Raw genomic sequence first — 55,326 nt, forward strand, 5'->3', positions numbered from 1 at the left:
CACTGACTCCGAGCTGCCAGTAATCACGCTGGAGCCAAGGTTGGAACAGATATTGCTCAATAGTCTGCAGAAGGCGGGACAAGGCTCGGAAGAGGGCGTCCTGCTGGAGCCAAGCATGGCTGAGAAGCTGCAGCGCTCGTTGATCGATGCGGCGCAGCGTCAGGAAATGCAAGGTCAACCGGTGATTCTGCTGGTGGCCGGTCCGGTTCGCGCGATGCTCTCGCGCTTCGGTCGACTAGCAGTCCCGGGTTTGCACGTGTTGGCGTATCAGGAAATTCCTGACAACAAGCAAGTGACCATCGTTGCGACAGTAGGGCCCAACGGCTGAGGTAGTGGTTTATGCAAGTTAAGCGTTTTTTCGCCGCCGATATGCGTCAGGCCATGAAACTGGTCCGTGACGAGCTGGGCGCCGATGCCGCGATTATCGGCAATCGCCGAATCGCCGGCGGCGTGGAGCTGACGGCTGCCTTGGATTACAAGCTCTCGGCGCTGGCACCGCGTGTTCCGAACATGGAACTCGAGGATGAACTGCGCAAGACCCAGTCGCGGATCGTCACGGCCCAGGCCGAACTGAGCCTGCGCAGCGAAGGCGAGAGCGACAAGGCGACCAATCGCCAGCTGTTCGCCGGCCTGCCGCTGACCGCCGCCGAACCCCTGGTCGAGCCTACCTACACCGAGCCTGCACGCCCGGCGCCGGCACCTGCGGCCACTGGCGGTGTCGACCCGCGTGCATTCGACTCGATGCGTTTTGAACTCAATAGCCTGCGCGAATTGATGGAAGTGCAGCTGGGCTCCCTGGCGTGGAATCAGCTGCAAGGCAGCCGCCCGGCCCAGGCCAACCTGTGGCGCCGGCTGCAACGCATTGGCCTGTCCGGTCCGCTGTCGCGCGACCTGCTGGCAATGATCAGTGACATTGATGAACCCCGTCAGGCCTGGCGCATGTTGCTCGCGCACCTGGCGCGGATGATCGCGACACCGGAAATCGAACCCCTGGAAGAGGGCGGCGTGATTGCCATGGTCGGCCCTGCCGGCATGGGCAAGACCACCACCCTGGCCAAGCTCGCCGCCCGTTACGTGCTCAAGTACGGCGCGCAGAATATCGCGCTGGTGAGCATGGACAGTTACCGGATCGGCGCCCAGGAACAGCTCAAGACCCTGGGCCGCATCCTCAATGTGCCGGTGACCCATGTCGATCCGGGGCAATCCCTGGTGCAAGCGCTGGAGCCATTGCTGCGCAAGCGCGTGGTGCTGATTGATACCGCCGGCCTGCAGGCCAGCGATCCGGCGCTGCGCATGCAGCTGGAAAGCCTGGCCGGGCGCGGCATCAAGTCGAAAAATTACCTGGTCCTGGCAACCACCAGCCAGAAACAGGTTCTAACCGCCGCTTATCACAGTTACAAGCGTTGCGGGCTTGCCGGCTGCATCCTGACTAAACTGGATGAAACGGCCAGCCTGGGCGAGGTGTTGAGCCTGGCCATCAGTCATGAATTGCCGGTGGCTTACCTGACCGATGGGCCGCGGATCCCGGATGATTTGCATCTGCCGCGGCGGCATCAGCTGGTCAGTCGCGCAGTCAGCGTGCAAATGCAGGAAGAACCCAGCGAAGAAGCCATGGCTGACATGTTCGCTGATATTTACCACAGTCCCACCAAGCAGGTTGGCTGAGGTATTAATGAATCGTTTTTGTACCTACATCGATGGTCTGCCATGCATTGTTCAGTTGATGAACGCGCAGCCAGTAATGTGGCCTCCGTCTATGCAAGACAAGGTAAAGAAATAACATGGGCAGCATGCATCCCGTACAGGTGATCGCGGTGACCGGCGGCAAAGGTGGCGTCGGCAAAACTAACGTGTCAGTGAACTTGTCGCTGGCTTTGGCCGAGCTCGGACGGCGCGTCATGCTTCTGGACGCCGACCTTGGGCTGGCTAATGTCGACGTCCTTCTGGGGCTGACACCCAAACGTACCCTGGCCGACGTGATCGAAGGCCGCTGTGAGCTGCGCGACGTCCTGTTGCAAGGCCCCGGCGGCATTCGTATCGTGCCGGCCGCGTCCGGCACCCAAAGCATGGTGCACCTGACACCTGCGCAACACGCCGGCCTGATCCAGGCCTTCAGCGACATCGGCGATAACCTCGATGTGCTGGTGATCGATACTGCGGCCGGTATTGGCGATTCGGTCGTCAGCTTCGTGCGCGCCGCCCAGGAAGTCCTGCTGGTGGTGTGCGACGAGCCAACTTCGATCACCGACGCCTACGCGCTGATCAAGTTGCTCAACCGCGACTACGGCATGAACCGCTTCCGCGTCCTGGCCAACATGGCCCAGAGCCCGCAGGAAGGGCGCAACCTGTTCGCCAAGTTGACCAAGGTCACCGACCGCTTCCTCGACGTCGCCTTACAATACGTCGGTGCTGTGCCTTACGACGAAAGCGTGCGCAAGGCCGTGCAAAAACAGCGTGCGGTGTACGAAGCGTTCCCGCGCTCCAAGTGCTCACTGGCGTTCAAGGCGATCGCGCAGAAGGTCGATACCTGGCCGCTGCCGGCGAACCCGCGCGGGCACCTGGAATTTTTCGTCGAGCGCCTCGTGCAACAAACGGCAGGACCGGTGCTATGACCGCCAGTGGCTATAACCTCTACAAGAAATCGGCCCGCGATGCGCAGTGCGAGCTGATCGAGCGTTACGCGCCACTGGTAAAACGGATTGCCTACCACTTGCTCGCGCGTCTGCCCGCCAGTGTCCAGGTCGAAGACCTGATCCAGGCCGGGATGATTGGCCTGCTCGAAGTGTCGACCAAATATGACGCCAGCAAAGGCGCGAGTTTCGAGACGTACGCGGGCATTCGGATCCGCGGCGCGATGCTGGATGAAGTGCGCAAGGGGGACTGGGCGCCACGTTCAGTCCACCGCAATACCCGAATGGTCAGCGACGCAATTCGCTCGATTGAAGCTAAAACCGGTCGCGACGCTAAAGATCACGAAGTTGCGGCCGAACTCCAATTGAGTCTTGACGATTATTACGGGATTTTGAACGACACCCTGGGCAGCCGCCTCTTCAGTTTCGACGACCTGTTGCAGGACGGCGAACACGAAGGGCTGCACGAGGATGGCGCGAGTGCTCATACGGAGCCGTCGCGCGACCTGGAAGATGAACGCTTCCAGGCAGCGCTGGCGGACGCGATTGCCAATTTGCCGGAGCGTGAGCGACTGGTGTTGGCGCTGTACTACGACGAAGAGCTGAACCTCAAGGAAATCGGTGAGGTCCTGGGTGTCAGCGAATCGCGGGTCAGCCAGTTACACAGCCAGTGCGCGGCCCGTTTGCGGGGGCGTTTGGGGGAGTGGCGAGCGCGCTGAAGGCAGTGTGGGGACACTGCGAACCGGCTGGCGGGTTGTACATCCGCCGGTCGCGATCTGTTGTGCTCCACGCAGTCATCGAGTGCTTTGCCGGATTGAATGAAATGGCGTGTCCAGGTGCTGGGCGCGTTTAAGACTGCTTGGAGGTCGAATTGGACAAGAACATGAAAATCCTCATCGTTGATGACTTCTCAACGATGCGGCGGATCATTAAAAACCTGTTGCGTGACCTTGGGTTCACCAACACGGTCGAGGCCGACGATGGCACCACTGCCATCCCGGTCCTCAACAGCGGCAGCATCGACTTTCTGGTAACGGACTGGAACATGCCCGGCATGACCGGCATCGATCTGCTGCGCCACGTGCGCGCCGACGAAAAGCTCAAGCACTTGCCAGTGCTGATGGTGACCGCTGAAGCCAAGCGTGAGCAGATCATCGAAGCAGCCCAGGCCGGTGTTAACGGCTATGTGGTCAAGCCCTTCACGGCCCAGGCGTTGAAAGAAAAAATCGAGAAGATTTTCGAACGCATTGGTTGAGTATCTGCGCCACGGGGGAGCTATGGAGCAAATAGAATTTTCACAGGGCGATTTCGAATCGACCCTGAAAAAACACGCGGTCGAATTGGTCGAGAGCCTTGAAAAGGGCAAGTTCGGCGACGCTGTGCAACTGATCCATGAGCTCAACCAGACCCGTGACCGCGGCCTGTACCAGGAAGTGGGCAAGCTCACTCGCGAGCTGCATAGCGCGATCGTCAATTTCCAGATTGACCCGAACATGCCGCAAGCCGAGGAAGTCTCGCAGATCACCGATGCCACCGAGCGCCTGGGTTACGTGGTCAAGCTCACTGAAGCCGCCGCCAACCGCACCATGGACCTGGTGGAAAACGCTACGCCGCTGGTCAACGGCCTGAGCCAGGAGGCGCAGGCGTTGAGCACTGATTGGGGGCGTTTCATGCGTCGCGAAGTCGGGGCCGAAGAGTTCCGCGAGCTGGCTCGGCGGGTCGACGGTTTCCTGACCCGCAGCAGCGAAGACAATCGTGTGGTGGCGGGCAACCTCAACGACATTCTGCTCGCCCAGGATTACCAGGACCTCACCGGCCAGGTGATCAAGCGCGTGACTCAATTGGTCACCGAAGTTGAAAGCAATCTGCTCAAGCTCGTGCTGATGGCCAGTCAGGTGGACCGCTTTGCGGGCATCGAACATGACCGTCAAGCGATGCTCGCGGAAAAAGATCCACAAAAACATCTCTCTCAGGGTGAAGGTCCGCAGATTCATGCCGATAAAAGAGAAGACGTTGTGTCCGGTCAGGACGATGTGGACGATTTGCTATCCAGCCTTGGATTTTAGACCTGTAGGAGCACCCCATTAATGAGCTTCGGCGCCGATGAAGAGATCCTTCAGGATTTCCTGGTTGAGGCCGGCGAGATTCTAGAGCAACTGTCCGAACAGCTGGTCGAGCTGGAAAGCCGACCGGATGATGCGGATTTGCTCAATGCAATTTTTCGCGGTTTTCACACTGTAAAAGGAGGCGCCGGCTTCCTCCAGCTCAACGAGCTGGTGGAGTGCTGTCACATCGCCGAGAACGTGTTCGACATCCTGCGCAAGGGTGAGCGTCGCGTCGACTCGGAACTGATGGACGTGGTTCTCGAAGCACTGGACGCGGTGAACGGCATGTTCACCGAAGTCCGCGAGCGCAGCGCGGTTACCGCTGCCACGCCTCAATTGCTGGAGGCACTGGCGCGTTTGGCCGAGCCGCAATCGGCCGACGAAGCTGCACCGGTTGCCGAAGTGGCGCCTGTGGCAGAAAGCGAATCGGCTGACATCACGGACAACGAATTCGAACAACTGCTGGACTCGCTCAATGCGGTCAAGGCCCAGGCCGAAGCGGCACCCGCGCCAGTCAGCAATACCGCCGCAGCCAGCGACGAAATCACCGACGACGAGTTCGAGTCGTTGCTCGATCAGTTGCACGGTAAAGGCCAGTTCGCCGTCGACGCAGTGGTTGCACCAGCGGCACCTGCCGCACCGGTTGCGCCGAAAGCGCCAGGCGACAGCTCGGACATCACCGACGAAGAGTTCGAAGCACTGCTTGATCAGCTTCACGGCAAGGGTAACTTTGCCGTCGAAGCGCTGGAGTCGGCTATTGCCTCCGCCCCGGTAGCGCCGGTAGCGGCAGCACCGACTGCTGCCGCAGTGGGCAGCGATCTGATCTCCGATCACGAATTCGAAGCGTTGCTCGACGAATTGCATGGTAAAGGCAAGTTCACCGAGGTCGGCACGGCTACTGGTACCAGCGCTGCGGTTGCCGCTCCGGTGGCCAAGGCTGCAGCGCCCAAGCCGGTGGCGAAAGCGCCCGAGCCCAAAGCCGAAGCAGCCAAACCCGCGCCCGCCCGCGCACCGGCCGCACCGCCTGCGGAAAAGCCGGCCAGCGAAGCCGAGACCACCGTGCGGGTCGATACCGCGCGTCTCGACGAAATCATGAACATGGTTGGCGAACTGGTGCTGGTGCGTAACCGCCTGGTACGCCTGGGCGCCAACAGCGCGGACGAGGCCATGTCCAAGGCCGTGTCGAACCTCGACGTGGTCACGGCCGACCTGCAGACCGCGGTCATGAAAACCCGCATGCAGCCGATCAAGAAGGTCTTCGGGCGCTTCCCGCGCCTGGTTCGCGACCTGGCTCGCCAGCTCAAGAAAGAGATCGCCCTGGAGCTGGTCGGCGAAGAAACCGACCTCGACAAGAACCTCGTCGAGGCCCTGGCCGACCCATTGGTCCACTTGGTGCGCAACGCCGTCGACCACGGTATCGAGTCGCCGGAAGAGCGCGAAGCTTCGGGCAAACCCCGTGGCGGCAAGGTCATCCTCGCGGCCGAGCAGGAAGGCGACCATATCCTGCTGTCGATTTCCGACGACGGCAAAGGCATGGACCCGAACATCCTGCGCGCCATCGCGGTTAAACGCGGGGTCATGGACAAGGACGCAGCCGATCGCCTGAGCGATACCGAGTGCTACAACCTGATTTTCGCACCAGGCTTCTCGACCAAGACCGAGATCTCCGACGTGTCCGGGCGTGGCGTGGGCATGGACGTGGTGAAAACCAAGATCTCCCAGCTCAACGGCTCGATCAACATCTACTCGGCCAAGGGCCAGGGTTCGAAGATCGTCATCAAGGTGCCGTTGACCCTGGCGATCATGCCGACCCTGATGGTCATGCTCGGCAACCAGGCGTTCGCGTTCCCGCTGGTGAACGTCAACGAGATCTTCCACCTCGACCTGTCGCGTACCAACGTGGTCGATGGCCAGGAAGTGGTGATCGTGCGCGACAAGGCGTTGCCATTGTTCTACCTCAAACGCTGGCTGGTCGCTTCCGCCGCTCATGAAGAGCAGCGCGAAGGCCATGTGGTGATCCTTTCGGTGGGCACCCAGCGGATCGGCTTTGTCGTCGATCAACTGGTGGGCCAGGAAGAAGTGGTCATCAAGCCATTGGGCAAAATGCTCCAGGGAACCCCGGGCATGTCGGGCGCCACCATCACCGGTGACGGCCGCATCGCGCTGATTCTCGATGTTCCGAGCATGCTCAAGCGTTACGCCACCCGGCGTATTTGATTCTGGTGGAGCGGGGCGATCGAGCCTTCGCTCCATCTAACGGAGTGTTTATGGCAGTCAAGGTCCTGGTGGTGGACGATTCGGGTTTTTTCCGTCGCCGCGTCTCGGAAATTCTTTCGGCGGATCCCAACATCCAGGTCGTCGGTACGGCGACCAACGGCAAAGAGGCGATCGACCAGGCGCTGGCCCTCAAGCCGGACGTGATCACCATGGACTACGAGATGCCGATGATGGACGGCATCACGGCGGTGCGGCACATCATGCAGCGCTGCCCGACCCCGGTGTTGATGTTCTCCTCGCTGACGCACGAAGGCGCCCGGGTCACCCTGGATGCGCTGGACGCCGGCGCGGTGGATTTCCTGCCGAAGAATTTCGAAGACATCTCGCGCAACCCGGACAAGGTCAAGCAACTGCTGTGCGAGAAGATCCACACCATCTCGCGCAGTAATCGACGGGCCAGTGCCTACAGCGCGCCGGCCCCGGTCGCTGCACCGGTTGCGGCGCCTGCGCCAACGTCGACGAGCGTTGGCAGCTATGGCAACAGTGCGCCTGCGCGCCCGGCGCCAACTCCGGTTGCACCGCGTGCTTCTGCGCCAACTGCGGCGTCGTCTGTGCCCAAGCGCAAAGCCTACAAACTGGTCGCGATCGGCACCTCCACGGGTGGCCCGGTGGCGCTGCAGCGGGTGCTCACCCAACTGCCGGCGAATTTCCCGGCGCCGATCGTGCTGGTGCAGCACATGCCGGCAGCGTTCACCAAGGCCTTTGCCGAGCGCCTGGACAAACTCTGCCGCATCCACGTCAAGGAAGCCGAGGACGGCGACATCCTGCGTCCAGGCCTGGCGCTGCTGGCGCCGGGCGGCAAGCAGATGATGATCGACGGCCGTGGCGCGGTGAAAATCCTGCCGGGGGACGAGCGCCTGAACTACAAGCCGTGCGTAGACATCACCTTCGGTTCGGCGGCGAAATCCTATGGTGACAAAGTTCTGGCGGTGGTGCTGACCGGCATGGGTGCTGACGGACGCGAAGGTGCACGCCTGCTAAAACAGGGCGGCAGTACCATCTGGGCCCAGGATGAAGCCAGCTGCGTGATCTATGGCATGCCCATGGCCATCGTCAAGGCCGAGCTCGCCGACGCGGTATACAGCCTGGACGAAATCGGCAGGCACCTGGTCGAGGCGTGTGTCTGATGGATGTACTGAGCCTCATCGGGATCATCATGGCGTTCGTCGCCATCATCGGCGGCAACTACCTTGAAGGTGGTCACCTCGGCGCACTGGCGAACGGTCCGGCGGCGCTGATCGTGATCGGCGGAACCGTCGGCGCGGCGCTGCTGCAGTCACCGATGAGCGCGTTCAAGCGTGCGATGCAAATCCTGGTGTGGATTCTGTTTCCGCCGCGTGTGGACCTGGCCGGCGGCGTTGATCGCGTCGTCAACTGGAGCCTCACCGCCCGCAAGGAAGGCCTGCTGGGACTGGAAGGGGTGGCTGACGCAGAACCCGACAATTACTCGCGTAAAGGCTTGCAGCTGCTGGTGGACGGCGCCGAGCCGGAAGCGATTCGCAGCATTCTCGAAGTCGATTTCTACACCCAGGAAAGCCGGGACATCGAAGCCGCCAAAGTCTTTGAAAGCATGGGCGGCTACGCGCCGACCATCGGCATCATCGGTGCGGTGATGGGCCTGATTCACGTCATGGGCAATCTGGCTGATCCATCGCAACTGGGCAGCGGCATTGCCGTGGCCTTCGTCGCCACCATCTACGGCGTGGCCAGTGCCAACCTGGTGTTGTTGCCCATCGCCGCCAAACTCAAGGCCATTGCCCTGCGGCAGTCGCGTTATCGCGAAATGTTGCTGGAAGGCATTCTGTCGATCGCCGAAGGTGAAAACCCTCGCTCTATCGAGTTGAAGCTCCAGGGCTTCATGGATTGATGGGAGTAAAGGACGATGGCACGTCGCCGGCAACCTGAAGAACATGTGAACCATGAGCGCTGGCTTGTTTCCTACGCCGACTTCATTACGCTGTTGTTCGCGTTTTTCGTGGTGATGTACTCGATTTCGTCGATCAACGAAGGCAAGTACAAGGTCATTTCCGAGGCGCTCATTGGCGTGTTCAACGACTCTGATCGAGCGCTGAAACCGATCCCCATTGGCGATGAACGACCCAAGACCGTGACTCCGGCCAAGCCGCTGGTCAAGGACAGCGAGCAGCTCGACGCCGGCATCGCGCAGGCGGGTGACAATCCCTTGCAAAGCATTGCCGACGACATCAGTGCGGCGTTCGGCGACCTGATCAGTTCAAACCAGATGACCGTGCGCGGAAACGAGCTGTGGGTCGAGATCGAGCTCAATTCCAGCCTGTTGTTTGGCAGCGGCGACGCCATGCCCAGCGACATCGCCTTCAATATCATCGACAAGGTCGCGAGCATTCTGAAATCGTTCGACAACCCGATCCACGTCGAAGGCTTTACCGACGATCAACCGATCCGCACCGCGCAATACCCTACCAATTGGGAGCTGTCTTCGGCCCGTTCGGCGAGCATCGTGCGCATGCTGGCGATGCAAGGGGTAAACCCCGGGCGCCTGGCGTCGGTGGGTTATGGCGAGTTCCAGCCGGTGGCCAATAACGCCACCGCCGAAGGTCGCGCGCGCAACCGCCGGGTAGTGCTGGTGGTATCGCGCAATCTTGATGTACGGCGCAGCCTGACCGGTACAGGTACCGCCAATGCACAGCCGGACGCCGCGTTGAAGCGTGCTGGCACACAAACTGCACCTGCACCCGTCAAGCCGCCGGGACGAGAGAGCGCCGTCAATTCTCCGTCACCCGCATTAACACGCTGAGCTATTTCTCGGTCGGCATTTCGACCGGGAGGAATCATTCGAATGAGAGTCTGGGCAGTCGCCAATCAAAAGGGTGGTGTTGGTAAAACCACATCCTCCATCGCTTTAGCCGGGTTGCTGGCCGAGGCGGGCAAGCGCGTGGTCGTGGTCGACCTCGATCCCCACGGCTCCATGACCAGCTATTTCGGGTATGACCCCGATGCCCTGGAGCACAGCTGCTACGACCTGTTCCTGCATAAGGGCAGCGTCCCTGCAGGGTTGCCGGGGCAACTGTTGCTGCCGACCAGCCACGAGAGCATCTCGCTGCTGCCTTCGAGCACCGCGCTGGCGACTCTCGAACGGCAGTCGCCTGGCCAGAGTGGCCTGGGCCTGGTAATCGCCAAGAGTCTGGCGCAGTTGTGGCAGGACTTCGATTACGCAGTGATCGACAGCCCGCCGCTGCTGGGCGTGCTGATGGTCAACGCCCTCGCCGCGAGCCAGCAATTGGTGATCCCGGTGCAGACCGAGCACCTGGCCGTAAAAGGGCTGGAGCGCATGGTCAATACCTTGGCGATGATCAATCGCTCGCGCAAGCAGCCGCTGCCGTTCAGCATCGTGCCGACCCTGTTCGACCGACGCACCCAGGCGTCCATTGGCACGCTGCGCGTCGTGAAGGACATGTTCCCGGAAGAAGTCTGGCAGGGTTACATCCCGGTCGACACGCGCCTGCGCGATGCCAGCCGCGCCGGCCTCACGCCGTCGCAGTTCGACGGCAAGAGCCGCGGCGTGTTGGCGTATCGTTCGTTGCTCAAGCATTTACTTGAGCAGCAACTCGTGCCGCAGGAGGCATGAGATGAACACATTCCCTGTAGGAGCTGCCGAAGGCTGCGATCTTTTGATCTGGCTTTGCGGCGCCCTTGAAAAGATCAAAGTCAAACGATCGCAGCCTGCGGCAGCTCCTACGAAGGAGTGCGCATGAATCGGCCAGTGAAGGTCACCTCACGTCCACAATTGGCGCTGCAGTCCTATCTCGACAGTTTGCTGATGGACGCGACCGAAGACCTGCCGGTTGAAGTGGAAACGGTCGAGTTAGAAACCGTCCTGGACGAGTTCCAGGCGGCTGTGCTTGAAGAACAGGCCCGGGATGCGCAAACGCCTGCTGTGGTTAGCGCATCGGTGGTTATCCCGGTCGAGAAGGCCCCGGTCGTGCTGATCGAAGCGCCCGCGCCCGTATCAACCATCGCGCCGCTGCTCCAGGCCCTGGTGCCTCCAGTTGTCGAAGTCCATCTGCCGCCCGGCAACACCCTGCCGCCAGTGGAAAGCAACGGTCGCCCCGCCTGGGCCGCCGAGCCCTTTGAATGCCTGTTGTTCGATGTGGCCGGGCTGACCCTGGCGGTGCCGCTGGTGTGCCTGGGCTCGATCTACTCCCTGGAAGGCCATGAACTGACTCCACTATTCGGCCAGCCGGACTGGTTCCTCGGGATATTGCCAAGCCAGGCCGGCAACCTGAAAGTCCTCGACACCGCGCGCTGGGTAATGCCCGACCGCTACCGCGACGATTTTCGCCAGGGCTTGCAGTACGTGATCTCGGTCCAGGGCTACGAATGGGGGTTGGCGGTGCATCAGGTCAGTCGCTCCTTGCGCCTGGACCCGAACGAAATCAAATGGCGCAGCCAGCGGGGCCAGCGCCCGTGGCTGGCCGGCACCGTGATTGAACACATGTGTGCGTTGCTCGATGTTGCCGAGCTGGCGCAATTGATTGCCAGCGGCGGAGCAAGGCACATGGGCGGCAAAAAGCCTGCTCACCAGCCGACATAACAAAACTGGCAGCGACCGGTTGACGGCCGCTGCACCGAACACACACCGCCACGGCGGTTTTTTGAGGGGTCAGGGTATGAATGATAAGGCGACGGCGGCAAAGGGTTCTGAAGATCCGATCCTGCAATGGGTAACCTTCAAGCTGGACAATGAAACCTACGGCATCAACGTGATGCGCGTTCAGGAAGTGCTGCGCTACACCGAGATCGCCCCGGTTCCAGGTGCCCCAAGCTACGTACTGGGCATCATTAACCTGCGCGGTAACGTGGTCACTGTGATCGACACCCGCCAGCGCTTCGGCCTGATGAACGCCGAGATCAGCGACAACACCCGTATCGTCATCATCGAGGCCGACAAGCAAGTAGTTGGGATCATGGTCGACAGCGTCGCTGAAGTGGTTTACCTGCGTCAGTCGGAAATCGAAACTGCACCCAACGTCGGTAACGAAGAGTCCGCCAAGTTCATTCAAGGCGTGTGCAACAAGAACAACGAACTGCTGATCCTGGTCGAGCTGGACAAGATGATGAGCGAAGAAGAATGGTCGGACCTGGAGAACATCTGATTGATTCTTGAGGTCGCGCTCATTGTCCTGTTCCTGTTCTGGGCGGGCACCCTGGCAATGTTCCTGGCGTACGTTCGTGCGCAAAAACTGCTCGCCGCGCAACAGGCCGAGGGCGACGCGCTGCGCGATCAGCGCATCAAGGACCTGGCCAGGCGCGTGGAGAATTACCAGGACGGTAATGTGCGCATGGGTCAGGAGCTGCAGGAGCTGCGCGCGGTGGTCGGGCCATTGCCGGACAAGCTGGTGCAGCTCGAGCAGCGCGACCCGTCGAGCCTGTCGTTCGCCCAGGCCGCGCGCCTGGTGGGCATGGGCGCCAGCGCCGAAGAGCTGACGGCGTCTTGCGGCCTGACCCAGGCCGAGGCGGAATTGATGCGCAAGTTGCACAAGAACTAACCGTCATTACCCTGTTACTTTAGCTAGTTGTGCCATTCTTTCGAAAGTTTTAATTTGTGTTCGAGCTTGCAGTGCAAGTTCGAACACAAATTCATTAATTTCGATTTTAAGGAATGTATTGCATGGAACAGCAACCAGTTCGCCATAATGGGGTCATTGAATCTTTTGAGTTGGAAGATCCGACTTGGCCAGTCATTACGCCGAAGGCGAAAGGAAAGGTTCGCTCCGCACTCGATGGTAATCTCTATGAACTGCGCGGGGTTGAAGCTATGCAGATGAATCGTCCACTGCCGCTTGTAGGTCTGCGTATTTCTTTCCATCTTTACCGAGTGGATGGTAAGACAATCGTTGGCGATATTCAGCCGGAAAGTGTGTCCGATAGTTGAGTGAGGTGTAAGTCGAAGTAGTTGTGTTGGCTGCGCTCTGAATGAGCACAGTCAACACTTAACCATTTAATAATCATCGCCCTTGTCAGTGATGTCGCGCTCCACTATCCCGGCATCCGGGTCCCGCCCTTCAGGAAACTTCCCCTTCAACTTCCAGGCAAACGCAATAATCTCCGCAATCGTACGATACAACTCCTCCGGAATACTCTCTCCCAACTCCATTCGCGCCAGCAACTTCACCAATTCGGCGTTCTCGTAAATCGGCACTTCGTAATCGCGGGCAATTTTCAGGATCGCTTCAGCCAGCGCATCGTCGCCTTTGGCCGTGAGGGTCGGGGCGTGGGTGCCGTCGTATTTGAGGGCGATGGCCTGGCGTGGGGTGTCGGTATTGCTCATGCGGTTTCATCCACCCAGCGTTGTTCGAGACGGGTTTGCGGGCCTTGGGGCGGGGTGCCGAGGTGGCAATCGATATCGCCGACGTTCAGGCCTGAATCCAGCAGCTGCTGGCGCAGGGCGGCCATGTTGCGTTCGATCAGGCTGGCAGTGTACGGCCGTTCGGCCCACAGTTGGCCGGTCAGGCTGCCGCTGATCAACTGCGCCTGAACCTGCAATGGCCCCAGCGGTTCCATGTCGAACGCCAGTTCAACCCGCCATAGTTGCTGCTTGGGCGGGCGATCTTCGTGCCGGTCCTTTGGCGGTTCTTTTTCGGGAGCGTCCTCGCGCTGGAATTTGACCTGCAGCGGCACGATGTCCTGCAGGTTACGCATCGGAATCTCCAGTTGCCAAGTACTCATCAAGCGCCCATCAGCGGTCACGCCGGTCTGTTCGAGGCTCGATAGCTGATGGCTTTGCAGGCGCGACACCGCAGCCGCTGCCAGGCGCAGCAAGTGCTCAAGATCATCTTCGCCTTCAGCGCTTTGCAACAGGCGATCGGCGATCGGGAAGCTGGTGGGTGAAGGCTTGGCGCTGACCTGGCTGAGCATGCCCAACGCGTTGCGCATGAAGCTCGGCATGGCCTGGGCCAGGGTGTTGGCGGCAATGATCGCGTTGAGGTGCGTGTTGGGAGCGGGGCTCAGTTGGGCGATAAGTCTGAGCAGATCACCTTTCATATCCGGCGCCAGCGATGGGTTTTGCCCGTTAAGCAGCTTCGATTCGAGGAAGACGCCGCTGTTCGCCAGCGCCAGGGCCAGGCCCTTGGCGCTGCTCAGTTGCTGGATATCGGGCAGGCCGGCGAGCAACTTGTCCACTGCGGCGCGCAGGTCGCTGGAGGTCTGGTCCGTGGCGGGCAGGTTTTGCAACAGCTTGAGCAACCCGTCCAGAGAACCCTGGCGGCTTTGCTGACTGGCCAGTTGCTGGGTCACCGCCAGTTGCTCCGAACGGCTGCCCAGGGGCACGAACTTCAAGGTCTGGCTGTCCTGTACCAGGGCGCTGAGCAGGGTGCCGATGCGCAGCGGCGTCGGGCTGTCGATGCTCAGGGTGCTGCCGCTCAAGGCCGTGTTGAGCAGGCTGACCATTGAGCGATACACGGTAGGTTGCCCTGACTCTTGCGGCATCACCTGGGAGGTCAGCACCTTGCCTTGCAATAAGGTACCCGCCGGCAGTTGCGCGGTGTCGAGGCGGTTGAGGGTGGCCGCGCTGGAGGCGAGGGCCTGTTGCAGGGTGATGGCCAGGTTGCCCGCCGAGGGCTGGGTGATCGCCAGGCTAGTGCCCTGGGGCAGCGGCTGGGTGCTGGTGGCCTGAAGCGTGGTCTGGCGGCCGCTTTCCAGGGTGATCTTCAACAGCAGCTGGAAGGCCTGGTCAGCTTGCTTGAGTGACAGCACCTCGGCGTTGGCGGACTGGCCGGCGGAAATCAGGCCTTCCATGGGCGTCGCCAGCTTGAGCAACTCGCCGCTGGCCGGGGGGCGCGAATTGGCCGGCGCATTCTGCGAGATTGGGAGGATGTTCATTTCGCCTGTCATACGCGGTCACAACCTGAGGAAATTGCACTCTTGAGAGTAGGAGATGGCATGTATAATGCCGCCCCGTCGTCTATGGGGCGCGCGAAACGATGCATTTGTTTGACGCAGCTCTCCATAACGGGCCGCCAATGCATTTATCCTGCATCTCTTTAGCGGCCGCAATACCGCCGACTTGAACCGTAAAGGCCCGTGATCTCTTGACCAGTCCAGTCCTGCAAACCGTTGCCCTTGCCTGTGAGCGAGACCTTCGGCTGCTTTTCGAAAATCTCGAATTGAGACTGGCCAGTGGCGAAATGGTGCAAATCAGCGGCCCCAACGGTAGCGGTAAGACCAGTTTGCTGCGCCTGTTATCCGGGTTGATGCAGCCGACCGCCGGTCAAGTGCTGCTCAACGGTCAGCCGCTCAACGAACAGCGCCACGAATTGGCGCGCAATCTGTTGTGGATCGGCCACGCCGCAGGGATCAAGGACTTGCTGACGCCTGAAGAGAATCTCAGCTGGCTCTGCGCCCTGCATCAACCAGCGTCCCATGAAGCCATCTGGCAGGCGCTGGGTGCCGTCGGGCTGCGCGGGTTCGAGGACGTTCCCTGTCACACCCTGTCCGCCGGCCAGCAACGTCGCGTGGCGCTGGCTCGGTTATATCTGGACAGCCCGCCGTTGTGGATTCTCGATGAACCTTTTACCGCGCTGGATAAACAGGGCGTGGCGCAACTCGAGGAGCACCTGGCAGCCCACTGCGAGCGCGGCGGCATGGTGGTGTTGACCACCCACCATACGCTGAGCCGGATGCCAGCCGGCTACCGTGACATTGATCTGGGGAACTGGGCCGTATGAGTGTTTTTGGCCTGTTGGTGGCCCGCGAGGCCCGTCTGCTGTTTCGTCGTCCGGCTGAACTGGCAAACCCCCTGGTATTCTTCGCAATCGTGGTTTCACTGTTCCCTTTGGCAGTCGGACCCGAGTCTCAATTGTTGCAAACCTTGTCTCCGGGACTGGTCTGGGTAGCAGCCCTTTTGTCGGTCCTGCTCTCGCTGGACGGGCTCTTTCGCAGTGATTTCGAAGATGGTTCCCTGGAGCAGTGGGTCCTTTCGTCGCACCCCCTGCCTCTTCTGGTTCTGGCCAAGGTACTGGCACACTGGGCCTTCTCCGGCCTGGCCCTGGTGTTGCTGGCACCGCTGCTGGCGCTGATGCTCGGATTACCTGCCGCCTGTCTGCCAGTGTTGCTGCTGTCGCTGTTGCTCGGTACACCAGTGCTCAGCCTGCTCGGTGCGGTGGGCGCGGCGTTGACCGTGGGACTGAAGCGTGGCGGTTTGCTGCTGGCGCTGCTGATTTTGCCGTTGTACATCCCGGTATTGATTCTCGGCAGTGGCGCCTTGCAGGCGGCGCTGATGGGGATGCCGGCGACCGGTTATCTCCTGTGGCTTGGTAGCCTGACCGCCCTGGCGATAACCCTGACACCCTTTGCAATAGCTGCTGGCCTGAAGATCAGCGTCGGCGAATAATAATGAGGTCTGGTCATTTTTTGATCGCTCGCTTTTGAAAAAAAGGCAGACCCTTGGCTCTTCATAGCGAAGAGCAACCGTGATGGAAACAGTATGAACTGGACCTGGTTTCATAAGCTCGGCTCACCCAAATGGTTCTACGGCATCAGCGGTAGACTGCTGCCGTGGTTGAGCATCGCTGCAGTGCTGCTGATGGGTGTTGGTGTGGTCTGGGGCCTGGCCTTCGCGCCGCCCGACTACCAGCAAGGCAACAGCTTTCGCATCATCTACATCCACGTTCCCGCCGCCATGCTGGCGCAATCGATTTACGTGATGCTGGCGGTGTGCGGCATCGTCGGGCTGGTGTGGAAGATGAAGCTGGCCGACGTCGCCCTGCAATGCGCGGCGCCCATCGGCGCCTGGATGACCGCCGTGGCGCTGGTCACCGGGGCGATTTGGGGCAAGCCGACCTGGGGCTCGTGGTGGGTCTGGGATGCGCGACTAACGTCGATGCTGATTCTGCTGTTCCTGTACTTCGGTCTCATTGCGCTGGGCAACGCCATCAGCAATCGTGAGAGCGCCGCCAAGGCGTGCGCTGTACTGGCGATTGTCGGTGTGATCAATATCCCGATCATCAAATACTCGGTGGAGTGGTGGAACACCCTGCACCAGGGCGCGACCTTTACCCTGACCGAAAAGCCGGCGATGCCCGCTGAAATGTGGCTGCCGCTGCTGCTGACTGTCCTGGGCTTCTATTGCTTCTTCGGCGCGGTCCTGTTGCTGCGCATGCGCCTCGAAGTGCTCAAGCGCGAGGCCCGGGCCAGCTGGGTAAAAACCGAAGTGCAGAACAGCCTGGAGGCCGCACGATGAGTTTTGCTTCATTCGGCGACTTCCTCGCCATGGGCCATCATGGCCTGTATGTCTGGTCCGCCTATGGCATCTGCCTGGCAGTGCTGGCCCTTAACGTGGCGGCGCCGATCCTGGCCCGCAAGCGGTATCTGCAACAAGAGGCGCGTCGTCTGCGCCGGGAGAACGGCAAGTGAATCCGCTGCGCAAAAAGCGTCTTATCATCATTCTCGCGATCCTGGTCGGAGTCGGCGCAGCCGTCGGCCTGGCCCTCAGCGCCCTGCAGCAGAACATCAACCTGTTTTACACACCGACCCAGATCGCCAACGGCGAAGCCCCGCAGGACACACGCATTCGCGCCGGCGGCATGGTCGAGGCCGGTTCGCTGCAACGTACCGGCGATTCCCTGGACGTGAAGTTCAACGTCACCGATTTCAACAAGACCGTGACCATCAGCTACCGCGGCATCCTCCCCGATCTGTTCCGTGAAGGGCAGGGGATCGTCGCCCTGGGCAAAATCAACGCCGAAGGCGTAGTGGTGGCCGACGAAGTGCTGGCCAAGCACGACGAAAAATATATGCCGCCGGAAGTGACCAAGGCTTTGAAAGACAGTGGCATGTCGGCACCTACTCCTGCGAAAGAGGGCTAACTGATGACTGCTGGACTCTACAGCGCCGGGCTGTACATCCCGGAACTGGGCCACCTGGCCATGATCCTGGCGCTGTGTTTTGCCCTGGTTCAGTCCGTGGTGCCATTGCTCGGCGCCTGGCGCGGCGATCGCTTGTGGATGAGCCTCGCGCAACCGGCGGCCTGGGGACAGTTCGCGTTCCTGTTGTTTGCCTTTGGTTGCCTGACGTATGCGTTCATGGCGGACGACTTCTCCGTGGAGTACGTCGCCAGCAACTCCAACAGCGCCTTGCCGTGGTACTACAAGTTCAGCGCCGTGTGGGGCGCGCACGAAGGTTCGTTGCTGCTGTGGGCATTGATCCTGGGCGGCTGGACCTTTGCCGTGTCGGTATTCTCAAGACAGCTGCCGCAAGTGATGCTGGCCCGGGTACTGGCAATCATGGGCATGATCAGTACCGGTTTCCTGCTGTTCCTGATCCTGACGTCAAACCCGTTCGCGCGCATTCTGCCGCAGATCCCTACCGACGGCCGCGACCTCAATCCGCTGCTGCAGGACATCGGCCTGATCGTTCACCCGCCGATGCTCTACATGGGTTATGTGGGCTTCTCCGTGGCGTTCGCGTTTGCCATTGCCGCGTTGCTCGGCGGTCGTCTTGATGCAGCGTGGGCGCGCTGGTCGCGTCCGTGGACCATCGTCGCCTGGGCGTTCCTCGGTATCGGCATCACCCTCGGTTCGTGGTGGGCCTACTACGAACTCGGCTGGGGTGGCTGGTGGTTCTGGGACCCGGTGGAGAACGCCTCCTTCATGCCTTGGCTGGTCGGCACCGCGTTGATTCACTCATTGGCCGTCACGGAAAAACGTGGCGTGTTCAAAAGTTGGACCGTACTGCTGGCGATTGCCGCGTTCTCCTTGAGCCTGCTGGGTACCTTCCTGGTGCGCTCCGGCGTGCTGACCTCGGTGCATGCGTTTGCCTCCGATCCGGAGCGCGGCGTGTTCATCCTGATCTTCCTGCTATTCGTGGTCGGTGGTTCGCTGACCTTGTTCGCCCTGCGCGCGCCAGTGGTGAAGAGTCATGTAGGTTTCAACCTCTGGTCCAGGGAAACCCTGCTGCTGGGCAACAACCTGGTGCTGGTGGTTGCAGCTTCGATGATCCTGCTTGGCACCTTGTATCCGTTGATCCTGGACGCCATGACCGGCGCCAAGCTGTCGGTTGGCCCGCCGTACTTCAACGCGCTGTTCATCCCGCTGATGGCACTGCTGATGGTGGTGATGGCGGTCGGCATGCTGGTGCGCTGGAAAGACACCCCGGTCAAATGGCTGGTGGGCATGCTCACCCCGGTATTGCTCGGCAGTGCTGCCCTGGCGGTGATCGCCGGTGTCGCCTATGGCGATTTCAACTGGGCCGTCATCGCGACTTTCATGCTTGCCGCCTGGGTATTGCTGGCCGGCGTGCGCGACATCTTCGACAAGACTCGTCACAAGGGGCTGATCAAAGGCCTGCCGACCCTCACTCGCAGCTACTGGGGCATGCAGCTCGCGCATTTGGGCATCGCCGTGTGCGCCCTGGGCGTCGTGCTGTCGAGCCAGAACAGTGCCGAGCGCGACCTGCGCCTGGCGCCGGGTGAATCCATGAGCCTGGGCGGTTACCAGTTTGTGTTCGAAGGTGCCAAACACTTCGAAGGCCCGAACTTCACCTCCGACAAGGGCACCGTTCGGGTGATCAAGGATGGCCAGGAAATCAGCGTGCTGCACCCGGAAAAACGCCTCTATACCGTGCAGAACTCAGTCATGACCGAGGCCGGGATCGATGCCGGTTTCACCCGTGACCTCTACGTCGCCCTCGGCGAACCCCTGGGCGAAGGCGCCTGGGCCGTACGCGTGCACGTCAAGCCGTTCGTGCGCTGGATCTGGTTCGGCGGCTTGCTCACCGGTTTCGGCGGTTTGCTGGCGGCGCTGGATCGGCGTTATCGGGTCAAGGTCAAAAGCCGCGTGCGTGAAGCACTGGGCATGTCGGGAGCCACTGCATGAGACGTTGGTTGATGTTGCTGCCGCTGGCGATTTTCCTGGTGGTGGCGGTGTTTCTGTACCGCGGGTTGTATCTGGACCCGGCCGAGTTGCCGTCGGCGATGATCAACAAACCGTTCCCGGAGTTCTCCCTGCCTGCCGTGCAGGGTGACAAGACGCTGACCCGGGCGGACATCCTTGGCAAGCCGGCGCTGGTCAACGTCTGGGGCACATGGTGCATTTCCTGCCGGGTCGAGCACCCGGTCCTGAACAAGCTGGCCGAGCAGGGCGTGGTGATCTACGGCATCAACTACAAGGACGTCAACGCAGATGCCTTGAAGTGGCTGGCGGAGTTCCACAACCCTTATCAGCTGGATATCCGCGACGACGAAGGCACCCTGGGCCTGAACCTAGGAGTCTACGGTGCTCCGGAGACTTTCTTCATCGACGCCAAGGGCATCATCCGCGACAAGTTCGTCGGGGTTATCGACGAACAGGTCTGGCGCGAAAAACTGGCCGCCAAGTATCAGGCGCTGGTCGACGAGGCCAAGCCATGAAGCGCTGGATTGCCGCCGCAGTACTGGGCTTGAGCATGGCCGGCGTGGCCCATGCAGCCATCGACACCTACGAGTTCGCCAAGGAAGGTGATCGCGAGCGTTTTCGCGAGCTGACCAAGGAACTGCGTTGCCCCAAGTGCCAGAACCAGGACATCGCCGACTCCAATGCGCCGATTGCCGCAGATCTGCGCAAAGAGATTTTCCGCATGCTCGGCGAGGGCAAGGACAATCAGCAGATCATCGACTTCATGGTCGATCGTTACGGTGATTTCGTCCGCTACAAACCGGCACTCAATGCCAAGACTGCACTGCTCTGGTTCGGCCCCGCCGGCTTATTGCTGGGTGGTTTCGTGATCATTGCCGTGATAGTTCGCCGTCGCCGCGTCCTGCGCACCGATAGCCCGGACTCGCTCTCCCTGGATGAGCGCGAGCGCCTCGACCACCTGTTGGATAAAACCAAGAATGATTGATTTCTGGCTCGCTGCAGGCCTGCTGCTTCTGGTTGCCCTGAGTTTTCTGCTGATCCCTGTTTTGCGTGGCCGTCGCGCCCAGCTCGAAGAGGATCGTACTGCCCTGAACGTCGCGCTGTATCAGGAGCGCGTGGCTGAGTTGCAAACCCAGCAGGAAGAGGGCGTGCTCAACGCCGCGCAAATGGACACCGGTCGTGCCGAAGCGGCCCGTGAACTGCTGGCCGACACCGAAGGCGTCGCGGCACCGCGTGTATCGCGCCTGGGCAAACCCTTGCCGCTGTTGGCGGCGATTCTGGTGCCGGTGCTGGGCCTTGGTCTGTACCTGCATTTCGGTGCCAGCGACAAAGTCGAGCTGACCCGTGAATTTGCCCAGGCTCCACAGTCCATGGAAGAGATGACCCTGCGCCTGGAGCGCGCGGTCGCGGCTCAGCCCGATTCCGCAGAAGGTTTGTACTTCCTGGGTCGTACCTACATGGCCCAGGACCGTCCTGGCGATGCGGCAAAGATGTTCGAACGCACAGTGGCTTTGGCCGGTCGTCAACCTGAGCTGCTCGGCCAGTGGGCGCAAGCGCAATACTTCGCCGACGGCAAGAAATGGTCGGACAAGGTCCAGGGCTTGACCGACGAAGCCTTGAAGGCCGATCCGAAAGAAGTCACCAGCCTGGGGCTGCTGGGCATCGCGGCCTTCGAGGGCGAGCGTTACCAGGAGGCCATCGACTATTGGAATCGGCTGCTGGCGCAATTGCCGCCAGAGGACAAGTCCCGTGCAGCGTTGCAAGGCGGTATCGCCCGGGCCAGTGAGAAACTCGAAGCTGGCGGCGGCAAAGTCGCCCAGGCGCCGGTGGTCAAGGCGGCACTGCTGAAGGTCACCGTCGATCTTGCTCCCGAGTTGAAGGCCAAGGTTCTGCCGGGTGACAGTGTGTTCATCTTCGCTCGCGCCACCTCCGGCCCTCCGGCACCGCTGGCAGCCAAGCGCCTGACCGTTGCCGACTTGCCGGCGAGCGTTGAACTGGGCGATGCCGATGCAATGATGCCGCAGTTGAAACTGTCCAACTTCCCTGAAGTCCAACTGGTTGCGCGAGTCTCCCGTGCCGGCCAACCGACTGCCGGCGAGTGGATCGGACGTAGCCAGCCTTTGGCCAGCAGCACCGCCGCGCCACAACAACTGACCATCGACAGTCCGGATAAATAACAGGAACCGCTTATGACCGCCTTCGCCCGTATCACCCTGCTCAGTATGGTCCTGGGGTTAAGCGCTTGTGCGGTCCAGCGGCCCGAGCCAGCGCCGCTGCCGCCGATCCCGCCATCGCAGCCCAAGCCCACGCCTTCTACGGCGCCGACGCCGAGCAAGCCGAGCGTGCCGGCGAAACCCGCCAAGCCGGTACCCCGCACTTCGGCGAGCTTCGCGCCGCCGCCGGGTGGCAACAGCCATTGGGATGCCAAGCTTGGCGTATATGTGCTCGATGACCAGACCAATACCTTCTACCGCCAGCGCACCTATTATCGCTGGAACAACGGCTGGAGCCGCTCCATCAGCCCGAATGGTCCATGGGAAGACACTGACATCCATGGCGTGCCCAGCGGTTTGGGTCGGCAGTTCAAGTGACGCAAAGGCGACCTCAGGGTCGCCTTCTTGATTGCCGAACGTTTACCCAATCCTGCGAAAAGTGAAGAGAGTGAATTGATGTCAGGCAGGTTGATCTATCTCATCGGACCTTCAGGTTCGGGCAAGGACAGCCTGCTGGATGCCGCACGAACGCGGTTGACCGAACGTAACTGCCGCATCGTGCGGCGGGTGATTACCCGCTCGGCTGAAGCGCTGGGAGAGTTGGCGCGGGGCGTGAGCCTCGATGAATTCACCCAGCTCGAAGCCCAGGGCGAATTCGCCTTGAGCTGGCGCGCCAACGGGTTGTGTTATGGCATTCCCCGTGAGATCGACGATTGGCTGGCTGCTGGGTACAACGTGCTGGTCAATGGCTCCCGCGGACACCTGCCAGCCACGCGGCAGCGTTATCCGGATTTGCTTGTCCTGTTGCTGACCGTGGAGCAGAGCGTTCTGCGCGAGCGCTTGCTGGCGCGGGGGCGCGAATCAGTCGAAGAGATCCGGGCCCGGCTGGCTCGCAATGCGTGGTTCAGTGAGCAGGTATTGGCGGAACACGATCCGACGCTGTGTGTCATCGATAATTCGGGGGCGCTGGAGGATACGGTGGAGTGCTTGTTGAGGTGTGTTGATGGGGAGTCGACCCGCGGCTAGGACTAAGGCAGTGCCATGAATGTGTTCGTTAGTTCGCCACATCTTTCAAAGAATTGCCGAATAGCGGGCCAAAGTTTTACTCGACTGGACCAAGCCGAGGCGTAATAGAAGATCTAGGTAACTAACAACCTCCATTGGCGGCATTCTCAACTGCTTTCGTTGGCGTTGAGCTGCGGCAATCACGGCCGCACTGTCCAGTCCGAATAAATTGCATACGAACTCGTCCGGATGCTGAGCTTCAATTCCGAATGAATCCAGAGCTTCGCGAGGGAAGTCTTTGGTATTGAATGTGACTATGACGCTCGCGTTGCAACGGATGGCGGCGGCCAGCACATGTCGGTCATCGACGTCCGGCAGGGACAACCCGCCAATCAAATTTTCATAACCCGTCACACACGCGTCGGGTAGTGCCTGATCCATCAGACTCGATGTTCGATCTAATTGCTCTGCAGTCAGATCCGGGCGGTTTTTCAGCAGATTGCGTTTCCATTCCCCGTGTATCTCCGCGGACCATTTAGCTCTGAAGCATCCGGAGAGAGCGAGCCACATCAAAAAATCTCTCAGGGGCGCGGGATACAACACGCAGGCATCATATAAAGCAGTAAAAGAGGATTGCCTCACTCGTATCCTATCCTTAGCGCCTGTGCCTGTTCTGCGAGAAGCGCCATTGCCTGTTCGCTGGCTGCATTACGCTGGGATTTATATTCCATCAAATGTTCAAAACGCACACGTCGGTGCTTGCCTGTTTTGTGGTAGGACAATTCGCCGGATTCAAGCAGTTTAATCAGGTGTGGCCGTGAGACGTTGAGCAGGTCAGCCGCCTCTTGTGTGGTCAACTCCGCGTGAACCGGAACGACCTTGACGGCATTGCCTGCTGCAAGCTCAGCCAAAATATCGACCAGCAAACGCAGTGCAGAGGTGGGAAGTTCCACGCTATGGGCCATGTTTTGCTCGTCGAAAATCTGAATGTGCTGAGTGTCAAAACCCGTCGCGATAAAAGCTGCCAAGGCGCGTTGACCTTCGATGGCAGCCTGCACTTCGCGTTCGATAGGGAGAGATATTGGCGGATAGGTGATAGCTGACATGGTATTTACCAAACTCTTGGATTAGAAGAATGCAACCTATACGAAATAATCGAAAATCGCAATAAACGAAACTCGGGCTTTCTCGCTCGAATTGATCACACGCTGCAAAACACTCGGGCGTGAACATTCGAATCTTTGTGCTTGAATAAAGATAACCCCAGGGTTATCTTTATTTCGTTGTAGCAAGGAGGCTGGCGGTGCAGAGCAGATTATTGATCAAGGAGCTGGAAGAGGCGGGCTGGGTGCTGGATCGGGTCACTGGCAGTCATCACGTCTTCACTCACCGCTATAACCCATACACGATTCCCGTGCCGCACCCGAAAAAGGATTTGCCGGTGGGCACGGTCAAAAGCATCAGGAGGCGCGCCGGGCTCGACTACCCGACCGCCAGTTACGCAGGAGATCCATAATGCAATATCCAATCTGTATCGAGTGGGGCGACGAGAACACCGCCATCGGTATTCAGATCCCCGATATTCCTGGCGCCGTTACGGCTGGGGATACGTTTGAAGATGCTTACAACGCGGCCGTCGAGATTGCCCACATCATGCTGCACGAGATTGCCGGCGGCGGGGATCCGATTCCAATGCCCACCTCTGCGGCCTTGCACCGCGGCAATCCCGACTTCGCAGACATGGGGTGGGGCATGCTGGAGTTGGATATCTCGCCCTACATGGGCAAGACCGAGAAGGTTAACGTGACGCTGCCCGGGTATGTCATCCAGCGCATCGATCGTTATGTGCGCGACCATAACATCAAGAGCCGCTCGTCTTTTCTGGCCGACGCGGCGATGGAGAAGCTGGTTCGTCACTGAGCCGTTTTTTCTACGCGGGCGGATTGGCAGGTTCGCCCGCGAAGCGTAGAGCCGTTATGCGCTGGCGAGTGAACGCTTCTCTGAAACACTCAGGAACCGCAACAACGCCAACACCGGGAACGCGCTGCCGACAATCACGATCCACAACCAGCCGCCGTGTTCGTACACCGCACTCGCCACGGAAGAGCCGAACGCGCCGCCGATGAAGATGCTGGTCATGTACAAGGCGTTCAGGCGACTGCGACTCTTGGCATCCAGGGCATAAACCGCACGTTGCCCCAGCACCATGTTCATCTGCACGCAGAAATCCAGCACCACGCCGGTCACCGCCAAGCCTATGACGCTGTAGAGCGGGTGGATGAAGGCAGGCAGGAAACTCAGGCTGGCGAACACCAGGGCCAGCAGTGAAGCAATGCGCGTGTGCCCGGCATCGGCCAGCCGTCCGGCAATTGGCGCTGCGATGGCACCGATAGCGCCGACCAGGGCGAAGATCGCGATCTGGGTTTGTGACAATCCGTGATTGCGCGTCAGTTCCAGCGGCACAGCAGTCCAGAACAGACTGAAGGTCGCGAACATGCAGCCCTGGTAGAACGCGCGCTGACGCAGCACTGGCTGTTCACGCAGCAGCGTCCACAACGAGCCGAGCAGTTGTGCGTAAGACGCGCTGTGATCAGGCTTGCGCTTGGGGATGGTCAGGGCCAGTACGATGCTGATTGCTGCCATCAATACGGCGGCGATTATGAACATCGCGCGCCAGCCAAAGTGGTCCGCGATCACGCTGGAGACTGGCCGCGCCAACAGAATCCCCAGCAACAAACCGCCCATGATCCCCCCGACGACGCGCCCACGGGACTCCTCCGGGGCCAAGTGTGCGGCAAGGGGAATAAGGATTTGCACTGACACCGAACTGAAACCCACCAGCAACGAGATCAGCAGGAACACGTTCGGCTGATCGGTAAACGCCGCGCCCAGCAGGCTGGCAATGGCCACCAGGGTGGTGATGATCATCAGCCGGCGATTTTCCAGCAGGTCGCCCAGCGGAACCAGGAAGAACAGGCCCAGCGCGTAGCCAATCTGCGTCAGCGAAACAATCAGGCTGGCCATGGTGCTGTTCAGGCCGATATCCGGCGCGATCAGGCCGATGATCGGCTGGGCGTAGTAGATGTTCGCCACGATGGCTCCGCAGCAAAAGGCAAATAGCAGCACCATGCCTCGGGTCATTGTCGCGGTGCCATGAGGCACTGGGTTTGCTGGAGTCATGGGATGTCTCGTTGAGCAATTGGGGAATGCGTGCAGGCTAAGGCGCGAGGGTGGAGGGCGGAAGCCGGTTCGGATTGATAGTGATCATTGGCTTGAGGAATGAATGGGGCGATCAGCGTGCCTGTGAGGTGCCGATGATACATTTACTTACATCCGCACTCATAGCGAACAGGGCGACTCTATCGCGGGCAAGCCAACTCCAATCGCGATGTCCAATGAATATGAGAGCGGTCTATACGTAGGAGTGAGCCTGCTCGCGATGGAGGTCAACGATTACGCGGGTAGCCTGAATGAATGTGGTGTTCTTCAGCTATTCGCGACCAGGCTCGCTCCTACAGGAATCTGGGGCGGGCATGAGTTCATGCTGCCCGTCCTGTGGGTTACAGGCAGCAGAACACCCACAAAAAAGGCGACCGCAAAGGTCGCCTTTTTCGTTACCACTCAGCGATCACTTGTCGCCATAAATCTGGTCAAAAACCCCACCATCATTAAAGTGGGTTTTCTGCACGGTGCGCCAGTCACCGAAGGTTTTCTCTACCGAAAGGAAATCCACTTTCGGGAAGCGATCGGTGTACTTGGCCAAGACTGCCGGGTCACGCGGGCGCAGGTAGTTGGCTGCGGCGATTTCCTGGCCTTCTGGAGACCACAGGTATTTCAGGTACTCCTCGGCGGCCGCGCGGGTGCCTTTTTTCTCGACGACTTTGTCGACCACCGACACTGGCGGCTCGGCTTCGGCGGAGACGCTTGGGTAGATGACTTCGAACTGGTCGCGGCCAAACTCGCGGGCGATCATTTCCGCTTCGTTTTCGAAAGTAACCAGTACGTCGCCGATCTGGTTGGTCATGAAGGTGGTAGTGGCAGCGCGGCCGCCAGTGTCGAGCACTGGTGCCTGCTTGAACAGCTTGCCGACGAAGTCCTTGGCCTTGTTCTCGTCACCTCCGTTTTTCAGCACATAACCCCAGGCCGACAGGTAGGTGTAGCGGCCGTTACCGGAAGTCTTCGGGTTCGGCACTATCACTTGCACGCCATCCTTGAGCAAGTCTGGCCAATCTTTCAGGGCTTTCGGGTTGCCTTTACGCACGATGAACACAGTGGCCGAGGTGAAGGGCGCGCTGTTGTTCGGCAGGCGGGTGACCCAGTTATCGGGGACCAGTTTGCCATTGTCTGCCAAGGCGTTGATGTCGGTCGCCATGTTCATGGTGATGACGTCAGCGGGCAGGCCGTCGATCACCGAGCGCGCCTGTTTGCTGGAGCCGCCGAACGACATCTGCAAGGTGATGTTCTCGTTGTGCTCGGCTTGCCAATGCTTCTGGAAGGCAGTGTTGTAGTCCTTGTAGAAATCGCGCATCACGTCGTAGGAAACGTTGAGCAGGGTCGGTGCGGCGTGGGCCACGCTGGTCAGGGCCAGGCCGGCGGCGAGTAGTGAGGCGCCAAAGAGTTTTTTCACTGCGAATTCCTTGTTCTGGATATTGTGTTCTAAGGTTTTTGAGCAAAATCGAGGCAATTTGCCAGCGACTATAACGGCACCGGCATAGTCCTTTAAAGATTAAAAAGCTCTTTGCTTATTCCAATTTTTTGAACAGTGCGTTGCCACATCGAGAGCAAAATGCGGCCCCGTGTTCGTGACTGTTCTTGCGGCAAACCGGGCAGTCGTGTTGCAACTGCTCACCGCGCATGGCGTTGGCCAGTTCGGCGGTAAATATCCCGGTGGGCACGGCGATGATCGAGTAACCCGTGATCATTACCAGTGACGAAATCACTTGGCCCAGCGGGGTCTTCGGCACGATGTCGCCAAAGCCTACCGTTGTCAGCGTGACAATCGCCCAATAGATGCCTTTGGGAATGCTGGTAAAGCCATGTTCCGGCCCTTCGACCACGTACATGAGCGTGCCGAACACCGTCACCAGGGTGCAGACGCTGACCAGGAACACCACGATCTTCTGCTTGCTGCCCCGCAGCGCCGACATCAGGTAGTTGGCTTGCTTGAGGTACGGGCTGAGCTTGAGCACACGGAAGATCCGCAGCATGCGGATGATGCGGATGATCAGCAGGTACTGCGCGTCGGCGTAGTACAGCGCGATGATGCCGGGCACGATCGCTAGCAAATCCACCAGCCCGTAAAAGCTGAATGCGTAACGCAACGGCTTGGGAGAACAGTACAGCCGCAAGCCGTACTCGATGGCGAAAATAACCGTGAAGCCCCACTCGATATACGCCAGCACGTTGGCGTAGTTCTGATGGACGCGGTCGATACTGTCGAGCATCACAATCACGATGCTGGCCAGGATGATCAACAGCAGAATGCCGTCGAAGCGCCGTCCGGCTTTGGTGTCGCTTTGGAAAACCATGACGTAAAGCTCTTCACGCCAGTTTTTGCTGCTGTCCATGGATACCGCCTGAACCAATGATCAGCGAAGCCTAGGTTGATTCTCCTCCAGAGCGCAAGGCGTATGGGTGACAGTGGCCTTGCCGAGCATTTGCACAATCGTGCGGATCAGCCAGCAGGCGAGGATGAAAGGCGCCGTCAGCGTGGGCAGGCCGATGGCGGCGAACACCGGCGTCAGCAGCAGCGCCGCTGCGATACCGAGCAGCGGCAACCAAGGTTTCTGGCCTGGCGAACTGAAGGCGAGGGCGGCGAGCACGGCGTTGTAACCACCGAGGCCGATCAATGCACTGTAAAAGTCGTGATGCAGCATGCTCCAGCCCATGCCTGCGACAGAGGCCAGCATCGCCCAGCAGAAAGCACGGCGATCTGCGATGAGCAAGCCCGCGGCAATCATTGCACCGGCTAACGGATGACCGAGGAACATCACCTGGCCCAGGCCTTTGAAGGGGGCAGCGAGTACGTTCTGCGGATTGATTTCGATCAGGTGCGCAGTGGTCGAGGGCGTGGCAAAGCACAGCAGCACCCAGCCCAGGCCGACGAAGGGCGCCGTGTAGGCGGGCATGTATTGGCTGAACCGTACGCGCTTGAGCCACTGTTGTGTGAGCATCGCACTCAGGCCCCCGGCGGCAATGATCAGCGGTGGCAGCAACGCGGACCAGGGGAAATACAGGCTCAGCAATAAACCGAGCAGCACGCCGTTGTAGCTGAACAGTCCGGCCTGGCGGTCAGCCTTGGCGTAGCCGCGGCGCTGGGCTGTGAGCAAGCCGGCAACCCCGCCCAGCAGTGCTCCGCCGAGCAGCACCGGCGCGGTAAAAAGGATGGCCAGCAGGCACAGCAAGCCAAACAGCGGGTGGCGCTGGAGGAAAATCTGGCTGAAGCCGTTGAGCAGGGCAGTCGCCCAATCGGGGCAGTGGGTGTTGAAGTGGTTGGCAGGCATTTTTATTCAGTGTGTCAGATGGACCGAGTTGGCTGCTTCGCGAGCAAGCCCGCTCCCACAGTGGATTTGTGGTGTTCACATATCCATTGGCTGAGCAGAGATCAGTGTGGGAGCGGGCTTGCTCGCGAAGAGGTCAGTACAGGCGCTAGATCAACGTCTCAATACGCAACGAGTTAGTCGACCCAGGCTGTCCAAACGGCACACCCGCAGTAATCAGCAAGGTATCGCCACGCTCAGCCATGCCCTGGGCCTGCGCGATCTCCAGCGCTGTCGAGCACACTTCATCCACCTGCCGCAGCCGGTCATTGACCACCGAGTGCACGCCCCACGCCACGGTCAAGCGGCGGGCGGCCTGCAGGTTTGGCGTCAGGTTGAGGATCGGCACCGTCGGCCGCTCCCGCGCCGCGCGCAGGCTCGACGCCCCCGATTCGCTGTAGTTGACCAGCACTGCCACCGGCAGCACGTTGCTGATACGCCGGATGGCGCAGCTGATCGCGTCGGAAACCGTAGCCTCGGCTTTTGGCCGGCTGACATCCAGTTGCGTCTGGTAGTCCGGGCCGTTTTCCACCTGGCGGATAATCTTGCTCATCATCTGCACGGCTTCCAGCGGGTATTCACCGGACGCGGTCTCCGCCGAGAGCATGACCGCATCAGCCCCTTCAGCCACGGCGTTGGCGACATCGGTCACCTCAGCGCGGGTCGGCGCAGGCGAGAAGCGCATCGATTCGAGCATCTGCGTGGCCACCACCACCGGTTTGCCGAGCTGGCGGCAGGTGCTGATGATGTTTTTCTGAATCTGCGGCACGCTTTCGGCTGGCACTTCCACGCCAAGATCGCCGCGAGCGACCATGATCGCATCGCTCAATTCGGCGATTTCGCGCAGCTGGGTAACGGCCGACGGCTTCTCGATCTTTGCCATCAGGAACGCCCTGTCGCCAATCAGTGACCGTGCCTCGCGGATGTCTTCCGGGCGTTGCACAAACGACAGCGCCACCCAGTCCACGCCCAGCTCCAGGCCGAAGCTCAAGTCACGGCGGTCCTTCGCGGTCAGCGGGCTCAATTCCAGCACCGCTTGCGGCACGTTCACGCCTTTGCGGTCCGACAGTTCGCCGCCATTGAGCACCGTGGTGTCGATGGCGTCGGCGTACTTGGTCACTACTCGCAGGCGCAGCTTGCCGTCGTCGAGCAGCAGGTCCATGCCCGGCTCCAGCGCGGCGATGATTTCCGGGTGGGGCAGGTTGACTCGACGTTCATCGCCCGGTGTTGCATCCAGGTCCAGGCGCAGGGCCTGGCCACGCACCAGTTGCACTTTGCCTTCGGCGAATTTGCCCACCCGCAGTTTCGGCCCCTGCAGGTCCATCAGGATGCCCAGGGGGTAGTTCAGCTGGCGTTCGACTTCACGGATCCACTGGTAGCGCTGAGCGTGATCGGCGTGATCGCCATGGCTGAAGTTCAGGCGAAAGATATTGACCCCGGCCTCCACCAGCTCTCGGATGTCGTCGATTCCGTCGGTGGCGGGACCGAGGGTGGCGAGGATTTTAACCTTCTTGTCAGGCGTCATTTTTAGGGCTCTCGAGAATCAGGATGGCGCGGAAATCGTTGACGTTGGTACGGGTCGGCTCGGTGACGATCAAGGCGTCCAGCGCCTGGAAATAACCGTAGCCATTGTTGTTGTCGAGCTCATCACTGGCGCTCAGGCCCAGGGCTGCAGCGCGGGCGTAGCTGTCCGGGGTCATGATGGCGCCGGCATTGTCCTCGGAACCATCGATGCCATCGGTATCGCCGGCCAGGGCGTAGACGCCGGGCAGGCCCTTGAGGCTGTCGGTCAGGCTGAGAAGGAATTCCGCATTGCGTCCGCCACGGCCATTGCCGCGCACGGTCACGGTGGTTTCGCCACCGGACAGAATCACGCACGGCGCGGGCAGGGGTTGACCGTGCAGCACGACTTGCCGAGCGATGCCGGCGTGCACCTTTGCTACTTCCCGGGATTCGCCCTCCAGGTCGCCGAGGATCAGCGGGCTGAAACCGGCCTGGCGGGCTTTGACTGCGGCCGCTTCCAGCGACTGCTGGGGCCGGGCGATCAGCTGGAAATGGCTGCGAGCCAGGCTCGGGTCATCGGGTTTGACGGTTTCTGATTCCGGGTTTTGCAGCCACTCACGCACGGACGCAGGCACTTCAATGGCATAACGCTTGAGGATCGCCAGGGCTTCGGCACTGGTGCTTGGGTCGGCCACGGTGGGGCCGGATGCGATGACCGTGGCGAGATCGCCCGGCACATCGGAAATGGCGTAGGTATAAACAGTTGCAGGCCAGCAGGCCTTGCCGAGACGGCCACCCTTGATCGCCGAGAGGTGCTTGCGCACGCAGTTCATCTCGCCGATAGTGGCGCCGGATTTGAGCAGGGCTTTATTGATTGACTGCTTGTCGGCCAGGGTAATGCCAGCTGCGGGCAGGGCGAGCAGAGCCGAACCTCCGCCGGAAAGCAGGAAGATCACGCGGTCGTCTTCGGTCAGGTTGCTGACCAGCTCCAGCACGCGTTTGGCCACAGCCAGGCCAGCGGCATCGGGCACCGGGTGGGCGGCTTCGACCACTTCGATTTTTTCGCAAGGTGCGCCGTGACCGTAACGGGTCACCACCAGGCCGGAGACTTCGCCCTGCCAGCAGCGCTCGACCACTTGAGCCATGGCGGCAGCGGCTTTACCCGCGCCGATTACGATCACCCGGCCTGTGCGATCACGTGGCAGATAAGCTTCGAGAACTTGTTGCGGATGGGCCGCGTCGATGGCGGTGGCGAACAGGTCGCGAAGAAATTGTTGCGGATCGACCGACATGGCAGGCTCCCGGAATTCTTGTTATTTGAAGGGCAACTCGGTTCCTTGTGGGAGCGGGCTTGCTCGCGAAGGCGTCGGCACAGTCAATATTGATATCTCCTGACCCACCGCCTTCGCGAGTAAGCCCGCTCCCACAGGGTTTTGCGGCGGGCTTATTTATCGCGAATCGAGAAATTCGCCATGTGCTCCAGGCCCTTGATCAGTGCCGAGTGGTCCCAGTTGCTGCCACCGATCGCCGCGCAGGTGCTGAACACTTGCTGGGTGTTGGCGGTGTTCGGCAGGTTGATGCCCAACTCGCGGGCACCGGCCAGGGCCAGGTTCAGGTCTTTCTGGTGCAGGCTGATGCGGAAGCCTGGATCAAAGGTGCCTTTGATCATACGCTCGCCGTGCACTTCGAGGATCTTCGAAGAAGCAAAACCGCCCATCAGCGCTTCACGCACCTTGGCAGGGTCGGCGCCATTCTTCGAGGCGAATAGCAGGGCTTCGGCCACGGCCTGGATGTTCAGCGCGACAATGATCTGGTTTGCCACTTTTGCGGTCTGGCCGTCGCCGTTACCACCGACCAGGGTGATGTTCTTGCCCATGGCCTGGAACAGCGGCAGGACGCGTTCGAAGGCATCGGCATCACCGCCGACCATGATGCTCAGGGTCGCAGCCTTGGCGCCGACTTCACCGCCGGAGACTGGCGCGTCGAGGTACTGGGCGCCTTTTTCGTTGATCTTGGCCGCAAAGGCCTTGGTTGCGGTGGGCGAAATGGAGCTCATGTCGATGACGATCTTGCCTTTGCCAACACCGGCGGCGATGCCGTCGGCACGGAACAGCACGTCGTCGACCTGGGGGGTGTCCGGCACCATGATGATGATGACTTCAGCTTCCTGGGCGACTTCTTTCGGGTTGGCCAGGGCGACCGCGCCTGCAGCAATCAGGTCGGCAGGGGCGGCGTCGTGATGCGCCGACAGGAACAGGCTGTGACCGGCTTTCTGCAGGTTCGCCGCCATTGGGTGGCCCATGATGCCGGTGCCGATAAATCCGATTTTAGCCATGAGAAATTCCTCTTGTTTTTGTGTAGCTCAAGCAAATAGGGGAGCTGTTGCTTTATGTAGGAGTGAGCCTGCTCGCGATTCAGGCGCTGCGGCACATCAGGTGCACCGAGGTGATTTCATCGCAGCAGGCTCACTCCTACAGGGGGTCTGTGTCAGATTGTGTTATGGGTTTTCAGCCAGCCCAGACCGGCTTCGGTGGTGGTCAGCGGCTTGTATTCACAGCCAACCCAACCCTGGTAGCCGATGCGGTCCAGGTGTTCGAACAGGAAGCGGTAGTTGATCTCGCCGGTGCCCGGTTCGTTACGCCCCGGGTTGTCCGCCAACTGCACGTGGTTGATCTCGCCCAGGTGCGATTGCAGGGTGCGGGCCAGGTCGCCTTCCATGATTTGCATGTGATAGATGTCGTATTGCAGGAACAGGTTGGCACTGCCCACCTGTTCGCGAATCGACAGGGCCTGCGCCGTGTTGTTCAGGTAGAAACCGGGAATGTCGCGGGTGTTGATCGCTTCCATCACCAGCTTGATCCCGGCCGCCTGCAGCTTGTCGGCTGCGTACTTGAGGTTGGCGACGAAGGTTTTTTCCACGGTGGCGTCATCCACGCCTTGTGGACGAATGCCCGCCAGGCAGTTGATCTGGGTATTGCCCAGCACTTGCGCGTAGGCGATGGCCAGGTCGACACCGGCGCGGAATTCTTCGACGCGGTCCGGCAGGCACGCGATGCCGCGCTCGCCCTTGGCCCAGTCACCGGCCGGCAGGTTGAACAACACCTGGGTCAGGCCGTTGGCATCGAGTGTGGCCTTGATTTCGGCGGAACTGAAGTCGTAGGGGAACAGGTATTCGACACCACTGAAGCCGGCCTTGGCGGCCGCTTCGAAACGGGCAAGAAAATCCTGTTCGGTGAACAGCATGGACAGGTTGGCTGCGAAACGCGGCATGGTGGTCTCCCGTGTATATATGGTGGGCGTTCCCGGATCCCTGTGGGAGCGGGCTTGCTCGCGAAAGCGGTGTGTCAGGCGGCATCAATGTTGCCTTTGCCGCAGCCTTCGCGAGCAAGCCCGCTCCCACAGTGGGAACCTCGTCAGTTCATCTTAATCAAGCAACGAAATAGCAGTCGGTGCGTCGTTGCCGACCAGCGCCAGGTCTTCGAACTCGTTGACGGCGTTGATCTCGGTACCCATGGAAATGTTGGTCACGCGCTCCAGGATAATCTCCACGATGACCGGCACCTTGAACTCCTCGATCAGTTCCTGGGCCTTGCGCAGGGCAGGCTGGATCTGGGCCGGTTCGAACACGCGCAGGGCCTTGCAACCCAGGCCTTCGGCGACCGCGACGTGATCGACACCATAACCGTTGAGTTCTGGCGCGTTCAGGTTATCGAAGGACAGCTGCACGCAGTAGTCCATGTCGAAACCGCGCTGGGCCTGACGGATCAGCCCCAGGTACGAGTTGTTTACCACAACGTGGATGTACGGCAGCTTGAACTGCGCGCCCACGGCCAGCTCTTCGATCATGAACTGGAAATCATAGTCGCCCGAGAGCGCCACGACCTTGCGGGTCGGATCGGCCTTGACCACGCCCAGTGCTGCCGGAATGGTCCAGCCCAATGGGCCGGCCTGGCCACAGTTGATCCAGTGACGCGGCTTGTAGACGTGCAGGAACTGCGCGCCGGCAATCTGCGACAGACCGATGGTGCTGACGTAGCAAGTGTCTTTGCCGAACACCTGGTTCATTTCTTCGTACACGCGCTGCGGCTTGACCGGAACGTTGTCGAAGTGGGTCTTGCGGTGCAGGCTGGCCTTGCGCTGCTGGCAGTCCTGCAGCCAGGCGCTGCGATTTTTCAGCTTGCCGGCAGCTTGCCATTCGCGAGCGACTTCGATGAACACGGTCAACGCGGCAGCAGCATCGGAGACGATGCCCAGGTCCGGGGTGAATACGCGGCCGATCTGCGTTGGCTCGATGTCGACGTGAATGAATTTGCGGCCTTCGGTGTAGACGTCGATCGAACCGGTGTGACGGTTGGCCCAACGGTTACCCACGCCCAGCACCAGGTCAGACTTGAGCATCGTCGCGTTGCCGTAGCGGTGCGAGGTTTGCAGGCCAACCATGCCCACCATCAACGGGTGATCGTCCGGAATGGTGCCCCAGCCCATCAAGGTTGGGACAACCGGAATACCGGTCAGCTCGGCGAACTCCACCAGCAGTTCGGCGGCGTCGGCGTTGATGATGCCGCCACCCGCGACCAGCAATGGACGCTCAGCCTGGTCGAGCATGGCCAGGGCCTTCTCGATCTGCACGCGGTTAGCGGTCGGCTTGGCCAGTGGCAAAGGCTCGTAGGCGTCGATGTCGAATTCGATTTCAGCCATCTGCACGTCGAACGGCAGGTCGATCAGCACTGGGCCTGGGCGGCCGGAGCGCATTTCGTAGAAGGCTTTCTGGAATGCGTAGGGCACCTGGCCCGGTTCCATGACAGTGGTCGACCACTTGGTCACCGGCTTGACGATGGCGGTGATGTCGACTGCCTGGAAATCTTCCTTGTGCATACGGGCGCGGGGGGCCTGGCCGGTGATGCAGAGGATTGGAATCGAGTCGGCCGAGGCGCTGTACAGCCCGGTGACCATGTCCGTACCGGCCGGTCCCGAAGTGCCGATGCACACGCCGATGTTGCCAGCCTTGGTGCGGGTGTAGCCCTCAGCCATGTGCGAGGCGCCTTCAACGTGGCGAGCGAGGACGTGATCGATGCCACCGACCTTCTGCAAGGCGGAGTACAGCGGGTTGATCGCGGCGCCCGGGATGCCAAAAGCGGTATCAACCCCTTCACGGCGCATCACCAGAACGGCGGCTTCGATTGCTCTCATTTTGCTCATGGTTTTGTGCCTCTTACGTTTTGTAATTGTATACAAGTGGCTTTGCGCAGAGTGTATTCACGGCGGACGGCGCAGGTCAATCCATTTTCTCAAGCGACTGTTTCATTCGTCGGAAGCCTGTCCTGCTGTGGCTTTTCGTCGCATGTGGCGCTTTTCGATAATTATTGTATACAAAAAAATACTTCATTGTGTTCTATTTGTTGCATCGGCCTGCGGCACTTGCGCGCAGGCCACTGGCTTTCCCTATAACAAAATGAGGACGGCACCATGAGCGCTTTAACCTTGAAAGTTGCAGTCAACCTGGTCAATCAGGCCATCTCCGCCGGGCGTGCGATCTCTGCGGCACCCCTGACCATTGCAGTACTGGATGCCGGCGGGCACCTGATCACGCTACAACGCGAAGACGGCGCCAGCCTGCTGCGCCCGCAGGTGGCCATCGGCAAGGCGTGGGGCGCCATCGCCCTGGGCAAGGGCTCGCGCCTGCTGGCTCTGGACGCACAACAACGCCCGGCATTTATTGCGGCCTTGAACAGCCTTGGGCAAGGCAGCGTCGTGCCGGCACCGGGCGGCGTGTTGATTCGGGATCAGGAGGGGAATGTGCTGGGGGCAGTGGGGATCAGCGGCGATCTGTCGGATGTTGACGAGCAGTGCGCGATCAATGCGATTGAAGCGTCGGGGTTGCGGGCGGATGCGGGGGTGGTGGCTTGATTTTGTAGCGCCTGGCCTATCGCCTTCGCGAGCAAGCCCGCTCCCACAATGGTTCCGGTGCAGGACACAAATTGTCTGAACACCTCAGGCCACTGTGGGAGCGGGCTTGCTCGCGAAAGCAATCTCACAGACACATCCAGCTAAAAGTGTGCCGCTCGGTTTGCAATGCGCTGATCTAGCCTTCTCTTGAACTCATCGATGAGAGAGGCAAAGGAATGCCGGAACTGTCAGCTTCACATCGTTTGCGCATCGGTCGCTACGCCGAACACAACCGCATCTATCTTCTGACTGCCAACACTCTCAAGCGGGAGCCCGTGTTTAGGGACTATCGCTTGGGCAGGTTAGTTGTGCATCAATTCAGGCAGGCTCAGGTTCAGGGGTTTGCTGACTCCTTGGCTTTTGTGGTTATGCCAGACCACTTTCACTGGTTGATCCAGTTACACAAGGGATCGCTAAGCCAATTGATGTGCCAAGCCAAATCGTTGAGCACCCGATCTATAAATGGGACGAGCGGCCGTGCTGGCAGCCTCTGGCAGCAAGGTTTCCATGACCATGCTCTGCGGCGAGAGGAAGAATTATTGAGAGTTGCGCGGTATGTGGTTGCAAACCCATTGCGAGCGGGGTTGGTTGAGAAACTTGGCGACTATCCGCTGTGGGATGCTGTCTGGATTTGATTTGGGACCGAGATGCCGCTTTCGCGAGCAAGCCCGCTCCCACAGGGGATGAGGTGACTGGCTAAGCCCCCTGTGGGAGCGGGCTTGCTCGCGAATCCGACACCGCGGTCTATCTGTCCGGCTCACACCCCTTCAGCACCAACCGAATAATCGTCTGCGCCGCCGCTTCATAGTCTTCCTCATCCAGCTTCGCCTTGCCGGTAATGGCGGTGATTTGCCAGTCGAAGTCGGCATAGGTCTGGGTTGCGGCCCAGATGCTGAACATCAAGTGGTTGGGGTCAATGGCGGCGATCTGGCCGCGGTCGATCCAGGTCTGGATGCAGTCGATGTTGTGCTTGGCCTGACCGTTCAGTTGCTCCACCAGGTCGGCACTCAGGTGCGGGGCGCCGTGCATGATTTCGCTGGCGAACACCTTGGATGCGAACGGCAGGTCGCGGGAGATGCGGATTTTCGAGCGGATGTAGCCGCTCAGCACTTCACTGGGGACGCCGTCGGCATTGAATGGCGTCGAGGCCTGCAGGATAGGTTCGATGATGCTTTCCAGGACCTCGCGGTAGAGGTTTTCCTTGGATTTGAAATAGTAGTAGACGTTGGGCTTGGGCAAACCCGCCTTGGCTGCGATGTCACTGGTTTTGGTCGCAGCGAAGCCCTTGTCGGCAAATTCTTCACTGGCGGCACGCAGGATCAGTTCTTTGTTGCGCTCGCGGATAGTGCTCATAAACCAGGTGGTTCCTTGCCTGTACTGGCGGTGGCGCATGGTAGCACCGGCTTTGCGCACCGCTCAAGAATGCCCCGCAGCGCCTCGGGCAGGCTATGCTGCCCAGCATTCATTCTTTGCAGGAAATTTCATTCATGGCAGGAAGCAGTTTGCTGTTGCTGATCGACGACATCGCCGCAGTATTGGACGACGTGGCGTTGATGACCAAAATGGCCGCGAAAAAGACCGCAGGTGTACTCGGCGACGACCTGGCACTCAATGCGCAGCAGGTTTCCGGAGTACGTGCCGAGCGCGAAATTCCGGTGGTGTGGGCCGTGGCGAAGGGCTCGTTCCTGAACAAACTGATCCTGGTGCCATCGGCGCTGGCGATCAGTGCGTTCATTCCGTGGCTGGTTACGCCCTTGCTGATGGTCGGCGGCGCCTATCTGTGCTTTGAAGGGTTCGAGAAGCTCGCGCATAAATTCCTCCACAGCAAGGTTGAAGACCAAGCCGAGCATGCGCAGCTGGTCGAGGCGGTCGCAGACCCGGCAACCGATCTGGTGGCTTTCGAGAAGGACAAGATCAAAGGTGCCATCCGCACCGACTTCATCCTGTCGGCAGAAATCATCGCGATCACCCTGGGCACAGTCGCGGGTGCTTCGCTGACCCAGCAGGTCATCGTGTTGTCGGGGATCGCCATCGTGATGACCGTGGGGGTGTACGGCCTGGTGGCGGGCATCGTCAAACTCGACGATCTCGGCCTGTGGCTGACCCAGAAGCCCGGCCAGATGGCCAAAAGCATCGGCAACGGGATCCTGCGCGCCGCGCCTTACATGATGAAAAGCCTTTCGGTGATTGGTACCGCCGCGATGTTCCTGGTCGGCGGTGGGATCCTGACCCATGGCGTACCAGCGATTCATCACTGGATCGAAGAAGTCAGCGCGAGTGCTGGTGGCGCCGGGTTTATCGTGCCGATGTTGCTCAATGCCGTGGCCGGGATTGTCGCCGGTGCGGTGGTGTTGGCCGGCGTGATGGCTGTGAGCAAGATCTGGAAAGCTCTCAAAAACTAAAGCCTGGCACTAAACATTGTAGGAGTGAGCCTGCTCGCGATGGCGGTGTGTCAGTCAACATTAACGTTGAATGTCATATCGCTATCGCGAGCAGGCTCACTCCTACAGGAATATGTGGTGTTGTTAACTGCATGAAAAAAGGCCATTCGATCTGCATCGAATGGCCTTTTTTGTTACCGCCGCTGTTACTCGGCGATCTGCAACTTGCGCGACTCGGTGTACACGTAGCGCACTTTTTCATATTCGAACGGCGAGTTCAGCTGGCCGTAACGGAAGCTGGTCTGGTAGCGCCGGTCAACTCCGCGCAGCATCCAGACTTCCGGGTGGTTGGAGCTGACTTCCGAAACGTTGAGGAAGTTGATCGCCGACTCGGCGGTGAAGTCCACGGCCAGGCCGCCGGTGTCGCGGATGTTCGACGGGCCGAGGATTGGCAGCACGAAGTAGGCACCGCCCGGAACTCCGTAGAAGCCCAGGGTCTGACCAAAGTCTTCACTCTGGCGCGGCAGGCCCATGGCGGTCGCCGGGTCCCACAGGCCGGCGATGCCGATCGTGGTGTTCAGCAGCAGCCGAGCGGTGGTCTCCATCGAACGCTTGCCCTTGAACTGCAGCAGGCTGTTCATCAGGTTCGGCACATCGCCGAGGTTGTTGAAGAAGTTGCTGACGCCGGTACGCAGGAAGCTCGGCGTGATGTAGCGATAGCCATCGACCACCGGCAGGAACACCCATTGGTCGAAGCGGTAGTTGAAGTGATAAACCCGACGGTTCCACTCTTCCAGCGGGTCATAGACGTTCAGCGCGTTGAGCGTCGAGCGCTCGAACTCGCGCTGATCCAGCCCCGGGTTGAACTTGAGTTTGCTCAGCGGCTCCTTGAAACCATCGCTATCGACGACGATAGGCGCATTGGCTTTGCTGTTGTCGGCATGGGCGACGCCTGCACAGAGTAACGCTGCGATAAGCAGGAGAGATTTAGCCACGGAAGAACTCCAGCATGGCGTCGCTGTTGACGCGGTAATTGAGGTTGCCGCAATGGCCGCCCAGTGGATAAACGGTCAGGCGGTCGCCAAACGTCTTGCGCAGGAAACCCAGGTCGCCAGGGCCGAGGATCACGTCGTCGGCGTTATGCATGACGGAGATTTTCGGGCTGGCCTGCAGGTAATCCTTGAGTGCGTACAAACTGACCTGATCGATCAGCTGCAGCAAGCTGCCGCCGTCGGTGCGGGCACGCCACATCGGGATGACCTGTTCGGTGATGTAGCAGTCGAAGTCGCATTGCAGCGCACGCTTGAGGAACGGCGTGAGGCTGGTGCCTTCGGTGATCGGGTACTTCGGTGGAGTGATCAGGCCGCGACGGTTGATCAGGTCCGAAGTAAAGGCGATGTCGGCCGCCGAGAAGCGGAACGAGGTGCCGATCAGCATGGCCATCTGTTCGTTGGTCAGGTGCTGCTTGGACTGCTGGAAGTCATACAGCAGTGCATCGTTGAGGTCGACGTAGCCTTTCTGCTGGAAGTAGCGAGTCAGCTTCTCCAGCACCAGTTCATAAAAGGTGGTGGAGTTATTGATGCCCTTGACCTCGGTCTGGACCAGCTTGTCCAGGTTGGTGATAGAGGTGTAGAGGTTGACCGGCGGGTTGAGCAGCAGGACTTTCTTGAAGTTGAAGCTGCGTCGGGTTTCGTCCAGATGCGCGACAAACGCTGCATCCAGGGCGCCTAGGCTGTAGCCGGTCAGGTAGTACTCGGTCACCGGTACTTTCGGGTTCTGCGCCCGCACCGCTTGCATGACCCGGTACATGTCTTCGGCATCTTCCTTGGTGATACCCGGGGTAGCGAAGCGCGAGGCGGAGGTGATGAAGTCGAAGCTGGTCGGCGACGACAGCTGCACCACGTGGTAGCCGGCCTTGTAGTAGAGCTTTTTCAGGTATTCGTTGAGGCTGCTGTCATACCGCGCACCGGTACCGGCGATCAGGAAGATCAGCGGTGCCGCCTTGTCTTGAGTGGCGATCCGATAGGTGAGTTTCTTCACCGCCCAGAAGTTGTCCGGCAGTTCGAATGCACGCTCCGGCCGCAGGGTGATGCTGCGGTCTTCCTGATTGATGTCGTCGTCCAGCGGCAACTCCGGGCGCAGGTCCGGTGGAGTCGTGGCAATGGTGGCCTCAAATGGGTTGGTCAAGGGGTAGCCATAACTGGCGGCGTCGATGTCGACCGCCAGTGCGGACGCACTCAAAATAAGGCCGCCAAACAGGGCGGCGAAGCGCAAGGAACGGAGCATGACTAGATCCCTTAGAGGAAGGTGCCGGATGAAGTTCGCAGGCTATGACCACAGCTTTGCCGCCAAAGTGCCACGCATCGGCACGAAACAGGCGTAATTCCGGGTAATAGTAGCTGGACGATACACTTTGCAGCTATTTCATGACTACTTATCTGTTACACACATTTGCTTAAATCCTCCGGGGGATTAAGCTGGCCGCCGTTTTCGCCCATTGGAGTACCCCATGTCCCGCCGTCTGCCCGTGATCCTGCTGCTTGTTTTGCTGCCGTTGTGGCTGGCCGCCAGTTACGGCGCGCGGTATGGCTTCATGGAAGATGCGCAGTGGGTGGGCATCTGCGTCGACGAGGCAAGCCGCTGGGAATGCCAGGCGCGCTCAAGCCTGGGGTTGATGATTCATTTCAAGGTGCTGGGCTGGTCGGCGATAGCCGCTGCGGTACTTGGCTTTGTGCTGCCAGGCCGGGCAGGCTGGTGGCTGGCGGTGCTGGCGCTGGTGCTGGGGTTTCCGGCACTGGCGTTGTACAACACCACGTTGGCGGTGTTTGCGGTTGTGATCGCGGCTTTGCGGTTGGTGCGGGCGGCTCGCTGACTAGCAGTTCTGATAGTAGACAGTCATCCCGATAACTCCGAATCTAACCGCATTGACTTTCGGATATGAATCGGAGCGGTGCGATGACGGGTCAGCGAGAAATATTGCTTTGCCTCTACAGCTACGACCCTCTGGATAGGGTTGTGGGTTGTGCTCAGCTGAACCAGGATTCTGTTCAACGCTATTACCGGCAAAATCGGCTGGCCACTGAAATTCAGGGGCAGGCGCGGTACTCGTTGTTTGAGCACGAACAACAGCTGTTGGCACAGCAACAGCATCAGTCGGGGAGAGTTGAGTGCGCTTTGCTGGCAACAGATCTGCAGCGTTCGGTTTTGCACTCCATTGCCGGTGGCAATCATCAGAGCCCCGTTTACTCCCCTTACGGGCATCGCTCTCCTGAGAGTGGACTACTCAGTCTGCTTGGCTTCAATGGCGAGCGCCGAGATCCGGTGACCGGGCATTACTTGCTTGGGAATGGTTACCGCGCATTTAATCCGGTGTTGATGCGATTTAATAGCCCGGACAGTTTGAGTCCGTTTGGGAGGGGTGGGGTGAACGCCTACGCCTATTGTGGGGGGGATCCGGTAAGTCGGGTGGATCCGATGGGCCACTATTTTGCTTCTGCGCTTGTAAACGGGTCGATTGGGGCGATGTTTGCACAACGAGTCATCAACACTGTGGAGCGTGTATTTTCAGTTTCGTCAGCCGCTGCAAGCCTAGTGAGCCGTGGAACTCAGCGAGTCACCAATGCTATTCAAAAGTTGCGTCCTTCCTATCAACTCACCAAACGTAATGAGCTGGTTCAGGCTACTAATGCCGATAGGCTTGCGAGCATTGACGATTACAACAAAATTCTCGCCCATTCAACCGACACTCGCCCTTTTACCGCGACCAAAAACTACGTCTTGGCCAAGAAAAGGGCGGTCGAAGATTTTGTGGGGCCACGCAATCTGGAAAATGGCCCTGCTCAAGATTTCAATCAATTGCTGGTGGACTCAGAATCAGCAAATGCAACCCTCAATAGAGTCATTGCTGACGATGCAGCTCTACATTCGGCGGGCGTTCGAATGCATGGGGCCATTCAACGTTGGCGTGATGCGACGGGTTTTGAAGTAAGGGATATCATCCGCATTGATGAGCTGGGCAAAGCGGTCCGAAGGCCATCCTGATTCCTGCGGACAACTCTGGCAAGATCTCAGCTCCTGCGAGCCCGCAAACACCGCCACAGCGCCACCACCATCAACCCACTCACCAGCGCCCAACCCCAGGCCTGCTGGTTCTGCAGACCTTCAACAAACAACTGCGGCGCAATGCCGACGCCGATAATGAAAGTCAGCACCGCGATTTCCCGCCGCGGTACGTTCACCGGTCGGCACAGGTAGATCAGCGCCGGCAGGATGAACGCGACGCTCGGGAAGCTGCGATAACGCGGATCGAACACCAGCTCCAGCATCATCACGGCACCGGCAAAACCCGCTGCTGCGACCAGCCATCCAGCGCGGCGCTCCAGCACCTCAAATGCCCGACCACGCCAGCCAGTGCGGGCGCTCAGGGTCAGTGCCGCATGGGCCAGCACCAACAGATTCAGCGCCGTAAGCAACGCGACCCATAGCCATTCGCTGGCAAAGCGCGTAGTGACACGCGCCAGGTCGCCCCAGGCGCCAACCGAGCAGGCGGCCAGGGCGCCGAGCAGTGGCAGCACCAGCGCCGAGCGAGTGCTGCGCACGCGCCCACCGAGGAACAGCGTGCCGAGGAAAATCACACCGCCGACCACCAGCCACTGCGACCAGTACGGTACGTTCGAGACCGGGCCTGCCAGCACGCCCTTGTCCTGGCGGTCTGCATCGAACAGCCCCCAGTAACCGCCCACCGCACCTTCGCTGGCGCGTTTCCACGGCTGATCGAAGGCTTCGATCAAGTTGTAGTGCCAGCCCTGCTGTTCGGCCATGGCGACAAAACCGCGGATGAACTTGGCTTCATTGACCCGGCTGGGCAGGGCTGTCTCGCGCTGGCGGCCTTCGCTTGGCCAGCCGGTTTCGCCAATCATCACGTCTTTGGGGGCGAATTTATTGCCGAACACCTGGCGCACTTCCGCCACGTGTTGCAGCGCGGCGTCGATGTTCGAGGGATCATCTTCCCAGTAAGGCAGCAAGTGGATGGTCAGGAAGTCCACGGCCGGGGCGATTTCCGGGTGCTTGAGCCAGAACTCCCAGACGTCGGCGTATGTCACGGGTTGCTTGACCTGGCTCTTGACCTTGTTGATCAGCCGGGCCAGTTGCGGGCCGGTGATTTCCTTGCGCAGCAGCACTTCATTACCCACGATCACCGAAGTCACCACGTCGGCATTGGCATTGGCCGAGGCGATCAGCAGGTCGACTTCCTTCTCTGTGTCCACCGGATTGCTGTTGACCCAGGCGCCGATCATCAGCTTCAAGCCATGCTTACGTGCCAGATCGGGCAGGGCTTCGAGGCCGGTCATCGAATAGGTGCGGATGCACTCAAAGCGCGTGGCGAGCAGTGCGAGGTCGGCGTCCATGCGCTCCGGGCGCAGTTTGAACGGCACGTCGAACGGCGACTGGTCCTTGTCGAACGGGGTATAGGACGCGCACTGCAGTTTGTGCGTGGCGCTGGCGACGTCCGGCAGGATCACCGGTTTGCCCAGGCCGTACCAGAAGCCACCCAGGGCAAACAGCCCGAGCAGGCAGGCGAACAGATAAGCAAAAAAAGGAAAGCGCGGGGTCGCGGACATGGTCGGGCCGTCTGGGAGCAAAGCCGGGCATGTTACCTGCATTTGCGCCGCGCTTGGTGCCTCGCATGGTTTTGACATGCAATGTTCGGGCGTATTGAACGGTTGACTGTGGTTGCCAGCAGTTAATGGCGTTCTGATGTCGTTTCTCGATGGCTTGAGGTCGCTGGCAGAGCAGGTCGCCTGCGGCGCGAGGTTGATTATCGAGGCGTCAGTGCTCTCACGGAAAAATCGAGCTGATGATCGAATGAGCTGGCGGTGTGCGTGATGGGGGCGCGGCGCACCAGAACACTACGTTGACGCGACTCGGCATCCGTCGAGCGCAGCACTTTCGGGGAAGTAACGATGAAGATGCGACGACTTTTAGGCGCGGGTGCCGCTCTGGTGCTTGCGATTGGCTCCACAATGGCCAATGCCGAGAGCAAGACCCTGAGCATCGGTTATGTCGACGGTTGGTCCGACAGCGTCGCGACCACTCACGTGGCGGCCGAAGTGATCAAGCAGAAGCTCGGGTATGACGTGAAGCTGCAAGCGGTGGCAACCGGGATCATGTGGCAGGGCGTGGCCACCGGCAAGCTCGATGCGATGCTCTCCGCCTGGCTGCCAGTGACCCACGGCGACTACTGGGCCAAGAACAAGGATCAGGTGGTCGATTACGGCCCCAACTTCAAGGACGCCAAGATTGGCTTGATCGTGCCGGAATACGTCAAGGCCAAGTCGATTGAAGACCTCAAGACCGACGACACCTTCAAAGGCCGTATCGTTGGCATCGATGCCGGTTCGGGGGTGATGCTCAAGACCGATCAGGCGATCAAGGATTACGGCCTGAGCAATTACACCCTCAAGGCCAGTTCCGGTGCCGGCATGATTGCCGAGCTGACCCGGGCCGAGAAAAAGAACGAATCCATCGCTGTCACCGGCTGGGTGCCGCACTGGATGTTCGCCAAGTGGAAACTGCGCTTCCTCGACGATCCGAAAGGCGTGTACGGCGCGGCTGAAACCGTTAACAGCATCGGCAGTAAAGAGCTGGCGACCAAGGCACCGGAAGTGGCCAAGTTCCTGAAAAACTTCCAGTGGGCGTCGAAAGACGAAATCGGCGAAGTGATGCTGGCCATTCAGGATGGCGCCAAGCCGGACGCAGCGGCAAAAGATTGGGTCGCCAAGCATCCGGAGCGCGTGGCTGACTGGACCAAATAACTCAACACCGCCGGCCCCCTTGTAGGAGTGAGCCTGCTCGCGATAGCAAACTGTCAGATGACTAATCCGTCGACTGACACAACGCCATCGCGAGCAGGCTCACTCCTACATTTATTTGTGCATGCTTGAGATTGGCGATTCTGTCATGTCGTTCTAATACTAAGGTCGTCTGGAACCTGGCCCGCAGCCGCATAGAGTGGATAACGTTCCAACAATAATCTGTGCTGCGAGGATAAAAACAATGAACGACAGCATTTACCTCTCGATTCAAAACAGCCCGCGCTTCAAGGAGCTGGTTAGCAAGCGAGAAAAGTTCGCCTGGATTCTCTCGGCGATCATGCTTGGTCTTTACTCCGGATTCATCCTGCTGATCGCTTACGGGCCGCATATCCTGGGCGCCAAGATCAGTCCTGAATCATCCATTACCTGGGGCATTCCGATCGGTGTTGGGCTGATCCTTTCCGCCTTCATCCTGACCGGCATCTACGTAAAACGCGCCAACGGCGAATTTGACGACCTGAACAATGCGATTCTCAAGGAGGCTCAGCAATGATCCGGCGTCTAATGGCTCTATTGAGCATTGCAGCTTTCGCGCCGGGTGCCTGGGCGGCTGATGCCCTGACTGGTGCAGTGGTCAAGCAACCGCTGAACATTCCGGCGATCCTGATGTTCGTGGCGTTCGTTGGCGCCACGTTGTACATCACTTACTGGGCTTCGAAGAAAAACAACTCGGCAGCCGACTACTATGCGGCTGGCGGCAAGATCACCGGTTTCCAGAACGGTTTGGCGATTGCCGGCGACTACATGTCTGCGGCGTCCTTCCTGGGTATTTCCGCCCTGGTCTTCACCTCCGGCTACGACGGCCTGATCTACTCGATCGGCTTCCTGGTGGGCTGGCCGATCATTCTGTTCCTGATCGCCGAGCGCCTGCGTAACCTGGGTAAATACACCTTTGCCGACGTGGCGTCCTACCGCCTCGGGCAAACCCAGATTCGCTCGCTGTCGGCCTGCGGTTCGCTGGTGGTGGTGGCGTTCTACCTGATCGCGCAGATGGTGGGTGCCGGCAAGCTGATCCAGCTGCTGTTCGGCCTCGACTACCACATTGCGGTGATCCTGGTCGGCGTGCTGATGTGCATGTACGTGCTGTTCGGCGGCATGTTGGCGACCACCTGGGTGCAGATCATCAAGGCGGTGCTGTTGCTGTCCGGTGCCACGTTCATGGCGGTGATGGTGATGAAGCACGTCAACTTCGACTTCAACACACTGTTCTCCGAGGCGATCAAGGTTCACACGAAAGGTGAAGCGATCATGAGCCCGGGCGGTCTGGTGAAAGATCCGGTGTCTGCGTTCTCGCTGGGCTTGGCGCTGATGTTCGGTACCGCTGGCCTGCCACACATCCTGATGCGCTTCTTCACCGTGAGTGACGCCAAGGAAGCTCGCAAGAGCGTGCTGTATGCAACCGGCTTCATCGGCTACTTCTACATCCTGACCTTCATCATCGGCTTCGGCGCGATCCTGCTGGTCAGCACCAACCCGGCCTTCAAGGATGCTGCTGGCGCGCTGTTGGGCGGCAACAACATGGCGGCGGTGCACCTGGCTAACGCAGTGGGCGGCAGCATCTTCCTGGGCTTCATCTCGGCGGTAGCGTTCGCGACCATCCTGGCTGTGGTGGCGGGCCTGACCCTGGCTGGTGCTTCGGCGGTGTCCCACGACCTGTACGCCAGTGTGATCAAGAAAGGCAAGGCGAACGAGAAGGATGAGATCCGCGTCTCGAAGATCACCACTATCGCCCTGGCGGTGCTGGCGATTGGCCTGGGCATCCTGTTCGAAAGCCAGAACATCGCGTTCATGGTGGGCCTGGCATTCTCCATCGCGGCGAGCTGTAACTTCCCGGTACTGCTGCTTTCCATGTACTGGAAGAAGCTGACGACCCGTGGGGCGATGATCGGTGGCTGGCTGGGTCTGGTGAGCGCTGTTGGCTTGATGATCCTTGGCCCAACCATCTGGGTGCAGATCCTGCATCACGAGAAGGCGATCTTCCCGTACGAGTACCCGGCGCTGTTCTCGATGATCATCGCGTTTGTGGGGATCTGGTTCTTCTCGATCACCGACAAGTCGGCGGCTGCGGACAGGGAGCGGGCGCTGTTCTTCCCGCAATTTGTCCGGTCGCAGACGGGTCTGGGGGCGAGCGGGGCGGTTTCGCACTAAGCGCATCGTTAGGCTGTTAACAAATGCCCCGGTCGAGAGACCGGGGCATTTTTGTTGGTGCATGTGGAGCAAGATGCCTGATAACCAGCCAAACAAAAACGGCCTCTATTCACATAGAGGCCGTTTGCGGTGCAACTCAAGACGTTATCGCAAGACAGGTCTTATTTGCGGTCTTCCAGCTTGGTAATGTCACGCGACTCGTAGCCGGTGTACAACTGGCGCGGGCGGCCGATCTTGTACGGGCTGGAGAGCATTTCTTTCCAGTGGGAGATCCAGCCTACGGTCCGCGCCAGGGCGAAGATCACGGTGAACATGCTGGTTGGAATGCCGATCGCCTTGAGGATGATCCCCGAGTAGAAGTCGACGTTCGGGTACAGCGAGCGTTCGATGAAGTACGGGTCGGTCAGGGCGATCTCTTCCAGGCGCATGGCCAGTTCGAGTTGCGGATCGTTGTTGATGCCCAGCTCTTTGAGTACTTCGTCGCAGGTCTGCTTCATCACGGTCGCGCGAGGGTCGCGGTTTTTGTAAACCCGGTGACCGAAGCCCATCAGCTTGAACGGATCGTTCTTGTCCTTGGCCTTGGCGATGAACTTGTCGATGTTCGAGACATCGCCAATTTCATCCAGCATGGTCAGGACAGCCTCGTTCGCGCCGCCGTGGGCAGGGCCCCACAGTGCAGCGATGCCGGCGGCGATACAGGCGAACGGGTTGGCACCCGAAGAGCCGGCCAGGCGAACGGTGGAAGTCGATGCGTTTTGCTCGTGGTCGGCATGGAGGATGAAGATCCGGTCCATGGCCTTGGCGAGAACCGGGCTGATCGGTTTGATCTCGCACGGGGTGTTGAACATCATGTGCAGGAAGTTTTCCGCGTACGTCAGGTCGTTGCGCGGGTACATCATGGGTTGACCCATGGAGTACTTGTAAACCATCGCTGCCAGTGTTGGCATCTTGGCCACCAGGCGGATCGCGGAGATTTCGCGATGCTGGGGGTTATTGATGTCCAGGGAGTCGTGGTAGAAGGCCGAGAGGGCGCCGACTACACCGCACATGACGGCCATTGGGTGGGCGTCGCGACGGAAGCCGTTGAAAAAGGTCTTCAGCTGCTCGTGAACCATTGTGTGGTTTTTCACGGTGCTGACGAACTGGGCCTTCTGTTCTGCGGTCGGCAGTTCGCCGTTGAGCAGCAGATAGCAGGTTTCCAGGTAGTCCGATTTTTCAGCCAGCTGTTCGATCGGGTAGCCGCGGTGCAACAGAATGCCGTTGTCGCCGTCGATATAGGTGATCTTCGACTCGCACGAAGCGGTCGACATGAAACCAGGGTCAAAGGTGAAACGGCCCGTGGCCGTCAGGCCCCGAACGTCGATAACATCGGGACCAACGGTGCCGGTTAAAATGGGCAGCTCGACGGGGGCTGCGCCCTCGATGATCAACTGCGCTTTTTTGTCAGCCATGTGGCCTCCTATTTATGCTTGAAATCATCAGACAGACCCCCCACGCAGGGCCCGCACCACTATAGTGAGATAAATTCAGATGTCAATTTGCCTAAAGTCTTGCCCCAGAAGGCTTTAACCGGACTTTTTCCTCGAAATTGCCTGCCGTTTACGCCTTTTATCCAACTTGTGCAATGCGCTATTAGGGGAAGGTGAACGCGTTGTCATTAGTAGCCTAACTGTCTATACTCGGCCACCGACCGCCAGGGGCTTTTGGGCCTGCTTTATTGGGGGTCGCATCCCTGGGTGGTGGTTACCTGACCAGTGCACTCCCCAACAACTTTGCCCTGATTGTTAGGGGCTCTTCAGTGTGAAAAAAAGCCGTGAAAAGCCAACGACCTGTAAACCTAGACCTAAGGACCATCAAACTCCCCATCACCGGCGTTACGTCGTTTCTTCACCGTGTTTCCGGCATCATCCTCTTCCTGGGCCTTGGCTTCATGCTTTATGCATTGGGCAAATCCCTGGGTTCCGAGGAAGGTTTTGCCGACGTGAAGGCAACCTTGACCAGCCCGCTGGCCAAGTTCGTAGCATGGGGCCTCCTGTCCGCTCTGCTTTATCATCTGGTAGCCGGTGTGCGCCACTTGATCATGGATATGGGCATCGGTGAGACGCTGGAAGGCGGCCGCCTGGGCTCGAAAATTATCATCGCCGTTTCCGTGGTGTTGATCGTTCTGGCAGGAGTTTGGATATGGTAACCAGCGTTACGAACCTTTCGCGTTCGGGCCTCTATGACTGGATGGCACAGCGTGTGTCTGCGGTCGTTCTCGCGGCTTATTTCATTTTCCTGATCGGATACCTCGCAGCGAACCCGGGCATTGGCTACGACCAGTGGCATGGCCTGTTCGCCCACAACGGGATGCGTATCTTCAGTCTGCTGGCCCTCGTTGCCCTGGGCGCTCACGCCTGGGTCGGTATGTGGACCATCGCGACCGACTACCTGACGCCGATGGCGCTGGGCAAGTCCGCGACTGCAGTACGTTTCCTTTTCCAGGCAGTATGCGGCGTTGCGATGTTCGCTTACTTCGTCTGGGGTGTGCAGATTCTCTGGGGTATCTGATTCATGGCTAACATTCCAACGATTTCATTCGACGCCATCATTATTGGTGGTGGCGGTGCCGGCATGCGCGCTGCGCTGCAGCTGGCCCAGGGCGGTCACAAGACTGCCGTGATCACCAAGGTGTTCCCGACCCGTTCGCACACCGTTTCGGCCCAGGGTGGCATTACTTGCGCCATCGCCTCCGCTGATCCAAACGATGACTGGCGCTGGCACATGTACGATACCGTCAAGGGTTCCGACTATATCGGTGACCAGGACGCTATCGAATACATGTGTCAGGAAGGCCCGGCGGCGGTGTTCGAGCTGGACCACATGGGTCTGCCGTTCTCCCGTACCGAGCAAGGCCGCATCTACCAGCGTCCATTCGGCGGGCAGTCGAAGGATTACGGTAAAGGTGGGCAGGCTGCCCGTACTTGCGCCGCTTCCGACCGTACCGGTCATGCGCTGTTGCACACTCTTTATCAGGGCAACCTGAAAGCGGGTACCACGTTCCTGAACGAGTACTACGCGGTTGATCTGGTGAAAAACGCCCAAGGCGAATTCGTCGGCGTTATCGCTATCTGCATCGAAACCGGCGAAACCAGCTACATCCGTGCCAAGGCTACCGTCCTGGCAACCGGTGGTGCCGGTCGTATCTACGCGTCCACCACCAATGCCCTGATCAACACCGGTGACGGCGTTGGCATGGCCCTGCGTGCTGGCGTGCCGGTACAAGACATCGAAATGTGGCAGTTCCACCCGACCGGCATCGCCGGCGCCGGGGTACTGGTTACCGAAGGTTGCCGTGGTGAAGGTGGATACCTGATCAACAAGCACGGCGAGCGTTTCATGGAGCGTTATGCTCCGAACGCGAAAGACCTTGCCGGTCGTGACGTAGTTGCCCGTTCGATGGTTAAAGAAATCATCGCCGGTAACGGTTGCGGTCCGAATGGCGACCACGTGATGCTCAAACTCGACCACCTGGGCGAGGAAGTGCTGCACAGCCGTCTGCCAGGCATCTGCGAACTGTCGAAGACTTTCGCCCACGTTGACCCGGTTGTTGCGCCAGTTCCGGTTGTTCCGACTTGCCACTATATGATGGGCGGTGTTCCGACCAACATTCATGGCCAGGCGATCACCCAGAACGCTGACGGTCAGGACGAGATCATCCATGGTCTGTTCGCGGTAGGCGAAGTGGCTTGCGTATCGGTTCACGGCGCCAACCGCCTGGGCGGCAACTCGTTGCTCGACCTGGTGGTATTCGGTCGTGCAGCTGGCCTGCACCTGGAAAAAGCGCTGACTGACGGCATCGAATACGATGACGCCACTGACGCCGATATCGAAGCGGCCCTGTCGCGTCTGTCCGCCCTGAACGAGCGTACCGATGGCGAAGACGTGGCAACCCTGCGTCGCGAGCTGCAAAGCTGCATGCAGAACTACTTCGGTGTATTCCGTACCGGCGAATACATGCAGAAGGGTATTGCCCAGCTGGCTGACCTGCGTGCGCGCATCGCCAACGTCAAGATCAACGACAAATCGCAGGCCTTCAACACCGCGCGTATCGAAGCGCTGGAGTTGCAGAACCTGCTGGAAGTGGCCGAAGCCACTGCCATCGCTGCTGAAGTGCGTAAAGAGTCCCGCGGCGCCCACGCCCGTGAAGACTTCGAAGACCGCGACGACGAAAACTGGCTGTGCCACACCCTGTACTTCCCGGGTGACAAGCGCGTGACCAAGCGTGCCGTGAACTTCTCGCCGAAAACTGTTCCGACTTTTGAACCTAAGATTCGGACTTATTAAGGGTGGCCGCCATGTTGAAAGTCAGCGTTTATCGTTACAACCCTGATCAGGACGCCGCGCCGTTCATGCAGGATTTCCAGGTCGATACCGGTGGTAAAGACCTGATGGTGCTGGACGTGCTGGCCCTGATCAAAGAGCAGGACGAGGGTTTCTCCTATCGTCGCTCTTGCCGTGAAGGTGTTTGCGGTTCCGACGGCATGAACATCAACGGCAAAAACGGCCTGGCGTGCGTTACGCCATTGTCCGCTGTCGTAAAAGGTAACAAGTTGGTTGTTCGTCCGCTGCCAGGTTTGCCGGTTATCCGTGACCTGGTCGTCGATATGAGCATCTTCTACAAGCAATACGAGAAGGTTAAGCCTTACCTGCAGAACGACACGCCGGCTCCGGCCATCGAGCGTCTGCAGTCCCCTGAAGAGCGTGAAAAGCTCGACGGTCTGTACGAGTGCATCCTGTGCGCCTGCTGCTCGACCTCGTGCCCGTCCTTCTGGTGGAACCCGGACAAGTTCCTGGGTCCAGCTGCCCTGCTGCAAGCGTACCGCTTCCTGGCAGACAGCCGTGATACCAAGACGTCCGAGCGTCTGGCTTCGCTGGATGACCCGTTCAGCGTATTCCGCTGCCGCGGGATCATGAACTGCGTCAACGTATGTCCGAAAGGCCTGAACCCGACTAAGGCCATCGGTCACATCCGTAACATGTTGCTGCAAAGCGGCGTGTGATTCAGCTGTAGCACCGCTGTACCCGTAGATGCTACGGCGCAGGCTTCAACCGGCGCCGTAGTTTTAACCTGAGCAGCAGCTCAAAAAGCTGCAGCTCTTATTTTGAAGAAATGAGACAAGCAGGGGCATCCGGGCTGGTACCCGGACTATCAGCGTGATCCTAGGTGGCTTGTTTTAGTCGCTGCATTCGGACTTCTGCAAGCGTGCTCGGTGTCGACGCCGGTGGTGTTCCCCTAACCGAGGGTGACCAAGCATGCAAGAAAGCGTGATGCAGCGCATGTGGAACAGCGCCTACCTATCCGGTAGTAACGCTGCCTATGTGGAAGAGCTCTACGAGCTCTACCTGCACGACCCTAACGCTGTGCCAGAAGAGTGGCGCACCTACTTCCAGAAGTTGCCTGCTGATGGCAACACTGCCACCGATGTTTCGCACTCCACGATTCGCGATCATTTCGTCTTGCTGGCAAAGAACCAGCGCCGCGCCCAACCGGTTTCCGCCGGCAGCGTGAGCAGTGAGCACGAGAAGAAGCAAGTTGAAGTGCTGCGATTGATCCAGGCCTACCGTATGCGTGGCCACCAGGCAGCCCAGCTTGACCCGCTGGGGCTGTGGCAGCGTCCTGCACCTGCAGACCTGTCGATCAATCATTACGGCTTGACCAATGCCGATCTTGATACGACCTTCCGTGCCGGCGACCTGTTCATCGGCAAAGAGGAGGCGAGCCTACGCGAAATTCACGAAGCGTTGCAGCAGACATATTGCCGCACCATCGGCGCTGAATTCACGCACATCACCGATTCCGAGCAGCGCCAGTGGTTCCAGCAGCGTCTGGAAAGCGTGCGCGGTCGTCCGACGTACTCCGCCGACATCAAGAGCCACCTGCTCGAGCGCGTCACCGCCGGCGAAGGCCTGGAAAAATACCTGGGTACCAAATACCCGGGTACCAAGCGTTTCGGCCTGGAAGGCGGCGAGAGCCTGATCCCGATGCTCGACGAGCTGATCCAGCGTTCCGGTTCCTACGGCACCAAGGAAATCGTCATCGGCATGGCCCACCGTGGCCGTCTCAACGTGCTGGTCAACACCTTCGGCAAGAACCCGCGCGAGCTGTTCGACGAGTTCGAAGGCAAGAAGAAGGTCGAGCTCGGTTCCGGTGACGTTAAATATCACCAGGGCTTCTCGTCCAACGTGATGACCACCGGCGGTGAAGTTCACCTTGCGATGGCATTCAACCCGTCCCACCTGGAAATCGTATCGCCAGTGGTCGAGGGTTCGGTGCGCGCCCGTCAGGATCGTCGTAACGACCCTACCGGCGAGAAGGTATTGCCGATCTCCATCCACGGCGACGCGGCATTTGCCGGTCAGGGCGTGGTGATGGAAACCTTCCAGATGTCGCAGACCCGCGGTTTCAAGACCGGCGGTACCGTGCACATCGTGATCAACAACCAGGTTGGTTTCACCATCAGCAACCCGCTGGACTCGCGTTCCACCGAGTACGCCACCGACGTTGCGAAGATGATCCAGGCGCCGATCCTCCATGTGAATGGCGATGATCCGGAAGCCGTGTTGTTCGTGACCCAGCTGGCCATCGACTACCGCATGCAGTTCAAGCGTGACGTGGTGATCGACCTGGTCTGCTACCGTCGTCGCGGCCACAACGAGGCCGACGAGCCTAGCGGCACCCAGCCGATCATGTATCAGCAGATCACCAAGCAGCGCACTACCCGTGAGCTGTACGCTGATCGCCTGACCCAGGGCGGAGTGCTCGACGCAGAGCGTGTTCAGGCGAAAGTCGACG

59 protein-coding genes (1 of these 59 only partly in view) are annotated in these 55,326 nt (G+C 59.8%); 41 read left to right on the forward strand and 18 right to left on the reverse strand.

Annotated features, from left to right (window positions below):
- The 15 genes from ORL50_RS23180 to ORL50_RS23250 form a co-directional block, all read left to right on the forward strand.
- Positions 1–328, forward strand: a 328-nt coding sequence (locus ORL50_RS23180) for an FHIPEP family type III secretion protein (protein ID WP_266018349.1), incomplete at its 5' end; no start/stop codon positions are given.
- Positions 329–339: 11 nt separating this feature from the next.
- Positions 340–1,665: a flagellar biosynthesis GTPase FlhF gene (gene flhF / locus ORL50_RS23185; protein ID WP_266018350.1), complete on the forward strand. Its 1,326-nt coding sequence runs from the start codon at positions 340–342 to the stop codon at positions 1,663–1,665.
- Positions 1,666–1,781: 116 nt separating this feature from the next.
- Positions 1,782–2,612 (forward strand): flagellar synthesis regulator FleN, encoded by an 831-nt coding sequence (gene fleN, locus ORL50_RS23190; RefSeq protein ID WP_045058906.1) that lies wholly within the window; start codon positions 1,782–1,784, stop codon positions 2,610–2,612.
- On the forward strand, positions 2,609–3,349 hold the full coding sequence (fliA, locus tag ORL50_RS23195; protein ID WP_122837952.1) for an RNA polymerase sigma factor FliA: 741 nt from the start codon (positions 2,609–2,611) through the stop codon (positions 3,347–3,349). Before fleN ends, fliA begins: the two co-directional genes overlap by 4 nt.
- Positions 3,350–3,513: 164 nt before the next feature.
- The gene (locus ORL50_RS23200) at positions 3,514–3,885 is read left to right on the forward strand and encodes a chemotaxis response regulator CheY (protein WP_003183998.1); all 372 of its coding nucleotides are present in this window, start codon (positions 3,514–3,516) and stop codon (positions 3,883–3,885) included.
- Positions 3,886–3,907: 22 nt separating this feature from the next.
- Positions 3,908–4,696, forward strand: a complete 789-nt coding sequence (locus ORL50_RS23205; protein ID WP_266018361.1) for a protein phosphatase CheZ — start codon at positions 3,908–3,910, stop codon at positions 4,694–4,696.
- Positions 4,697–4,717: 21 nt separating this feature from the next.
- Complete coding sequence (locus ORL50_RS23210) at positions 4,718–6,952, forward strand: chemotaxis protein CheA (protein ID WP_266018362.1); 2,235 nt, start codon at positions 4,718–4,720, stop codon at positions 6,950–6,952.
- A gap of 50 nt (positions 6,953–7,002) precedes the next feature.
- Positions 7,003–8,139, forward strand: a complete 1,137-nt coding sequence (locus ORL50_RS23215; protein WP_266018364.1) for a protein-glutamate methylesterase/protein-glutamine glutaminase — start codon at positions 7,003–7,005, stop codon at positions 8,137–8,139.
- Positions 8,139–8,879: a flagellar motor protein gene (locus tag ORL50_RS23220; protein WP_045061205.1), complete on the forward strand. Its 741-nt coding sequence runs from the start codon at positions 8,139–8,141 to the stop codon at positions 8,877–8,879. Before ORL50_RS23215 ends, ORL50_RS23220 begins: the two co-directional genes overlap by 1 nt.
- Positions 8,880–8,894: 15 nt before the next feature.
- Entirely contained in the window at positions 8,895–9,788 is an 894-nt protein-coding gene (gene motD / locus ORL50_RS23225) for a flagellar motor protein MotD (RefSeq protein ID WP_266018367.1), read from the forward strand.
- Between the two features lie 42 nt (positions 9,789–9,830).
- Positions 9,831–10,619: a ParA family protein gene (locus ORL50_RS23230; protein ID WP_266018368.1), complete on the forward strand. Its 789-nt coding sequence runs from the start codon at positions 9,831–9,833 to the stop codon at positions 10,617–10,619.
- A gap of 123 nt (positions 10,620–10,742) precedes the next feature.
- Positions 10,743–11,585, forward strand: coding sequence for a CheW domain-containing protein (locus tag ORL50_RS23235; protein WP_266018369.1), 843 nt, complete (start codon positions 10,743–10,745; stop codon positions 11,583–11,585).
- Between the two features lie 76 nt (positions 11,586–11,661).
- Positions 11,662–12,147, forward strand: a complete 486-nt coding sequence (locus ORL50_RS23240; protein ID WP_007946765.1) for a chemotaxis protein CheW — start codon at positions 11,662–11,664, stop codon at positions 12,145–12,147.
- Positions 12,148–12,540, forward strand: coding sequence for a DUF2802 domain-containing protein (locus ORL50_RS23245; protein WP_266018372.1), 393 nt, complete (start codon positions 12,148–12,150; stop codon positions 12,538–12,540). It begins immediately after the preceding gene.
- Between the two features lie 122 nt (positions 12,541–12,662).
- Positions 12,663–12,926 carry a hypothetical protein gene (locus tag ORL50_RS23250; protein ID WP_266018374.1) on the forward strand — a complete coding sequence of 88 codons (264 nt, stop codon included), beginning with the start codon at positions 12,663–12,665 and terminating at the stop codon, positions 12,924–12,926.
- Between the two features lie 66 nt (positions 12,927–12,992).
- On the opposite strand, the gene ORL50_RS23255 is transcribed toward ORL50_RS23250, so the two are convergent.
- On the reverse strand, positions 12,993–13,322 hold the full coding sequence (locus tag ORL50_RS23255; RefSeq protein WP_266018376.1) for an EscU/YscU/HrcU family type III secretion system export apparatus switch protein: 330 nt from the start codon (positions 13,320–13,322) through the stop codon (positions 12,993–12,995).
- On the reverse strand, positions 13,319–14,884 hold the full coding sequence (gene fliK, locus ORL50_RS23260) for a flagellar hook-length control protein FliK (protein WP_266018378.1): 1,566 nt from the start codon (positions 14,882–14,884) through the stop codon (positions 13,319–13,321). The genes ORL50_RS23255 and fliK overlap by 4 nt, the downstream gene beginning before the upstream one ends.
- Before the next feature lie 197 nt (positions 14,885–15,081).
- Here fliK and ccmA point away from each other — a divergent pair, with 197 nt between their 5' ends.
- The 11 genes from ccmA to phnN all read left to right on the forward strand — a co-directional run bounded on the left by ccmA (position 15,082) and on the right by phnN (position 23,120).
- Positions 15,082–15,717, forward strand: coding sequence for a cytochrome c biogenesis heme-transporting ATPase CcmA (gene ccmA, locus ORL50_RS23265; protein ID WP_266018380.1), 636 nt, complete (start codon positions 15,082–15,084; stop codon positions 15,715–15,717).
- Positions 15,714–16,382, forward strand: coding sequence for a heme exporter protein CcmB (gene ccmB, locus ORL50_RS23270; RefSeq protein WP_266018381.1), 669 nt, complete (start codon positions 15,714–15,716; stop codon positions 16,380–16,382). The genes ccmA and ccmB overlap by 4 nt, the downstream gene beginning before the upstream one ends.
- A gap of 93 nt (positions 16,383–16,475) precedes the next feature.
- The gene (locus tag ORL50_RS23275; RefSeq protein ID WP_266018382.1) at positions 16,476–17,231 is read left to right on the forward strand and encodes a heme ABC transporter permease; all 756 of its coding nucleotides are present in this window, start codon (positions 16,476–16,478) and stop codon (positions 17,229–17,231) included.
- Positions 17,228–17,404, forward strand: a complete 177-nt coding sequence (gene ccmD, locus ORL50_RS23280) for a heme exporter protein CcmD (RefSeq protein WP_008055370.1) — start codon at positions 17,228–17,230, stop codon at positions 17,402–17,404. The genes ORL50_RS23275 and ccmD overlap by 4 nt, the downstream gene beginning before the upstream one ends.
- A complete protein-coding gene (gene ccmE, locus ORL50_RS23285) occupies positions 17,401–17,856 on the forward strand; it encodes a cytochrome c maturation protein CcmE (RefSeq protein WP_266018383.1) in 456 nt (151 codons plus the stop codon). The genes ccmD and ccmE overlap by 4 nt, the downstream gene beginning before the upstream one ends.
- A gap of 3 nt (positions 17,857–17,859) precedes the next feature.
- Positions 17,860–19,863, forward strand: coding sequence for a heme lyase CcmF/NrfE family subunit (locus tag ORL50_RS23290; protein WP_266018384.1), 2,004 nt, complete (start codon positions 17,860–17,862; stop codon positions 19,861–19,863).
- Positions 19,860–20,396, forward strand: a complete 537-nt coding sequence (locus tag ORL50_RS23295; protein WP_266018385.1) for a DsbE family thiol:disulfide interchange protein — start codon at positions 19,860–19,862, stop codon at positions 20,394–20,396. Before ORL50_RS23290 ends, ORL50_RS23295 begins: the two co-directional genes overlap by 4 nt.
- Positions 20,393–20,866 (forward strand): cytochrome c-type biogenesis protein, encoded by a 474-nt coding sequence (locus ORL50_RS23300; RefSeq protein WP_266018387.1) that lies wholly within the window; start codon positions 20,393–20,395, stop codon positions 20,864–20,866. Before ORL50_RS23295 ends, ORL50_RS23300 begins: the two co-directional genes overlap by 4 nt.
- The gene (gene ccmI / locus ORL50_RS23305) at positions 20,859–22,058 is read left to right on the forward strand and encodes a c-type cytochrome biogenesis protein CcmI (RefSeq protein ID WP_266018388.1); all 1,200 of its coding nucleotides are present in this window, start codon (positions 20,859–20,861) and stop codon (positions 22,056–22,058) included. The genes ORL50_RS23300 and ccmI overlap by 8 nt, the downstream gene beginning before the upstream one ends.
- 12 nt (positions 22,059–22,070) lie before the next feature.
- Positions 22,071–22,472 carry a hypothetical protein gene (locus ORL50_RS23310; RefSeq protein ID WP_266018389.1) on the forward strand — a complete coding sequence of 134 codons (402 nt, stop codon included), beginning with the start codon at positions 22,071–22,073 and terminating at the stop codon, positions 22,470–22,472.
- Positions 22,473–22,550: 78 nt separating this feature from the next.
- On the forward strand, positions 22,551–23,120 hold the full coding sequence (gene phnN / locus ORL50_RS23315; protein ID WP_266018390.1) for a phosphonate metabolism protein/1,5-bisphosphokinase (PRPP-forming) PhnN: 570 nt from the start codon (positions 22,551–22,553) through the stop codon (positions 23,118–23,120).
- Between the two features lie 45 nt (positions 23,121–23,165).
- Here the strand turns inward: phnN and ORL50_RS23320 are convergent, their stop codons facing one another.
- Together ORL50_RS23320 and ORL50_RS23325 are read right to left on the reverse strand one after the other, a co-directional pair.
- Positions 23,166–23,741, reverse strand: a complete 576-nt coding sequence (locus ORL50_RS23320; RefSeq protein WP_266018392.1) for a PIN domain-containing protein — start codon at positions 23,739–23,741, stop codon at positions 23,166–23,168.
- Complete coding sequence (locus ORL50_RS23325) at positions 23,738–24,205, reverse strand: helix-turn-helix domain-containing protein (RefSeq protein WP_266018394.1); 468 nt, start codon at positions 24,203–24,205, stop codon at positions 23,738–23,740. The genes ORL50_RS23320 and ORL50_RS23325 overlap by 4 nt, the downstream gene beginning before the upstream one ends.
- A 197-nt stretch (positions 24,206–24,402) precedes the next feature.
- On the opposite strand from ORL50_RS23325, the gene ORL50_RS23330 reads away from it, so the two are divergent.
- Positions 24,403–24,615, forward strand: a complete 213-nt coding sequence (locus ORL50_RS23330; protein WP_266018396.1) for a type II toxin-antitoxin system HicA family toxin — start codon at positions 24,403–24,405, stop codon at positions 24,613–24,615.
- Positions 24,615–25,019: a type II toxin-antitoxin system HicB family antitoxin gene (locus ORL50_RS23335; protein WP_266018397.1), complete on the forward strand. Its 405-nt coding sequence runs from the start codon at positions 24,615–24,617 to the stop codon at positions 25,017–25,019. Before ORL50_RS23330 ends, ORL50_RS23335 begins: the two co-directional genes overlap by 1 nt.
- A gap of 54 nt (positions 25,020–25,073) precedes the next feature.
- On the opposite strand, the gene ORL50_RS23340 is transcribed toward ORL50_RS23335, so the two are convergent.
- The 9 genes from ORL50_RS23340 to gcl form a co-directional block, all read right to left on the reverse strand.
- Complete coding sequence (locus tag ORL50_RS23340; protein ID WP_266018398.1) at positions 25,074–26,279, reverse strand: MFS transporter; 1,206 nt, start codon at positions 26,277–26,279, stop codon at positions 25,074–25,076.
- A gap of 448 nt (positions 26,280–26,727) precedes the next feature.
- Positions 26,728–27,726 carry a sulfate ABC transporter substrate-binding protein gene (locus ORL50_RS23345; protein ID WP_266018400.1) on the reverse strand — a complete coding sequence of 333 codons (999 nt, stop codon included), beginning with the start codon at positions 27,724–27,726 and terminating at the stop codon, positions 26,728–26,730.
- A gap of 115 nt (positions 27,727–27,841) precedes the next feature.
- Entirely contained in the window at positions 27,842–28,666 is an 825-nt protein-coding gene (locus ORL50_RS23350; RefSeq protein WP_266018401.1) for an ion transporter, read from the reverse strand.
- 21 nt (positions 28,667–28,687) lie between these two features.
- The gene (locus ORL50_RS23355) at positions 28,688–29,602 is read right to left on the reverse strand and encodes an urea transporter (RefSeq protein WP_266018402.1); all 915 of its coding nucleotides are present in this window, start codon (positions 29,600–29,602) and stop codon (positions 28,688–28,690) included.
- 145 nt (positions 29,603–29,747) lie between these two features.
- A complete protein-coding gene (pyk, locus tag ORL50_RS23360; protein WP_266018403.1) occupies positions 29,748–31,163 on the reverse strand; it encodes a pyruvate kinase in 1,416 nt (471 codons plus the stop codon).
- Positions 31,153–32,433 (reverse strand): glycerate kinase type-2 family protein, encoded by a 1,281-nt coding sequence (locus tag ORL50_RS23365; protein ID WP_266018404.1) that lies wholly within the window; start codon positions 32,431–32,433, stop codon positions 31,153–31,155. Before ORL50_RS23365 ends, pyk begins: the two co-directional genes overlap by 11 nt.
- Before the next feature lie 152 nt (positions 32,434–32,585).
- Positions 32,586–33,476, reverse strand: coding sequence for a 2-hydroxy-3-oxopropionate reductase (locus ORL50_RS23370; RefSeq protein WP_266018406.1), 891 nt, complete (start codon positions 33,474–33,476; stop codon positions 32,586–32,588).
- Between the two features lie 152 nt (positions 33,477–33,628).
- Entirely contained in the window at positions 33,629–34,411 is a 783-nt protein-coding gene (gene hyi / locus ORL50_RS23375) for a hydroxypyruvate isomerase (protein WP_266018408.1), read from the reverse strand.
- A gap of 153 nt (positions 34,412–34,564) precedes the next feature.
- Positions 34,565–36,340, reverse strand: a complete 1,776-nt coding sequence (gcl, locus tag ORL50_RS23380; RefSeq protein ID WP_266018410.1) for a glyoxylate carboligase — start codon at positions 36,338–36,340, stop codon at positions 34,565–34,567.
- Positions 36,341–36,607: 267 nt separating this feature from the next.
- On the opposite strand from gcl, the gene ORL50_RS23385 reads away from it, so the two are divergent.
- Both ORL50_RS23385 and ORL50_RS23390 read left to right on the forward strand, forming a co-directional pair.
- Entirely contained in the window at positions 36,608–37,048 is a 441-nt protein-coding gene (locus tag ORL50_RS23385) for a GlcG/HbpS family heme-binding protein (protein WP_266018412.1), read from the forward strand.
- 215 nt (positions 37,049–37,263) lie between these two features.
- Positions 37,264–37,722 carry an REP-associated tyrosine transposase gene (locus ORL50_RS23390; RefSeq protein ID WP_266018414.1) on the forward strand — a complete coding sequence of 153 codons (459 nt, stop codon included), beginning with the start codon at positions 37,264–37,266 and terminating at the stop codon, positions 37,720–37,722.
- A 109-nt stretch (positions 37,723–37,831) separates the two neighbouring features.
- On the opposite strand, the gene ORL50_RS23395 is transcribed toward ORL50_RS23390, so the two are convergent.
- On the reverse strand, positions 37,832–38,440 hold the full coding sequence (locus ORL50_RS23395; protein WP_266018415.1) for a TetR/AcrR family transcriptional regulator: 609 nt from the start codon (positions 38,438–38,440) through the stop codon (positions 37,832–37,834).
- 134 nt (positions 38,441–38,574) lie between these two features.
- Between ORL50_RS23395 and ORL50_RS23400 the strand changes: the two genes are divergently transcribed.
- Positions 38,575–39,489, forward strand: a complete 915-nt coding sequence (locus ORL50_RS23400; RefSeq protein WP_266018416.1) for a DUF808 domain-containing protein — start codon at positions 38,575–38,577, stop codon at positions 39,487–39,489.
- Between the two features lie 185 nt (positions 39,490–39,674).
- Here ORL50_RS23400 and ORL50_RS23405 read toward each other — a convergent pair whose 3' ends face one another.
- Entirely contained in the window at positions 39,675–40,463 is a 789-nt protein-coding gene (locus tag ORL50_RS23405; RefSeq protein ID WP_266018418.1) for an MlaA family lipoprotein, read from the reverse strand.
- Positions 40,456–41,754 (reverse strand): serine/threonine protein kinase, encoded by a 1,299-nt coding sequence (locus tag ORL50_RS23410; RefSeq protein ID WP_266018419.1) that lies wholly within the window; start codon positions 41,752–41,754, stop codon positions 40,456–40,458. Before ORL50_RS23410 ends, ORL50_RS23405 begins: the two co-directional genes overlap by 8 nt.
- A gap of 223 nt (positions 41,755–41,977) precedes the next feature.
- Between ORL50_RS23410 and ORL50_RS23415 the strand changes: the two genes are divergently transcribed.
- Positions 41,978–42,340, forward strand: a complete 363-nt coding sequence (locus ORL50_RS23415; protein ID WP_266018420.1) for a hypothetical protein — start codon at positions 41,978–41,980, stop codon at positions 42,338–42,340.
- An 83-nt stretch (positions 42,341–42,423) separates the two neighbouring features.
- Complete coding sequence (locus ORL50_RS23420) at positions 42,424–43,509, forward strand: RHS repeat-associated core domain-containing protein (RefSeq protein ID WP_266018421.1); 1,086 nt, start codon at positions 42,424–42,426, stop codon at positions 43,507–43,509.
- 26 nt (positions 43,510–43,535) lie between these two features.
- Here ORL50_RS23420 and ORL50_RS23425 read toward each other — a convergent pair whose 3' ends face one another.
- Positions 43,536–45,131, reverse strand: a complete 1,596-nt coding sequence (locus ORL50_RS23425) for a glycoside hydrolase family 17 protein (protein WP_266018422.1) — start codon at positions 45,129–45,131, stop codon at positions 43,536–43,538.
- 300 nt (positions 45,132–45,431) lie between these two features.
- Between ORL50_RS23425 and ORL50_RS23430 the strand changes: the two genes are divergently transcribed.
- The 3 genes from ORL50_RS23430 (at position 45,432) to ORL50_RS23440 (ending at position 48,491) form a co-directional block, all read left to right on the forward strand.
- On the forward strand, positions 45,432–46,283 hold the full coding sequence (locus ORL50_RS23430; RefSeq protein WP_266018423.1) for a glycine betaine ABC transporter substrate-binding protein: 852 nt from the start codon (positions 45,432–45,434) through the stop codon (positions 46,281–46,283).
- A gap of 241 nt (positions 46,284–46,524) precedes the next feature.
- Positions 46,525–46,836, forward strand: a complete 312-nt coding sequence (locus tag ORL50_RS23435; protein WP_266018425.1) for a DUF485 domain-containing protein — start codon at positions 46,525–46,527, stop codon at positions 46,834–46,836.
- Positions 46,833–48,491 carry a cation acetate symporter gene (locus tag ORL50_RS23440; protein WP_266018426.1) on the forward strand — a complete coding sequence of 553 codons (1,659 nt, stop codon included), beginning with the start codon at positions 46,833–46,835 and terminating at the stop codon, positions 48,489–48,491. Before ORL50_RS23435 ends, ORL50_RS23440 begins: the two co-directional genes overlap by 4 nt.
- A 161-nt stretch (positions 48,492–48,652) precedes the next feature.
- Here ORL50_RS23440 and gltA read toward each other — a convergent pair whose 3' ends face one another.
- Positions 48,653–49,942: a citrate synthase gene (gltA, locus tag ORL50_RS23445; RefSeq protein WP_003222994.1), complete on the reverse strand. Its 1,290-nt coding sequence runs from the start codon at positions 49,940–49,942 to the stop codon at positions 48,653–48,655.
- A 362-nt stretch (positions 49,943–50,304) separates the two neighbouring features.
- Between gltA and sdhC the strand changes: the two genes are divergently transcribed.
- From sdhC to ORL50_RS23470, 5 genes are all read left to right on the forward strand, one after another.
- Positions 50,305–50,679, forward strand: a complete 375-nt coding sequence (gene sdhC, locus ORL50_RS23450; RefSeq protein WP_033052382.1) for a succinate dehydrogenase, cytochrome b556 subunit — start codon at positions 50,305–50,307, stop codon at positions 50,677–50,679.
- Positions 50,673–51,041, forward strand: a complete 369-nt coding sequence (gene sdhD, locus ORL50_RS23455; protein ID WP_007977503.1) for a succinate dehydrogenase, hydrophobic membrane anchor protein — start codon at positions 50,673–50,675, stop codon at positions 51,039–51,041. Before sdhC ends, sdhD begins: the two co-directional genes overlap by 7 nt.
- A 3-nt stretch (positions 51,042–51,044) precedes the next feature.
- Complete coding sequence (gene sdhA / locus ORL50_RS23460) at positions 51,045–52,817, forward strand: succinate dehydrogenase flavoprotein subunit (RefSeq protein ID WP_266018439.1); 1,773 nt, start codon at positions 51,045–51,047, stop codon at positions 52,815–52,817.
- An 11-nt stretch (positions 52,818–52,828) separates the two neighbouring features.
- On the forward strand, positions 52,829–53,533 hold the full coding sequence (locus tag ORL50_RS23465; protein WP_266018440.1) for a succinate dehydrogenase iron-sulfur subunit: 705 nt from the start codon (positions 52,829–52,831) through the stop codon (positions 53,531–53,533).
- A 253-nt stretch (positions 53,534–53,786) separates the two neighbouring features.
- A protein-coding gene (locus ORL50_RS23470; protein ID WP_266018442.1) for a 2-oxoglutarate dehydrogenase E1 component crosses the window boundary here: on the forward strand, positions 53,787–55,326 show its 5' portion. 1,292 nt of this gene lie beyond the right edge of the window; only the first 1,540 of its 2,832 coding nucleotides appear in the window; its start codon is at positions 53,787–53,789; the stop codon falls past the right edge of the window.

This window comes from Pseudomonas sp. RIT-562, assembly GCF_026241895.1.
In the GTDB taxonomy this organism is placed as follows: Bacteria; Pseudomonadota; Gammaproteobacteria; order Pseudomonadales; family Pseudomonadaceae; genus Aquipseudomonas; species Aquipseudomonas mandelii_F.

What these genes read in the sequence shown, in the direction of transcription:
- flhF (WP_266018350.1), top strand. Translation starts at nt 340, where the DNA reads ATGCAAGTTAAGCGTTTTTTCGCCGCCGATATGCGTCAGGCCATGAAA.
- fleN (WP_045058906.1), top strand. Translation starts at nt 1,782, where the DNA reads ATGGGCAGCATGCATCCCGTACAGGTGATCGCGGTGACCGGCGGCAAA.
- fliA (WP_122837952.1), top strand. Translation starts at nt 2,609, where the DNA reads ATGACCGCCAGTGGCTATAACCTCTACAAGAAATCGGCCCGCGATGCG.
- ORL50_RS23200 (WP_003183998.1), top strand. Translation starts at nt 3,514, where the DNA reads ATGAAAATCCTCATCGTTGATGACTTCTCAACGATGCGGCGGATCATT.
- ORL50_RS23205 (WP_266018361.1), top strand. Translation starts at nt 3,908, where the DNA reads ATGGAGCAAATAGAATTTTCACAGGGCGATTTCGAATCGACCCTGAAA.
- ORL50_RS23210 (WP_266018362.1), top strand. Translation starts at nt 4,718, where the DNA reads ATGAGCTTCGGCGCCGATGAAGAGATCCTTCAGGATTTCCTGGTTGAG.
- ORL50_RS23215 (WP_266018364.1), top strand. Translation starts at nt 7,003, where the DNA reads ATGGCAGTCAAGGTCCTGGTGGTGGACGATTCGGGTTTTTTCCGTCGC.
- ORL50_RS23220 (WP_045061205.1), top strand. Translation starts at nt 8,139, where the DNA reads ATGGATGTACTGAGCCTCATCGGGATCATCATGGCGTTCGTCGCCATC.
- motD (WP_266018367.1), top strand. Translation starts at nt 8,895, where the DNA reads ATGGCACGTCGCCGGCAACCTGAAGAACATGTGAACCATGAGCGCTGG.
- ORL50_RS23230 (WP_266018368.1), top strand. Translation starts at nt 9,831, where the DNA reads ATGAGAGTCTGGGCAGTCGCCAATCAAAAGGGTGGTGTTGGTAAAACC.
- ORL50_RS23235 (WP_266018369.1), top strand. Translation starts at nt 10,743, where the DNA reads ATGAATCGGCCAGTGAAGGTCACCTCACGTCCACAATTGGCGCTGCAG.
- ORL50_RS23240 (WP_007946765.1), top strand. Translation starts at nt 11,662, where the DNA reads ATGAATGATAAGGCGACGGCGGCAAAGGGTTCTGAAGATCCGATCCTG.
- ORL50_RS23250 (WP_266018374.1), top strand. Translation starts at nt 12,663, where the DNA reads ATGGAACAGCAACCAGTTCGCCATAATGGGGTCATTGAATCTTTTGAG.
- ORL50_RS23255 (WP_266018376.1), bottom strand. Translation starts at nt 13,322, where the DNA reads ATGAGCAATACCGACACCCCACGCCAGGCCATCGCCCTCAAATACGAC.
- fliK (WP_266018378.1), bottom strand. Translation starts at nt 14,884, where the DNA reads ATGACAGGCGAAATGAACATCCTCCCAATCTCGCAGAATGCGCCGGCC.
- ccmB (WP_266018381.1), top strand. Translation starts at nt 15,714, where the DNA reads ATGAGTGTTTTTGGCCTGTTGGTGGCCCGCGAGGCCCGTCTGCTGTTT.
- ORL50_RS23275 (WP_266018382.1), top strand. Translation starts at nt 16,476, where the DNA reads ATGAACTGGACCTGGTTTCATAAGCTCGGCTCACCCAAATGGTTCTAC.
- ccmD (WP_008055370.1), top strand. Translation starts at nt 17,228, where the DNA reads ATGAGTTTTGCTTCATTCGGCGACTTCCTCGCCATGGGCCATCATGGC.
- ORL50_RS23290 (WP_266018384.1), top strand. Translation starts at nt 17,860, where the DNA reads ATGACTGCTGGACTCTACAGCGCCGGGCTGTACATCCCGGAACTGGGC.
- ORL50_RS23295 (WP_266018385.1), top strand. Translation starts at nt 19,860, where the DNA reads ATGAGACGTTGGTTGATGTTGCTGCCGCTGGCGATTTTCCTGGTGGTG.
- ORL50_RS23300 (WP_266018387.1), top strand. Translation starts at nt 20,393, where the DNA reads ATGAAGCGCTGGATTGCCGCCGCAGTACTGGGCTTGAGCATGGCCGGC.
- ccmI (WP_266018388.1), top strand. Translation starts at nt 20,859, where the DNA reads ATGATTGATTTCTGGCTCGCTGCAGGCCTGCTGCTTCTGGTTGCCCTG.
- ORL50_RS23310 (WP_266018389.1), top strand. Translation starts at nt 22,071, where the DNA reads ATGACCGCCTTCGCCCGTATCACCCTGCTCAGTATGGTCCTGGGGTTA.
- phnN (WP_266018390.1), top strand. Translation starts at nt 22,551, where the DNA reads ATGTCAGGCAGGTTGATCTATCTCATCGGACCTTCAGGTTCGGGCAAG.
- ORL50_RS23325 (WP_266018394.1), bottom strand. Translation starts at nt 24,205, where the DNA reads ATGTCAGCTATCACCTATCCGCCAATATCTCTCCCTATCGAACGCGAA.
- ORL50_RS23335 (WP_266018397.1), top strand. Translation starts at nt 24,615, where the DNA reads ATGCAATATCCAATCTGTATCGAGTGGGGCGACGAGAACACCGCCATC.
- ORL50_RS23340 (WP_266018398.1), bottom strand. Translation starts at nt 26,279, where the DNA reads ATGACTCCAGCAAACCCAGTGCCTCATGGCACCGCGACAATGACCCGA.
- ORL50_RS23350 (WP_266018401.1), bottom strand. Translation starts at nt 28,666, where the DNA reads ATGGACAGCAGCAAAAACTGGCGTGAAGAGCTTTACGTCATGGTTTTC.
- ORL50_RS23355 (WP_266018402.1), bottom strand. Translation starts at nt 29,602, where the DNA reads ATGCCTGCCAACCACTTCAACACCCACTGCCCCGATTGGGCGACTGCC.
- pyk (WP_266018403.1), bottom strand. Translation starts at nt 31,163, where the DNA reads ATGACGCCTGACAAGAAGGTTAAAATCCTCGCCACCCTCGGTCCCGCC.
- ORL50_RS23365 (WP_266018404.1), bottom strand. Translation starts at nt 32,433, where the DNA reads ATGTCGGTCGATCCGCAACAATTTCTTCGCGACCTGTTCGCCACCGCC.
- ORL50_RS23370 (WP_266018406.1), bottom strand. Translation starts at nt 33,476, where the DNA reads ATGGCTAAAATCGGATTTATCGGCACCGGCATCATGGGCCACCCAATG.
- hyi (WP_266018408.1), bottom strand. Translation starts at nt 34,411, where the DNA reads ATGCCGCGTTTCGCAGCCAACCTGTCCATGCTGTTCACCGAACAGGAT.
- gcl (WP_266018410.1), bottom strand. Translation starts at nt 36,340, where the DNA reads ATGAGCAAAATGAGAGCAATCGAAGCCGCCGTTCTGGTGATGCGCCGT.
- ORL50_RS23385 (WP_266018412.1), top strand. Translation starts at nt 36,608, where the DNA reads ATGAGCGCTTTAACCTTGAAAGTTGCAGTCAACCTGGTCAATCAGGCC.
- ORL50_RS23390 (WP_266018414.1), top strand. Translation starts at nt 37,264, where the DNA reads ATGCCGGAACTGTCAGCTTCACATCGTTTGCGCATCGGTCGCTACGCC.
- ORL50_RS23395 (WP_266018415.1), bottom strand. Translation starts at nt 38,440, where the DNA reads ATGAGCACTATCCGCGAGCGCAACAAAGAACTGATCCTGCGTGCCGCC.
- ORL50_RS23400 (WP_266018416.1), top strand. Translation starts at nt 38,575, where the DNA reads ATGGCAGGAAGCAGTTTGCTGTTGCTGATCGACGACATCGCCGCAGTA.
- ORL50_RS23410 (WP_266018419.1), bottom strand. Translation starts at nt 41,754, where the DNA reads ATGCTCCGTTCCTTGCGCTTCGCCGCCCTGTTTGGCGGCCTTATTTTG.
- ORL50_RS23415 (WP_266018420.1), top strand. Translation starts at nt 41,978, where the DNA reads ATGTCCCGCCGTCTGCCCGTGATCCTGCTGCTTGTTTTGCTGCCGTTG.
- ORL50_RS23420 (WP_266018421.1), top strand. Translation starts at nt 42,424, where the DNA reads ATGACGGGTCAGCGAGAAATATTGCTTTGCCTCTACAGCTACGACCCT.
- ORL50_RS23425 (WP_266018422.1), bottom strand. Translation starts at nt 45,131, where the DNA reads ATGCAGGTAACATGCCCGGCTTTGCTCCCAGACGGCCCGACCATGTCC.
- ORL50_RS23430 (WP_266018423.1), top strand. Translation starts at nt 45,432, where the DNA reads ATGAAGATGCGACGACTTTTAGGCGCGGGTGCCGCTCTGGTGCTTGCG.
- ORL50_RS23435 (WP_266018425.1), top strand. Translation starts at nt 46,525, where the DNA reads ATGAACGACAGCATTTACCTCTCGATTCAAAACAGCCCGCGCTTCAAG.
- ORL50_RS23440 (WP_266018426.1), top strand. Translation starts at nt 46,833, where the DNA reads ATGATCCGGCGTCTAATGGCTCTATTGAGCATTGCAGCTTTCGCGCCG.
- gltA (WP_003222994.1), bottom strand. Translation starts at nt 49,942, where the DNA reads ATGGCTGACAAAAAAGCGCAGTTGATCATCGAGGGCGCAGCCCCCGTC.
- sdhD (WP_007977503.1), top strand. Translation starts at nt 50,673, where the DNA reads ATGGTAACCAGCGTTACGAACCTTTCGCGTTCGGGCCTCTATGACTGG.
- sdhA (WP_266018439.1), top strand. Translation starts at nt 51,045, where the DNA reads ATGGCTAACATTCCAACGATTTCATTCGACGCCATCATTATTGGTGGT.
- ORL50_RS23465 (WP_266018440.1), top strand. Translation starts at nt 52,829, where the DNA reads ATGTTGAAAGTCAGCGTTTATCGTTACAACCCTGATCAGGACGCCGCG.